This is a genomic window from Halomonas sp. SL1 (genome assembly GCF_003030865.2).
Lineage (GTDB): Bacteria > Pseudomonadota > Gammaproteobacteria > Pseudomonadales > Halomonadaceae > Halomonas > Halomonas halophila.
In genome coordinates this window covers 56,108-112,212 of sequence record NZ_PYUQ02000013.1, presented here as the reverse complement: position 1 = coordinate 112,212, position 56,105 = coordinate 56,108, and the positions used below count along the sequence as shown (strand labels likewise).

Genomic DNA, 56,105 nt, shown 5'->3' with positions numbered 1-56,105 from the left:
GAGGCGGTGCGCCCCTCGGAGTATCTGGATTTCTTCCTGCCGGACATGCCCTATCGCGACCGCCAGCAGCTCAAGCGCGGCCAGATCGCCTGGGAGGCGGGACTCGACCTTCACGGCTACACCCTGGAAGAGGCCCGCGCCGAGCTGGAAACCTTCCTCGCCGATGCCGCCGCCAACCGCGCCCGCTGCGTGCTGGTGGTACATGGCAAGGCCTGGACCGGCCAGGCCGATTACCCGGTGATCAAGAGCCACGTCAACGCCTGGCTGCGCGAATGGCCCAGCGTGCTGGCCTTCTGCTCGGCCACCGAGGCCGACGGCGGCACCGGCGCCGTCTACGTGATGCTGCGTCGTCAGCGCGACGGACGCTGAGGCGCTACGCCTCCTCGCCGGAACCCTCGGCGGAGACCGGCCGCGCTTCCACCACCTCCGGTCCGGACACCCGCCCGAGCCCCTGCTCGCGGCGGTCGAGCGCCTCACGGGCCAGATGCCGCCCAAGCGCGATCAGCGCCTCGGCGCGATGGAATTCGTAGGCGCCGCAGACCGTCTTCGGCACCTCGATCAGCACGTCCGGCGGATAGCCCGCCACCTTGTACTTGGCCAGCGCCGCCTGGGCGATGTCGAAGGAGGCCAGGATCATGTCCAGCCGCCCCCAGGCGCGGCGCCCCGGCTCTGACTCCGCGGCCTCGGCGGGCTCGCCCTCGCTGCCGTTGCCGAACAGCCGCCGGGTGGCCCCGCGCACGCCTTCCATCCAGCCGCCGAAGTCGACCGCGCCCTTGTCCCGCGCCACCTCGCGGGCCTGCTCCTCGGCCGCCTCGTCGGGCGGCAGCAGCGCCTCCAGGGTGACCGGCTGGGAGCTCTGGGCGGTGACGTTGACCGCCATCACCAGGTCGGCGCGGGTGGACACGGTCGGCATGATCGGCAGCGGATTGAGCAGCCCGCCGTCGACCAGCACCTGGTCACCGCGATGGACCGGGGTGATCACCCCGGGCACGGCGATGGAGGCGCGGATCGCCTCGAGCAGCGGGCCGTGCTGGAACCATACCTCGCGCTGACGGATCAGGTCGGTGGCCACCGTGGTCACCGGGATCGACAGGTCCTCCAGGCGGATATCGCCGATCAGCTCGTCGAGCTTGTTCATCACCTTGCTGGCCTTCATGGCCCCCATCGGGCTCCAGGTGACGTCCACCAGCCGCAGCACGTCGAAGTAGTCGAGCCGGCACACCCACTCCTTGTAGCGGTCGAGCTGCCCGGCCGCGTAGACGCCGGCCACCAGCGCGCCCATGGAGCACCCCGACAGCGCCACCACCTCGTAGCCGCGCGCCTCCAGCTCCTCGATCACGCCGATATGGGCATAGCCCCGGGCGCCGCCACTGCCCAGCGTCAGCGAGACGCGCCGCCCCTGTCCGGTCTCCTGCCTCGCCTTCATCGCTCGCCTCCCGTCACGCTTGGCCGGCCACGATCGCCTCGGCCACCGCCGCCACCCGGCCCGGCTCCAGGTGCAGGTGATGCCCGCCCGGCAGCACGCGCCGCTGCAGGTCGACCACCGCGGCGCGGGCCCGCTGCGCCCGTTCCCGCTCGCCGAGGATCCCCGTCTCCCCCTCCACGCAAAGCACCGGGCAGCGGATCGCCGCCAGCATGGCCATGGCCTGCTCGGGCGTGAAACGCACCGGCGACGCCCGCAGCAGGCGCGGGTCGGTGCGCAGGCGCAGATGGCCATCGCCCTCCTCGGCCAGGTTGCGCCTCACCAGCGGGCGGGCGGTCTCGGCGTCGATCGGGGTGACGCCGCCGGCCACCCGGGCCGCCACGGCACTCTCTTCATCAGGATAGCGTGGCGCCCGCGACATCGGCCGCCGATGGGCCCGCAGCCCCTTGCGCAGTTGCCCCGGTGCATCCGAGGCTTCGGTGGTCAGCACCCCAAGCCCGTCAATCAGGCGCAGCGCCGCCACGCGCTCCGGCATGGCGGCGGCCAGCAGGCAGGCCACGCCAGCGCCCATGGAGTGGCCGAGCAGCGTGGTCCGCTCGAGGTTCAGGGCCTCCATGACATCGAGCACATCGTGGCAGTAGTCCCAAAGCGCCACGTCGGCCGCGCCCGGCTGCGGCGACGAATAGCCGTGGCCGGCGAAGTCCAGCGCCACCAGGCGAATGCCCAGGCGCTCGACCAGCAGCGGGCCAAGCCGCGAGAAGCTGGCGGCGTTGTCGAGCCAGCCGTGCAGCGCCAGCCAGGTCGGCGCCGACGCGTCTCCCCAGGCCAGGGCGGCGAGGCGGCCGTCGGCCAGCCGCAGCGCTTCCGGCGCCGTCATGGCGAGGCCTCCAGCATCTCGTCGACCATCGTCGTCAAGGCACGCCGGGTGGCGTCGGGATGCTCCATGGGGAACATGTGGCCACCCGGCACCTCGGCCAGACGCACGCCGCGCCGCTTCAGCCGTCGGCAGCGGTGCGGCGTCAGCAGGTCTGACTCGCCGCCGGCCAGCACGCCCACCGGGACCTGCAGCGTGTCCGGCAGCTCGTCCAGGTGGTCGGGCAGATGGCGGAACACCGCCACCTCGATGTCGGGGTCGAACAGCAGCACCACACGGCCGTCATCCAGGGTGCGGGTACCGCCCTCCACGTAGTCGTCGAGGGCCTGGTCGGTGAAGCGCCGGAACAGCCGACGGCGCCGCAGGTAGTCGCGCATCGCCTGGGGGCTCGACCAGCTGTCGCGTCGGCCGACGGTGCGGCCCGCGGGCGTGAAACGGTCGGTCAGCCCCAGACGCTTGACCGCCTTCATCGCCAGGGCATCGAACCCCAGCATCAGCGGCGGGTCGAGCATCACCACGCAGCGGAAGCGCTCCGGCGCCTGCTCCGCAGCCATGGCCATCAGCACGCCGCCCATGGAATGGCCGACGCCGATCACCGGGGCATCGAATTCGGCCAGGTGCTCGAGCAGTTCGTCGCGCAGGGCCAGCCAGTTGTGGCCAACGGGGAAGTCGGGGTGGTGGCCGAGCCGGTCCAGGGGATGGATGTCGAAGCGCTCGGCCAGCGGCGCCAGCAGGCTGCGGTAGCTCTGGCCCGGGAAGCCGTTGGCATGGGCGAAGACCAGCGGCTGGGGGGCATCGGGGGCGTGTCGGCGCATGGCATCATCCGTGTCGAGGCGCGAGTGGCCATGGCAGGCTAACGAGAATACCATGGGCCGCCAAGTCGTCTTTTGGCCACCCTGCCCAACGGAGCCCCGCGTGAATCCCCACAAGCCGTCCCGCGATACCCGCCTGCGCAACCGCCTGTTCTTCGCCACCGTGATCGCCGCCGTGGTGGTCGGCCTGTGGCTGACCCGCTGACGCGGCACGCCTTCCCCGTCCCACCGAACGCCGCCTCGGGCGCTCCTCAACTCTCGCGATAGCGGGCGTACATCGCCCGGGAACGCTCGAGATGCTGCTGCATCGCCTCGCGCGCCGCCGGGCCGTCCCGGTCGAGGATGGCCTCCAGAATCCGCACGTGCTCCTCGTTCACCCGCTCCAGATAGCGCGCCGTGCCGCGCGGGTCGATATCGCCGCTGAGCAGCTTGGCCCGCGGAATGACACTGTCGCTCAGCGGCTCGTAGAGACGGTCGAAGCAGTCGTTGTGGGTCGCCTTGATGATCGCGTGGTGGAAGGCGAAGTCCTCGCGCCGAGCCTGGGAGTTCGCCGCCTGGGCGGCGATGAACTCGGCGTGACGCGCCTCCAGCCGCCGACGATCCTCCTCGTCGTGCCGCTCGGCAGCCAGCTCGGCGGCCCGCGGCTCCAGGGTCAGCCTCAGCTCCAGCACCTGCAGGATGTCCTCCACGGTCCGCGGGCTGACATGCACCGCCGGACGCGCCTCGGCCGCCTCGTTGCGCAGCACCGTAGTGCCGACCCCACGACGGGTCTCGACCAGCCCCAGCGACTTGAGATGGGTGATCGCCTCCCGAATCACGGTGCGACTGACGCCGAAGGCGTCGCACAGCTCGCTCTCGGTGGGCAGCTTGCTACCCACCGCGACCTCACCGGAGGTGATGCGACGCTCGAGCTGCTCCACGACCGCCTGGGACAGGCTGCCCGTACGTTTGACTCGCTGAACCTCCCACGATCTCGCCATTTCCGAATCCTTTACCGACTGTTTCACCGCATGACCGACATGATACCGACGACAGACACAGGCGCCACCGGCATTCATCATACATCATACCAATAGACCTTCCGCCTCGCCGCCTCAGCCTCGAGCGCCATCCCGCAGCCGGACCAGCTGCTGATGAAGGCCTCGGGGGATCGTCACGCCTTGCTCCCGGCTGCGTCGACGGGCCTCATGACGACGCCGTGACGGAAGCCGAGCGCCCTGCTCCAGCACGCCTGCGAAGAGCGCCTCGGCATGCTGGAGATGACGCGCCGCCTCATCGCCAAGCAGCCTGTGCGGATCGATCACCACGATCAACTCCCCATGCCAGGGCCGTCCGGCCCTCTCCTCGTTGGCCGGCGACGTCTCATGACCCAACAGATCGCCAATCAACGGGCCTGCGAGCAGCTCTATCATGATCGACAACGCCGATCCCTTGTATCCTCCGAACGTCAGCATGGCGCCATTCAGCGCTGCGTCAGGATCGAGGGTGGCGCGCCCTTGCGCATCCAGCGCCCAGCCCTCGGGAATCGTATCGCCGGCCCGACGGTGCAGCTCGATTTCGCCGCGGGCCACCACGCTGGTGGCGAAATCGAAGGTAAAGGGCATCCCATCGGGACGCGGCCATGAAAAAGCGATGGGGTTGGTGCCGAGCAACGGCCTCTGCCCGCCCGCCGGCGCGACGAAGGCATGGCTGGGCGTCATCGCCAGCGCCACCAACCCGGCGTCCGCCAGCGACTCCACCTCGGGCCATAGCGCCGAGAAATGGAAGGCGTTGTTGAGCGCCAGAAGCGCCACGCCGTGCTCGCGGGCCTTGTCGATGAGCGCCGGGCGGGCGCGTTCGAAGGCCAGCAGCGAACAGCCCTGGCCGGCATCGACGCGCACGATGCCGGGCGAGACATCCAGGACGTAGGGCGTCGCATCGGGGCTGACGCCTCCTCGACGCAGCGTCTCGACGCAGTCGATCAGCCGATAGACCCCATGGGAGTGACACTCGTCACGCTGCGCCGCGACGACGCTGCGCGTGATGGCATCGGCATGCGCCTCGTCGAATCCGTGCCGGGTCAACAGCTCCCGACTCAGCGTTTCCAGGGCGCCCAGCGACAGGGTGACGGTCTTGTCCATGACAGCTCCCCCTCTTTGGTTGGTTGACGCCTCATGCGCGGCGCCCGCCCCAGGACAAGTGCCGGCGGTCTGCCGCGTCGATCGGGCGAGGCGCCAGCGAGGCATCGCTCAGTCGTCGGGATGGCCGAGGGTCACGAACTTGCCGCCCTGGTAGACCACCGCCGGGTCGTCGGGCTCGATCTCGCCGGCCTCGGCCTCGACCTCCACGCGCCAGGGTTCGGAGCTGTCGCGGGGCGTCCAGCCGAGGAACGCGGCCTGGCTGTTGTCCCACCAGCGCTCGGCGTTGGCGGAGGCACCATAGACCACCGTGTAGGCCAGCTTCGGGGCGGCGAAGGCGCGCTCGAGCAGGGCGACGAAGTCCTCCACGCTCAGCCAGGTCGCCAGCATTCGGGTGTCCGCCGGCTTGGGAAAGCAGGAGCCGATGCGCACGCTCAGCGTCTCGACGCCGAACTTGTCGTGATAGAGGCTGGCTAGGTCCTCGCCGAAGCACTTGGAGACGCCATACAGGGAGTCGGGACGGTGCGGCACCCGACTGTCGATGCGCGTGGTGCGCGGATAGAAGCCGATCGTATGGTTGGAACTGGCGAACACGATGCGCGGCTTGCCCAGGTCGCGCGCCGCCTCATAGAGGTTGTAGACCCCGATGATGTTCGACTGCAGGACCCCCTCCCAAGGCTTCTCCACCGACACGCCGCCCAGGTGAATCACGCCATCGCAGTCCGCCATCAGCGCCTTGACCGCCTGAGCGTCGGCCAGGTCGCAGGGCACGAGTTCCTCGTGCTCGGCCGCTTCGCCCAGGTCGGCGACGTCCGACAGGCGCACTCGATGAGCCAAGCGCGAGAGATGGGGGCGAATGGCCTTGCCTACGCCGCCGGCGGCGCCGGTGACCAGAATCCGATTCAACATCTGTTACCTCCTTCGCGTTCGAGTCGCTACCGGCCCTCTTGGACACGGAAGCGAATGGAAAAACAGGATCAGCGTCGCTCCGCTGTCAGGCGGAGTCGAAGCCTTGCAGCGCGCCGCGTGCCGGCGGGCAACCCGGTCATGCGCCCTCCTCCACTAGCGCGAACCGCTGCAAGGCATCACGGTCGATGGCGATGCCCAGCCCCGGCCCGTCGGGAATGCGCATGACGCCGTCCCGATGCTCGAGCGGCGCCTCGACCACGGCCTGACGGAAGGGGTTGGTGGTGCGATCGAACTCCATGATCGGCTCGATGGGGCGACGCCGCGGCGGGTTGGGCGGCAGCGCGGCCATGCACTGCAGGCTGGCGGCGATGCAGACCGCCGTGCCCCAGACGTGCGGCACCAGGCGCACGCCGAACATCGCCGCCATGTCGGCCACGCGGCGCATCTCGCTGACGCCACCGACGCCGCAGACGTCGGGCTGGACGATGTCCACCGCCCGGGTCGCCAGCGGCTCGAGCATGGCGTAGCGGCCGTGCCAGTTCTCGCCGCTGGCGACGGGGATCGGCTGGCCCTGGCGCACGGCACGATAGGCCTCAAGCTGCTCGGGCAACACCGGCTCCTCGAACCAGTCGATGCCGAAGCGCTCGGCGCGCTTGCCGACCTCGATCGCCTCCAGCACGTCATAGCCGTGGTTGGCATCGATCATCAGCCGCCGCTCGGGGCCGATGGCCTCGCGCACGGCGGCGATGACGCGCAGGTCCTCCTCGACGTCGAAGCCGATCTTGATCTTGACGCCGTGGAAACCCTCCCGGGCATGGCCGGCCACCTCCTCAGCGACATCCTGCACCCGGTCCACGCCGTCACGGCGGAACGAGCCGGTGGCGTAGGCGCGAATCTCCTCGCGGAAGCGCCCGCCGAGCAGCTCGCTGACCGGCGCACCGTAGCGTTTGCCCTTGATGTCCCACAGCGCGATGTCGATGCCGCTCAGGGCCGTCATGGTCAGGCCGCGCTGCCCCTGGTCGCGCAGACGGTGGTAGAGGTCGAGCCAGAGCTTCTCGGTCTCGAGGGGATCGGCCCCGACCAGGGCGTCGGCATAGAGCCCGACGATGGTGGCGTTGGCCCTGGCCGGTCCCAGGCATTCTCCCCAGCCCACGGTGCCGTCGTCGCAGACGATCTCGACCAGACAGTGCTGGCGCCGCTCGAAGCGCATCGAGGCGCTCTCGAAGGCCTGATCGAGCCGATAATCGAGAACATGCGTCTGCACGCGTTCGATCTTCATCGAGGAATCCTTTCGTGTACGAGAAGCCTTACTGGAAGAAGGACGGCAGCAGCAACGACACCGCCGGCACGTAGGTGACCAGCATGAGCACCGCGAACAGCGCCAGGTAGAAGGGCCAGATGGTGCGGACCGCCTGCTCGATCCGGATCTTGCCGATCACGCTGCCGACGAACAGGCAGGACCCCACCGGCGGAGTGCACAGCCCAAGCCCCAGGTTGATCATCAGAATGATGCCGAACTGAATCGGATCCATGCCGAACTGGGTGGCGACCGGCAGGAAGATCGGCGTACAGATCAGGATCAGCGCCGCCATGTCCATGATCATGCCCAGGCCGAGCAGCAGCAGGTTGAGCATCAGCAGGATCACGTAGGGATTGTCGGAGATCGCCAGCAGCGCGTGGCTCAGCATCTCCGGCACGCTGTACAGCGCCAGCAGGTAGGAAAACGCCGAGGCACAGCCCACCAGAATCATCACCAGCGAGGTCGTGCGCACCGACTGGTAGACAGCCTGCTTGAACGATGCCCAGCGCAGTTCACGATAGACCAGCCCCGTGATCACGATGGCGTAGATGGCCCCGAAGGCGCCGGACTCGGTCACCGTCAGGATGCCGGACAGCACGCCACCGACGATGATCACCGCCGTCAGCAGGCCGGGCAGCGCCGCGGCGAAGCTCACGGCCAGCGCCTGCCAGCCCGGAAAGGCCTCGCCGGCGTAGCCCCGCTTGACGGCCACCACGTAGGCCGCGACGGCCAGGGCCAGGCACATCAGGATGCCGGGGACGATGCCCGCGATGAACAGCTGGGTCACCGAGATGCCGCCACCGGCGGCCACGGCGTAGAGGATCATGTTGTGGCTGGGTGGAATCACCACCCCGGCCACCGAGGAGGTCACGGTGACGTTGACCGCATAGTCGGCATCGTAGCCCTTCTCCTTCATCACCGGCACCAGGATCGAGCCCAAGGCCGAGGTATCGGCGACCGCCGAGCCGGAGATGCCGCCGAACAGCATCGACGACGAGACGTTGACCATGCCGAGCCCGCCACGCATGCGCCCCACCGCCGCCGAGGCCAGCCGTACCAGCCGGTTGGAGATGCCGCCATGAAGCATCAGCTCGCCGGCGAAGATGAAGAAGGGAATCGCCAGCAGCGAGAACACCGAGATGCCGGAGAGAATGCGCTGGAAGCCGACGAACAGAGGGAAGCCTTCATAGAGAAAGGTGACGATCGACGCCAGGCCCACGGCGAAGGCCACCGGCGCGCCGGCGATCAGCCCCAGAAAGAAGACGCCGAAGAGAATCGCGAGTCCCATGGATCACCTCCCGGTAGGCGCGACGAGGCGCTGGACGATGTTGACGGCGGCGAACAGCATCATCAGCCCACCGCTGATGACCAGCGGCAGCGCACGCCAGCTCTCGGAGAGCCCGATCATCGGGATCGGCCGCTGGAGGTTGTCCAGCACCATGATCCCGCCCTGCCAGGCCATGAAGACCCCGAACAGAGCCACGAAGAGATCGGCCACATGGCACATCAGCGCACGAGGCAGGGCCGGCAGCCCGTCGCGAATGAACTCGATGCTGAGGTGGCTCTTGTTGCGCACCCCGGCGGCGGCCCCCAGGCAGGTCACGTAGACCACGATCAGCAGCGACGACTGCTCCACCCAGGTCGGCGTGTCGTTGAGCACGTAGCGGCCGAAGACCAGCCAGCCGAAGGACGCGATCAGAAAGACCAGCAGCACGCCCGACACGACGATGCAGGCGTGGGCGATACCGTCCAGCCCCACATCGATCACCGAACGAGCACCGCCGTCCTCCCCGGCTTCCTGCGTGTGATCAGAGTAAGCGCTCACGTTGTCGGATCCTTTCGGGGAGCCCCGGCCTGACGCCGGGGCCCTCGTGGGAGAGGACAGGATCATTCCTGGGCGGCCTGAACATCCTCGACCAGCGCCTCGAGGTCGGGATGCGAGGCGACGAAGTCGTCGTAGATCGGCTGCATCTCGGCCTGGAACGCCGACTTGTCCGTCACCTCGTTGATCTCCACGCCGTCATCGAGCACCCGCTGGCGGCTGGTCTCGGCCCGCTCTTCCCACAGCCGACGCTGCTCCACGGCCGCGTTCTGCGCCGCTTCACGCACGATGCCCTGATCCTGCTCGGACAGCTCGTCCCAGCTCGACTTCGCCACGCACAGGCATTCCGGCAGGATCAGGTGCTCGGTGAGGGAATAATACTTCGCCACCTCGTAGTGGCCGCTGGACTCGAAGGAGGGGTAGTTGTTCTCGGCGCCGTCGATGACACCGGTCTTGAGCGACTGATAGACCTCGCTGTAGGCCACCGGCGTGGCGTTGCCACCCAGTTCATCGATCATCTGCACGTAGAGGTCATTGTTCATGACTCGGACCTTGAGCCCCTCGACGTCCCCGGGCGTTGTCACCGGATGATCGGTGTTGTAGAGGCTGCGCGCCCCCGAGCCGAACCAGGAGAGAGCCACCAGGTTCTTCTCTTCCAGCGCCTCGGCGAAGCGTTCGCCGATGTCCCCGTCCATCACCCGATACATGTCATCCGGGCTCTGGAAGATGAACGGCAGCGAGAGGATGTTCGTCGCCGGCACGATCGGCCCCATCGGGCCCATGTTGAAGTTGGCGAAATTCAGGGCCCCGTTGCGGGTCTGCTCGATGGCATCGGGCTGAGCGCCCAGTACGCCATTGTGGTACACCTTGGGCTCGATCCTGCCATCGGTGTTCTCCGCCACCTCCTCGGCGAAGCTCTCCAGCGCCATGCTGTTCGGATAGGACGGCGGATGGATGTTCCAACCGCGCCACTGCTCGGCCTGTACCGACATCGAGACGGCCGACGCGATGCCGGCCAGGGCGAACACTTTCAGGGTTCTGCTGGTCTTGATGATCTTGTTGGTCAGCATGGCAAACTCCTCGAGTGCAGGATGAGATAGCGTATTGTGGTTTTTTGTCTTGCCGTCGCCGGACGACATGCAACAGCTTCATCGGCTGTTCTGTTGCTTCCTGACAGATCCCCTCCAGCAAGATGCGCCGTCAGAAACATGCGCCATGCGCCGGTGATCGAACCCAATGCCGAGGGCACTGGGCAGGAAGCCATCTGGCCATTGAGGATTCCACTCAGGGTGTGGCGAAGCGGCCTCTCCCGACGACATTCACCGATGACAACGCCGAGATACCGGCTTGATTCATCAAGTTTAAAGAGGCCCTTTTTATTACGATTCTTCACGAAACCGAGAGGGAAACACTCCAAGTAATACATAATATGAATGACAAGCTAGTCGGGGCGCATATGACTGACAAGCGTTTCCAAGGTCATTTATACCAAAGTGCTAAAAGACAGCTTCGACTCCGAAACGACGCAAAACAGCATCCTTCTCTGACGATTCGAACATGATCCTCAATCGATCAGACACTTGCCGCCCCTTCTTATGTAATACATCATACAAATAAGACACATAAATAACGCCCGCAAAGCTCTGGCCGGCGTATCAAAAGCAAACAGGGAGGAAACAGCAAGATGGGCGACGTTCTACACGGGACACTGGAAGTCAGCCTCCCCGTTTTCGCCATGGTGTTCATCGGCGCACTCCTGAAACGCCTGGGCTGGATCGATCAGGCCTTCGTGAATACCGCCTCGAGCCTGGTGTTCAAGGCCACCATGCCGACGCTATTGTTCCTGAGCATCCTGCGCGCGGAGCCGGGCCGCACGCTCAACCTCGAACTGGTCGGCTTTTACCTGGGCATCTCGACCCTGGCCTTTGGGCTGATATGGCTATGGGCACTCCCCCGCTGCCGGCACGAGGACCGTGGCGTCTTCGTCCAGGGCGCCTTCCGCGGCAACTGCGGCATCGTCGGCCTGGCGCTGGCGGCGAGCATGTACGGCGATCTCGGCCTGTCCCTCGGCGGCCTCATGGCCGGCGCCATCATCGTGCTCAATCTGGTGCTGTCCGCGATCGTGCTGGCGGTCTACAGCCCCACCATCAGCTCGCATCCGCTCGCCATTCTCAAGGATGTCGCCACCAACCCCCTCATCCTCGGCATCCTGGCAGCACTCCCCCTCACCTATATGCGTGTGGAACTGCCGGCCTGGCTGATGACCTCGGGCGACTACCTGGCCTCACTGTCGCTGCCGTTGGCGCTGATCTGCATCGGCGGCGGCCTCAGCGTGTCCGCCATCAAGCAGAGCAGCGCACTGTCCCTCGAAGCCAGCCTGTGGAAGGTCCTGCTGATGCCGGCTCTCGGCGTCCTGCTGGCCCTGCCGATGGGCTTTCGTGGCCCCGAACTCGGCATCCTCTTCCTGTTCCTGGGCAGCCCCAGTGCCGCCGTGGCCTACGTCATGGCCCGTGGCGCCGGCGCCAATGCGGAGCTGGCCGCCAGCATCATCGTGGTCAGCACCCTGATCAGCCTCTTCACCATCAGCACGGGCGTCTTCGCGCTAAAGGCTCTCGGGCTCGTCTGACCCTCTGTATCTGGGCCTCATGTCAGTCAGCGGTACGGCACCGGCCTACAAAAAAGGCGGCCCGAGGGCCGCCAAGAAACTACTGCTTGCCAATCAGAGTGATGCGACTCAGGCCTCGCGCTGGCCGTCGACCAGGCGGCTGACGCCGGCCGGGTTGCCGTCCTGGATCGCCTCGGGCAGCAGGCCCTGGGGCAGGTTCTGGTAGCACACCGGGCGCAGGAAGCGATGGATCGCCGCGCTGCCCACCGAGGTGGTGCGGGCGTCGGAGGTGGCCGGGTACGGGCCGCCGTGGACCATGGCGTGGCACACCTCGACGCCGGTGGGCCAGCCGTTGGCCATCACCCGGCCGGCGCGACGCTCGAGGGTCGGCAGCAGCGCGCGGGCCGCGTCCAGGTCGGCGTCGTCCATCTGCAGGGTGGCGGTGAGCTGGCCTTCCAGCGATTCGGCCACGCGCTTGACCTCGTCCAGGTCGGCGCACTCGACCACCAGCGAGGTGGCGCCGAAGACCTCGGCCTGCAGCGCTTCGTCGCTCATGAAGTCCTCGGCGGAGGCCACGAACAGCCCGGTCTGGCAGGCGTTGGGGCCCTCGCCGGCGTTGCCGCGGGCGATCTCGCGGGCCTTGCTGCTGGCGACCAGGCCGTCGACGCCCTGCACGTAGGCGTCATGGATGCCCGGGGTCAGCATGGTCTGGGCCGCGGAGCCCTTCACCGCCTCGGCGGCGGACGCCACGAAGGCATCCAGCGCCTCGCCCTTGACGGCGATCACCAGGCCGGGATTGGTGCAGAACTGGCCGGCGCCCATGTTCAGCGAGCCGACGAAGGCCTCGCCCAGCGCCTGGCCACGCGCCTGGAGCGCTTCCGGCAGCAGGAACACCGGGTTGATGGAGCTCATCTCGGCGTAGACCGGGATCGGCTCGGGGCGCTCCTGGGCGGCCTGCATCAGCGCGGTGCCGCCGCCGCGGGAGCCGGTGAAGCCCACGGCCTTGATGCGCGCGTCGCGCACCAGTGCCTGGCCGACCTCGCGGCCGGAGCCGTAGAGCAGCGAGAACACGCCCTCGGGCAGCTCGCATTTGGCCACGGCGCGCTGCACGGCGCGGCCGACCAGCTCGGAGGTGCCGGGGTGGGCGGAGTGGGCCTTGACCACCACCGGGCAGCCGGCGGCCAGCGCCGAGGCGGTGTCGCCGCCGGCCACGGAGAACGCCAGCGGGAAGTTGGAGGCGCCGAACACGGCCACCGGACCCAGGGCGATGTGGCGCTGGCGCAGGTCGACGCGGGGCATCGGCTGACGCTCCGGCAGCGCCGGATCGAGGCGCACGTCGAGCCACTCGCCGGCGCGCACGACCTTGGCGAACAGGCGCAGCTGGCCGCAGGTGCGGCCGCGCTCGCCTTCCAGGCGGGCCCGCGGCAGGCCGGACTCGGCCATGGCGCGAGTGATCAGCTCATCGCCGATGGCCTCGATCTCGTCGGCCACGGTCTCGAGGAACGCGGCGCGGGCCTCGAGGCCGGTCTCGCGGTAGGCATCGAAGGCGGCCCAGGCCAGCTCGCAGGCGCGCTCGACCTCGGCCTGGCCACCCCCGGGATAGACCGGGGACAGGGTCTCGCCGGTGGCGGGATCGACGGCCTGGATCGCCTTGCCGTCGCTGAGCACGGCCTGCTGGCCGATCAGTTGCTTGCCTTCCAGGGTCATGCGGCTTCTCCTGTCGTAGGGCGCCGGATCGGCGCCGTTCGGGTCAGACGGGGCGACATCCGTCGCCACGCCGTCTAGCAGTATAAAACGTTAGCATGCTAAATCGACATGCCATACCATCGAGCCGCTTGCCGCCGGCTCTCGTCGACGCTCGCGCCTCAGCGCACCAGGGCCGGACGCTTGGGATCGAATTCCCAGCCCTTGATCAGGTACTGCATCGCCATGGCGTCGTTGCGCTGGGTGACGTCGAGGCGCTTGTACTTCTCGTGGGCTTCCATGAGCTTGTCGTCGTCCAGCTCGATGCCGAGGCCCGGTGCCTTCGGCACGCTCAGCTTGCCGTCGCGGATCTGGAGCGGATCCTTGGTGATACGCTGGCCGTCCTGCCAGATCCAGTGGGTGTCGATGGCGGTGATCTCGCCCGGGCAGGCAGCGGCCACGTGGGTCATCATCGCCAGGGAGATGTCGAAGTGGTTGTTGCTGTGCGAGCCCCAGGTCATGCCCCACTCGTTGCACAGCTCACCCACGGCCACGGCGCCCTGCATGGTCCAGAAGTGGCAGTCGGCCAGCGGGATGTCGACCGAGTTGAGCTGCACGGCCAGCTGCAGCTGCTTGTAGTCGGTGGCGATCATGTTGGTGGCGGTGGGCAGCCCGGTGCGCTTCTTGAACTCCGCCATGGTCTCGCGGCCGGAGAAGCCGCCTTCCTGGCCGCAGGGATCCTCGGCGTAGCTGAGCAGGTGCTTGATCGGCTCCAGCACGCGCACCGCCTCGTCCAGCTTCCAGGCCCCGTTGGGGTCCAGGGTCAGGCGCGCCTCGGGGAAGGCCTCGTGCAGCGCACGGATGCAGTCGGCTTCTTCCTCGCCGCGCAGCACGCCGCCCTTGAGCTTGAAGTCCCTGAAGCCGTAGCGGTCGTAGGCGGCCTTGGCCAGGTTGGCGATGGCATCCGGCGTCATGGCCTCGCGATAGCGGACCTCGTCCCAGGCATCGACCGGGTCGGTCACGCGCGGGTACGGCAGGTCGGTCTTGTCCGGGTCGCCGAGCAGGAACAGGTAGCCCAGGGCCTCGACCTCGTCGCGCTGGCGACCGTACTGGCCCAGCAGGTCGGCGACCGGCATGCCCAGCGCCTGGCCGAAGAGATCGAACAGCGCCGACTCGATGGCGGTGATGACGTGTACGGCCACGCGCAGGTCGAAGGTCTGGCGACCGCGCTCCTCGGGGCCGCCTTGAGCCAGCAGGTCACGGCAGCGGCTGAGCACCTGCTTGACCTCGTTGACGCGCGCGCCTTCGACCAGGCCGCGGCACTTGTCCAGGCCCTTCTGGATGCCCTCGCTGGTGGGAATCTCGCCCACGCCGCGGTTGCCGGACTCGTCCTCCAGCACCAGCACGCAGCGGATGAACCAGGGCGCATGGCCGCCGCTCAGGTTGAGCAGGAAACCGTCTTCGCCGGCGACCGGCACGATGTTCATCTTGGTGATCTTGGGAAACATGGCATTGCCTCTTCTTGTAACGGTCGAAATAACCATCAGACGGTCAGGTCACCGGCGCGGGATTGAACAGCACCAGGTCGTTGTAAAGGCCCAGCCGGTCGGCGGCGACCCGGCGGCGGCCGCTGGCCACGTCGAGGATCAGGTGGAACAGCTCCCAGCCCATCTCCTCGATGGTGGCGTCGCCGGTGGCGATGCGCCCGGCGTCGAGATCGATCAGGTCGTGCCAGCGCTGTCCCAGGGTGGAATTGCTGGCGACCTTGATGACGGGCGTCATCGGCAGGTTGTAGGGCGTGCCGCGGCCGGTGGTGAAGACCTGCAGGTTCATGCCCGCGGCGGCCTGCAGGGTGCCGCAGATGAAGTCGCTGGCCGGGGTCGCGGCGAAGGTCAGGCCGCGCCTGCGCACCCGTTCGCCAGGACCGATGACGTCGACGATCGACGAGTCGCCGGACTTGATCACCGACCCCAGGGCCTTCTCGACGATGTTGGAGAGCCCGCCCTTCTTGTTGCCCGGCGAGGTGTTGGCACTGCGATCCGCCTGGCCCTGGGACAGGTAGTCGTCGTACCAGGCCATCTGGTCGATCAGCGCCTGACCGACCTCGGGATCCACGGCCCTCGGCGTGAGCAGATGGATGGCGTCGCGGACCTCAGTGACCTCGGAGAACATCACGCTGCCCCCGGCGCGCACGATCAGGTCGGTGGCGAAGCCCACTGCGGGGTTGGCGGTCAGCCCGGAGAAGGCATCGCTGCCGCCGCACTGCATGCCGACCACCAGCTCGGAGGCCGGGCAGGTCTCGCGGCGGCGACGATCGAGGCGCTCGAGATGACGTTCGGCCATCGCCATGATGCCCTCGATCATCTCGCCGAAACCCTCGAAGGACTCGTCCTGCAGGCTGAGGACGTTGGCCTCCGGGTCGGCCGCCGCGGTGTTCTCATAGAGCTTTACCGGGCGATCATCGACCAGGGTCGAGGGCTGCAGCTTCTCGCAGCCGAGCCCGATGACCATCACCTCGTTGCCGAAGTTCGGGTTCCGGGCCAGGTTCTTGAGGGTGCGGATCGGCACCACCGCGGCCGGCGCGTTGATCGCCACGCCGCAGCCGTAGCTGTGGTTGAGCCCCACCACGTCGTCGACGTTGGGGAAGCGCGGCAGCAGCTCGCGCTTGATGCGCTGGACCACGTGATCGACGGTGCCGGCCACGCACTGCACGCTGGTGGTGATGCCGAGCACGTTCTTGGTGCCGACGCTGCCGTCGGCATTGCGGAAGCCCTCGAAGGTATAGCCCTCGAGCGGCGGCGTCTCGGGCGCAGGGCGCGTCGCGAGCGGCAGGTCTTCCAGGGCCGGCGGCGTGGGCATGTGCAGGTTGGTCTCGTTGACGTGACCGCCCTGGGGAATCCCTACGGCGGCGGTACCGATGACCTCGCCGTAGCGGATCACGGCGTCGCCCTCCGACAGCGCCACCAGCGCGACCTTGTGGCCCTGTGGCACCGGCTGGCAGAGCACGATACCGCCCTCGATGCGATCCCCGTCCGCCAGCCCGCCCTGGCGGACGACGACCGCCACGTTGTCACCGGGATGGACACGAATCACGCGGGGAGCGTTCGTCGATGATGTCATGCGGCCGTCCGACGTCTGCGTGGCACTCATTGGGGGCTCTCCATGCGGCGGTGGGCGCGACTCTTCAGGCTCATGATCACCGAGAAGGCCACGGAGGCGGCGATCAATCCCCACAGCACCACGGCGATCGGGCTCTTGGTGAAGAAGATGCCGTAGCTACCGGCCGATTCCAGGCTCTTAACGAAGTAGATCTCCGCCTGGCCACCGAGGATGAAGCCGATGATCAGCGGGGCGACCTCGAGGCCGACCTTCTGGATCAGGTAGCCCAGCACGCCGAAGATCAGCAGGGTCCAGACGTCGAACATGATGCCGTAGTTGATCGCATAGGCACCGACCACGCACATCATCACGATGATCGGGTAGAGGATGTACTTGGGCACCAGCACCACCTTGGCGATGTGCTTGATGGCATAGAACATCAGGAAGAACATCACGATGTTGGCGAACACCAGGGCGGTCATCATCACGTACCAGGTGTCGGCGTTCTCCGGGATGAACAGCGGCCCGACCTGGATGCCCTGGAGCGTGAAGGCGCCGATCAACACCGCCGTGGTGGAATCTCCCGGAATGCCCAGCGACAGCAGGGGGATCAGCGCACCGCCGGTCAGGGCGTTGTTGGCCGACTCGGAAGCGATCAGCCCCTGGGGAGCGCCCTTGCCCATCTCGTCGGAGTCGCGCGAGAGGTTCTTCTCCTGGGTGTAGGCCAGCACCGAGGCGGCGCTGCCGCCGACGCCCGGCAGCATGCCGACGAAGGTCCCGATGAAGGAGGAACGCACCAGGTTGGTCAGCCGGCCCCTGAAGATGCCGAAGGAGAAACCGCCGCCCTTGCCGAACTTGACGTGCTTGCCGCCCAGGCCGCCCTTGATGCCCTCCTCCGCCTCGAGAAGGATGGTGGCGATGCCGAAGATGCCGATCAGCACCGGCAGCAGGGAGAAGCCCTCGAAGAGGTAGGGCTCGAGGAAGTCGAACATCAGACGGGTATGGCCGTTGCCGCCGTCGGAAATGCTGTAGGTACCGATCAGGCTCAGCCAGATGCCCAGCACGCCGCTGAAGATGCCCACCAGCATGTTGCGCGACATGGAGGCGATGACGGTCAGCGCCAGCAGGATGATCAGGAACTTCTCGACGTAGGAGAACTTGATCGAGAACTCGGCCAGCAGCGGCGCGAACAGGAACAGCACGGCGGCGCTGATGAGTCCGCCGACCAGCGAGGCCACCACGCAGACCCGCAGGGCGCGTTCGCCCTCACCCTTCTGGGCCATGGGGAAGCCGTCGAAGGTGGTGGTGATGGACGACGGCGTGCCGGGAATGTTGAGCAGCACGGCCGGCACCATGCCGCCGGAGATGCCGCCCACATAGAGGCCCAGCAGCAGCGCCAGGCCGTGGTTGAGCCCGAGCGCGTAGGTAAGCGGCAGACACACCGCCACGGCCATGGTCGCGGTCATCCCGGGGATGGCACCGAAGACGATGCCGACCAGGGCCCCCAGGGCCGCCAGCAGGAAGAAGGTGATATCGAGTAGCGACAGGATATCGAGCATGGGAAGGACTCCGCTACGGCAGGGTGATCTGGAACAGCTTGGCGAGGATGAACCACGCCAGCGTCGGTGCCACGAGCGCGTTGATGCCGGCCGTGAGGACCTTGCGCCGGGTCCTGGTGTGCATGTACATCAGCGACATCAGGAAGAGAAAAGGCATCGACACGAACAAAAAGCCGTAGCCCGTATAGGGGAAGACGTTGCCGACCACCGCCATCAGATAGAAATAGGCGGAGATCAGCGCCAGGGTGCCGAAGAAGCGGAACTTGTCCATGGACTCGCCGAGGATCGGCAGCGTCCTGTCACCTCGCCTGACGGCGGCGAGGAAAGGCACGACGTTGAGCACCAGGACCAGGGCGAAGAGGATGCCCATCACCCAGTGAATGATATGGGGGAAGAACAGATGGGAGGTCTCGAAGTCGATCGAGACACTCAGCAGGGATGACAGTCCTGATTCCATGGCGGCTCCGGTGAAGGCTCTCGTCAGGCGGCCTTTCGATCGTTATGGGAATGAAGCAGCAGCCGCGAGCGCCGGCGGGCTTCCCCGCCGGCGACCCTGCCTTACTGGATGTTGGTGATGATGTCCTCGTAGACGGACATCTTGGTCTCCAGATACTGGGCGGCTTCGTCGGACGGCTTGAAGTTGGGAATGAAGAAGGAGTTCTTCTGGGTCTCCTGGATCTCACCTTCGGCATAGATCTCGGCGAGCGCCTGGTCGATCTGGTCGACGATGGCCTGATCCATGTCCTTGTTGTAAAGGAAGAAGAATTCCTTATCGAAGGTGAAGTTGTTGCCGTTGCCCATCGGCACGGACACATTGGGCTCGACGTACTGCAGCAGCTGCTCGCGAGTGGTCTGGCCGAGACCGTCTTCCGGCGCCTGTTCGATGGTGCCCTGACGCGCGGTCAGCCACAGGAAGCGCATGGCCTTCTGGTCGTCTTCCGGCAGGCGCGTGTACTGCTCGTTGGCCTGCACGGTGCCATTGATCATGTCGGCCTGGTCATCGAAGAGCTGCTGGTTCTTGTCGGCCTGAGAGCCGGTGTTGACGGCCACCAGGTTGTCTTCCATGCCCGGATGCTCGATGGCGATGGCATTCTTCAGGGCGCTGAAGCCGATTTCCGAGACGCCGCCGGGCTGGATGGCGACACGCACTTCCTCACCGTTACCGACCGCCGCGATCACGTCGTCCAGGGTCTCGTAGGGCGAGTCCTTGGGCACCAGGTAGGCATTGCCCGGGTTGATGGCGACGGTCGGCCCGATGGTGTACTTCTCGAAGATGTCGTCGTACCCCTGAACGCCGTACAGGTTTCCGAGGTAGGACTGATCGTGGAAGATCATCAGGGTGTTGCCGCGCGCATCGCGATCCAGAAAGCGGAAAGCCGAGCTCGCACCGACGGCATCCACCTTCATGTTGATGTCGAGGTGCTCGGCCAGGGCATCGGCGACGATGCTGGAGTTCTGGTAAGTATCACCGCCCGTGGAGGTCGAGCCGATCACCACGCGCACATTGCCGCGCAGCGGACCGTCGGCGGCCATGGCGGCGGCACTGCCGAACGCCATGCCGGCCATCAGGACGGAGGTTCCGAGTGTCTTGCAGATGCTGGGCATGCTCATGTTTCACCTCTTCGCTGTCATTGTTGAGAGTGGGTGAAGTTCGGGCTCTTGCTCTTAGTAGCCCTTGGCGGTCTCGACCAGCGTAGCCAGTCGTTCCCGTTCCTCGGCATTCGGCATCTCGAGCGGCGCGCGAACGCTGCCGGCGGGACGCCCAATGATCTCGGCACCGGCCTTGATCAGGCTGACCGCATAGCCGGACTTCTGGTCGCGCAGATCGACGAAAGGCAGGAAGAAGTCGCGGGAAATGCGCCGCACGGTGTCGCTGTCGCCGGCCCGCAGCGCCTTGTAGAAGGTCACCGCCATGTCGGGCACGAAGTTGAACACCGCGCTGGAGTAAGTGTTCACGCCCACGGCCAGGTAGGCCTCGGCCATGATCTCGGCGGTGGGCACGCCACCCACGTAGGCCAGCCGGTCGCCCACGGTGCGGATGATCCGGTTGAGGGCCTGCATGTCGCCCTTGCCATCCTTCAAGCCGATCAGGTTGGGGCAGGCATCGGCCAGGCGCTTCACCGCGTCCGGCTTCATGATGCCGTTGGCACGGTTGTAGTAGATGACGCTGATGGAGGTCGAGTCACAGATCTGGCGCGCGTACTCCACCAGACCGTCCTGGGGGCACTCGGTCAGGTACGGCGGCATCAGCAGGATGCCGTCGGCGCCCTCTTCCTCGGCGATCTTCGCGAAGGCGCTGCCGGTGGCCACGCTCAGACCGGCGCTGGCGATGACCGGGAGCTTGCCGTCGACGACCTTCACCGCCAGACGCACGATCTCGCGGAACTCGTCCTGGGACAGGTTGAAGAACTCCCCGGTGCCGCCGGCGACGAACACCGCCGAGATCTCGTGGCTGATGAACCACTCCAGACGCTGCCGATAGCTCTCGGCATCGAAACGCCCTTCGGCGTCGAAATCGGTGATCGGGAAGGACAGCAGTCCATCGCTGATCGCTTGTTTGACATCTTCGCGGGTAAAGGTCACCAGATCGTCCTCTTGTCAGCCTCGGGATAACACGAGGAGGCGGGTTCCTCATGTCATACATCATACAAAGTGAGAAATTAGTCACCCTGCGCCGGCCTGGCAATAAGCCCAAAGTCGTGTATAGACTAAAGTCGCATCACCTGCAGCATCGCACCAGCGCCCCTCGAGCCGCCTGATGCCGACCCTCACGCCGGGAAAGGCTCCCCTAAGAAAAACGGGCAGACCGAAGATCGGTCTGCCCGGCAGTAGAAAAAACAGCGCCACGCATCGTCTTGCTCAAACGGCGGTGATCGCTCCCTCGCCGGCCAGCACCCGCTTGACGTTGTCCACCGCCAGATCGCACATGGCATTACGCGTCTGGAAGGTCGAGGAACCGATGTGAGGCAGGCACACGGCATTGTCGAGCGTCATCAGGGGCGACGCCGTGGACAGCGGCTCCCGCTCGTACACGTCCAGTCCCGCACAGTGGAGGGTACCGTCCTGCAGGCAGGCGACGAGCTCATCCTCGCGCACCACCTTGCCGCGGGAGATGTTGACGAAGACGGCATGCGGCCGGGTCAGCGCGAAGTGCTCGCGTCCGATCAGCCCTTCGGTCTCTGCCGACAGGGGGACGGTCACGCAGATGAAGTCGGACTCGCGGAACAGGGTCTCGAGATCGACACGACGGGCCTCGAGCGCGTCTTCCACCTCCGGCTTGGCCGAGCGGTTGGTATAGTTCACCGACATGCCGAAGCCGTCGTGGCCGCGCCGTGCCACCGCCTGCCCGATGCGTCCCAGGCCCACGATGCCCAGGGTCTTGCCGTGGACGTCGACGCCGAAGTCCTCGCGCGAGAGCGAGGCCGTCCATTCATGACCGCGAACCTTGCGCAGCATCTCGCCGGCGCGACGCGCCGCCATCATCAGCAGCAGGAAACCGGTATCGGCCGTGGATTCGGTCAGCACGTCCGGCGTGTTGGTCAGCACGATGCCACGCTCGCGCATGGCCTCGATCGGGTAGCTGTCGACACCGACCGAAACGCTGGCCACCACCCTGAGGCGGGGCGCCTTGTCCAGCAGTGCCTCGGTGAACGCCACGTTCGACCCCAGATAGGCATCGGCCTGGGCCATGGCCTCCTCGAAGGCGGCGCGGTCCTGATCGTCGACCAGCCTCGTGAAATGCGTCAGATTGAACGCGTCGGAGAGGGCCTCGACGAGCGCCGGATACAGCTCGTGCACGACCACCAGGTTTTGCGTTTTCATCACTGCGGGCTCCACCACATTGTCGATCGACGGAACGCTTGGCGCATCCGGGCACCTCATCCAGGCACGGCCAGGAAGGCCGCCGGGGTGGCAGGCTGACGGTCGCCGATGCCTCCTTGCGTCCGGCTCATGGCGACACGAGGCACAGGGCTCATGTCATACATCACACAAAATAGAAAACTATCGAGCCTCCTAATGGTAGGGCAAGTCAGTCGGCATGAGTCGAGACTAAAGTGCAAGCGCCCTGCCGGCGCCGTTTCGGGCAATGAGACTTGAACGTGCGTCATGAGACATGCATTCAATAGCGGGAAATTATTAGCCAACACATCGATTTGGCGACACCATATACGACTTTAGTTTAACAACCGCCGCCACCCCCGGACGCCTCATGCCCCTGATCGATATCTTCCTCTCGACGCTGAACATCACCCTGCCAGTCTTCGCCATGGTCTTCATCGGCATCGGGCTGAAGCGTCTTCGCTGGATCGATCAGGCCTTCGTCGACACGGCATCGAAGCTGGTCTTTCGGGGCACCCTGCCGACCCTGCTGTTTTTCGGCCTGGCCGGGACCGATCTGGAGGCGACGCTCGACCCCTGGATGCTGGCGTTCTTCACCCTGGCCACCCTGCTGAGCTTCGCCGCGGCCTGGGGCTGGGCCCTGCTGCGGGTGCGGCGCCCGCTGCGCGGAGTCTATGTTCAGGGCGCGTTCCGCGGCAACTGCGGCATCGTGGGGCTGGCCCTGGCCGCCGGCATGTACGGCGATGCCGGCATCTCGCTGGCGGGGCTGCTGCTCGGCGTGGTGATTCTCAGCTACAACGTGCTCTCGGTCATCGTGCTGGCCACCTACCAGCCCCGCGAAACGGGAGGACGAGGCGTCGACTGGGCCCATATCGTGCGCCACATCGTGACCAACCCGCTGATCCTGGCCGTGCTTGCCGCCACGCCCTTCGCCATCTTCGAGGTGCCGCTGCCCGACTGGCTGACCACCACCGGCGACTACTTCGCCTCGTTGACCCTGCCCCTGGCCCTCATCTGCATCGGCGCCACCCTCTCCACCCGCGCCCTCAGGAAGGGCTATCGCACCACCGTCAGCGCCAGCCTGGCCAAGATGGTGGCCGTGCCCGCCGTGGCGACGCTGCTGGCGGTGGCGGCGGGCTTCACCGGGCCGGCACTGGGCGTGATGTTCCTGTTCTTCGCCAGTCCCACGGCGGCGGCGGCCTTCGTGATGGCCAAGGCCATGGGCAACGACGAGACCCTGACCGCCAACATCATCGCCATGACCACGCTGATGGCCAGCGTGACCGTGACCCTAGGCGTCTTCGTGCTGAGGCTGGCCGGACTGATCTAGCCGAGGCGGCCGCCCGAGACGACGACGGCGCCCCTGGGGCGCCGTCGTGATGCTGGCATGGCAGGCATCGCGGATCAGCGATAGCCGCCGGCCACGGTGCCTTCGACCACCGCGAACTGCTCGATGCCGCCGCCCTCGGCGGTGGCCTCCGCCGGCAGCGGATTGGCGTGGGCGCGCTTGAAGTCGTCGCTGCCGACCCAGGCACGGAAGGCCTCCTGGCTTTCCCACTCGGTCTCCACCACGTAGGGGGCCTGGTTGCCCTGAGGGCGCAGCACGCGCATGGCGACGAATCCCGGCTGCTTGTCGATCTCCCCGGCGCGGGCCCGGAAGCGCGCCTCGAACGCGTCCTCGAAGCCCGGATTCACATGGATGCGGTTGTTGACGATATAGCTCATGGTTTCAGCCCTTCCTTCACTCAAGCGATGTCGGCGGGTGACGTGAAACGGGCCAGTCGCGCGCAGCCGGCGGCCCGCACCTCGGCGTCGAGCTCTGCGACGGCGGCGGTGGGAAAGCCGAGACCGCGATCGCCGCGCCCCTCGACCAGCAGCCCCGTGAGCGCGCCGACCAGCGGCATATGGCTGACCAGCAGCAGCGGGCGGTCGTCGTCCTGCTCGAGCAGCCAGTCGACCACGGCCTGGGGCGGATCGTCCGGGGTGATGCAGGGCAGCGTCTCCGCCGGCACGCCGAGAGCCTCGCCCACGCGCTCCGCGGTCTGCTGGGCGCGGCGATAGGGGCTCGCCACCAGCCGCAGGCGCGCGAGGTCGAGATCCGTTCGCCCCGCCAACCAGGCGCCCATGCCCGCGGCCTCTTCCTGGCCGCGGACGGTCAGCTCGCGGGCCGCATCGGGGCTGCCCGGCCCCGCTTCGCCATGGCGCATGATCAACAACGGTTCAGCCATGCGGGCCTCCGGTGTCGCGATGGTCCTGCTGGACGTTCTCGCGCGAGAGCACGAACTCCACGTCGCTGCTCTGTTCGCCACGCATCAGCAGACGCGCCATCTCACGCGCGGGCACGCCCTCGAACAGCACCTGATAGAGCCCCTCGGCGATCGGCATGTAGACGCCCTCCTCGCGGGACTTGTCGCGCACCAGGCGCACGGTATTGACGCCTTCGGCGACCTGGCCCAGTGCCTCGACGGCCTCGTCGAGGGTGCGCCCCTCGCCCAGCGCGAAGCCGACCCGGTAGTTGCGCGAACGGCTCGACGAGCAGGTGACGATCAGGTCTCCGACCCCGGCCAGGCCGAGGAAGGTCATGGGATTGGCGCCCTGGGACACGGCGAAGCGGCTCATCTCGGCCAGCGCCCGGGTCATCAGCATGCTGCGGGTGTTCTCGCCCATGCCCAGCGCCGCGGCCATTCCGGCGGCGATGGCATAGACGTTCTTGAGCGCCCCGCCCAGCTCGACGCCGTAGCGGTCGTTGCTGGCATAGACGCGGAAATAGTCACAGCCCAGCGCCGTCTGCACCCGGGTGCGGGTCAGCGGGTCGTCGCTGGCAATCACCGTGGCGGTGAGCTGGCGCTCGGCGACCTCGGTGGCCAGGTTGGGGCCGGAGAGCACGCCGATGTGCGCGAAGCCGGTCTCCTCCTCGAGCAGCTGGCTCATCAGCTTGAAGCCGTCTTCCTGGATGCCCTTGGTGGTGCTGACCAGTATCTGGGACGGCGTCAGCCAGGGCAGCGCCTGACGCACCACCTGACGGAAGGCCTGGGACGGAATCGCCACCAGCACCAGGCCGGCGCCGGGCAGCACGTCCTCGAAGGCGCTCGAGGCCTTCACGGCGGGATTGATGGCATAGTCGGGCAGGTAGCGGCCGTTGCGATGCTCGCGGTTGATCTGCTCGACCAGCGCGGGGTCGCGCAGCCACTGGCGCACCTCGAAGCCGTTGTCGGCGGCGATGCTGGCGAGCGCGGTGCCGAAGCTGCCGCCCCCGAGCACCGCCACCCGCTGACTGCGATCATCGCTGCTGCGATCAGGATTGCTGCGATCGTCGGACATGGTCGCCCCGGGAGTGGAAATGGTCCGGCGATTGTAACGAAAAACGCCCCCAGTGGGGGCGTCCTGACGGCTGGTGTCGGGCCGCCGGAGCGGCCCGCAGGGCGGATCAATCGATCAGCGGCACCAGGGTGTCGATGCTCGAACGGGCATCGCCGTAGAGCATCCGGGTGTTCTCCTTGAAGAACAGCGGGTTCTCGATGCCGGAGTAGCCGGTGCCCTGGCCACGCTTGCAGACGAACACGTTCTTGGCTTCCCAGACCTTCAGCACCGGCATGCCGGCGATCGGGCTGTTGGGGTCTTCCTGGGCGGCCGGATTGACGATGTCGTTGGAGCCGATGACGATCACCACGTCGGTGCTGGCAAAATCGTCGTTGATCTCGTCCATCTCGAGCACGATGTCGTAGGGCACCTTGGCCTCGGCCAGCAGCACGTTCATGTGCCCCGGCAGGCGGCCGGCGACCGGGTGGATGCCGAAACGCACTTCCTTGCCGGCACTGCGCAGCTTGCGGGTCAGCTCGCTGACCGCGTTCTGCGCCTGGGCCACCGCCATGCCGTAGCCCGGCACGATGACCACGCTGTCGGCATCGTTCAACGCGCTGGCCACACCGGCGGTGTCGATCGCGACCTGCTCGCCCTCGATCTCCGCCGCCGGCCCCTGGCTGCCGCCGAAGCCGCCCAGGATCACGTTGACGAAGTTGCGATTCATCGCCTTGCACATGATGTAGGAGAGGATCGCACCGGAGGAGCCCACCAGGGCACCGGTGACGATCAGCAGGTCATTGGACAGCGTGAAGCCGATGGCCGCCGCGGCCCAGCCGGAGTAGCTGTTCAGCATCGACACCACCACCGGCATGTCGGCGCCGCCGATGCCCATGATCAGATGCCAGCCGATGAAGAACGCCAGCAGGGCCAGCAGCAGCAGGGTCCAGACGCCCGCCCCGTTGAGGTAGAGCACCGCCAGCCCCACGGAGGCGGCCGCGGCGGCGGCGTTCAGCAGGTGGCCGCCGGGCAGCTGCTTCGGCTTGCCGTCGACCTTGCCGGCCAGCTTGCCGAAGGCGATCACCGAGCCGGTGAAGGTCACCGCGCCGATGAACACGCCGAGCACCACCTCGATCTGCAGGAAGGTGAGCTCCGCCGGGGTCTTCTTCGCCACCAGGGCGGCGAAGGCCGAGAAGCCCTCGGTGCCTTCCCCGGCCAGCTGGCTGGCCAGTACGCGGCGGCGCTCCAGGTCGGCGTTGAGGCCGACGAACACCGCGGCCAGGCCGACGAAGCTGTGCAGGGCCGCCACCAGCTGCGGCATCTCGGTCATCTCGACCTTCTTCGCCAGGTAGGCACCGATGACGGCGCCGATGGCCATCATCGGCAGCATCCACCAGTAGCCGCCGATGCCCGGCCCGAGGCCGGTGAAGAAGACGGCCACGCCCATACCGATGATGCCGTACCAGACGGCGCGCTTGGCCTTCTCCTGGTTGCTCAAGCCCCCCAGCGAGAGGATGAACAGTACGCTTGCCGCGATCGAGGCGGCGGATACGAATCCTTGACTCAACATCTCTTGATCTCCGGCCTCAGGACTTCTGGAACATGGCGAGCATCCGGCGCGTGACCTGGAAGCCCCCCACGATGTTGATGGTGGCGATCAGCACCGAGATGCCGGCGAGCAGGCTCACCAGGGCACTGCCGGAGCCGATCTGCAGCACCGCGCCGAGCACGATGATGCCGGAGATGGCGTTGGTCACGGCCATCAGCGGGGTGTGCAGCGAGTGGCTGACGCCCCAGATCACCTGGAAGCCCACGAAGCAGGCCAGGGCGAAGACAATGAAGTGCGACATGAACGACGCCGGGGCCACCTGGCCGAGCAGCAGCATCAGCGCGCCGCCCACGCCCAGCAGCGTCGCCTGACGCTTGGTCTGGGAGACGAAGGCGGCGTGTTCGGCGGCCTTCTTCTCCTCCGGCGTCGGCTCGGGCTCCTTCGGCTTCGGCTTGGCCGCGGCGATCGCCTGCACCTTGGGCGGCGGCGGCGGGAAGGTGATGTCGCCCTCGAAGGCCACCGTGGACCCACGGATGACGTCGTCATCCATGTCATGGTGGATGACGCCATCCTTCTCCGGCGTCAGGTCGGTCAGCATGTGGCGGATGTTGGTGGCGTAGAGCAGCGAGGCCTGGGTCGCCATGCGCGACGGGAAGTCGGTGTACCCGACCACGATCACGCCGTTGTCGGTGACGATGCGCTCGTCGGGCACGGTCAGGTCGCAGTTGCCGCCCTTCTCGGCGGCCAGGTCGACGATCACCGAGCCCGGCTTCATGGCCTTGACCATGTCCTCGAGCCAAAGCTTGGGCGCCGGGCGGCCGGGGATCAGCGCGGTGGTGATGACGATGTCGACGTCCGGGGCCTGCTCGCGGAACAGCGCCAGCTGCTTCTCGCGGAACTCGGGGCTGGAGGGCGCCGCATAGCCGCCGCTGCCCGAGCCGTCCTGGCTGTCCTCGAAGTCGAGGAACAGGAACTCGGCACCCATGGACTCGATCTGCTCGGCCACCTCGGGGCGCACGTCGAAGGCGCGCACCACGGCGCCCAGGCTGGTCGCGGTACCGATGGCGGCGAGGCCCGCGACGCCGGCGCCGACGATCAGCACCTTGGCCGGCGGCACCTTGCCCGCGGCGGTCACCTGACCGGTGAAGAAGCGCCCGAACTGGTTGCCCGCCTCGATCACCGCGCGATAGCCGGCGATGTTGGCCGTGGAGGACAGGGCGTCCATCTTCTGAGCCCGCGAGATGCGCGGCACCATGTCCATGGCGATGACGTTGGCGCCGGTGTCGCGGCAGCGCTCGAGCAGCGGCTCGTTCTGGGCGGGCCAGAAGAACGAGATCAGGGTCTTGCCCTTGCCCAGGTAGCCGACCTCATCCTCGACGGGCTCGCGGACCTTGACCACCACCTCGGCGGCGTTCCACAGCGCCTCGGCCCCGTCGACGACGGTGACGCCGACCGAACGGTAGGCGTCGTCATCGAAACCGGCGGCCGCACCGGCGCCGGCTTCGATCAGGCATTCGTGTCCCAGCTTCTGGATCTGTTGCGCGCTTTCCGGGGTCAGCGCAACACGCGCCTCCCCGGAGGCATGCTCCTTGGGTGCACCAATCTTCACGTTGGATCTCCCGTTTTGGCGTTATTGAAACTTTCGAAACACCGCAGTCTTGCCTAGGCATGCGGGAATCTCAACCCGCATGACGGCCATGACAGCGTCGCTGTCGGAAACGATATGTCCTTGAAAATCCGTCGATCCAATTGACGTGGACGTCAAGGTCAAGCGACGAGGCGCGAGGCCACGGCGCCTGTCATCGAGCGCTCCGGTCATGTCCGTGGTGGACGGCATCGGGGAAGACTGGAAGGAAAAAAGAGAGGAAAAGGAAAAAAAGCACGAAACGAAACGCGCCGATCACCTTGCGGAGATCGGCGCGTCCGGCATGCCGCCCTTCAGGGCGACGACAATGGCACCGTGATCAGGCGCCGAGCAGCGCGTTCAGGCGCTTGACGTAGGCCGCCGGGTCGTCGAGATGGCCGCCCTCGGCGATGATCGCCTGGTCGAGCAGGATCCGCGACAGATCGGCGAAGCCATCCCCCTCGGCGCTCTCGAGGCGCGCCACCAGGGCGTGCTCGGGGTTGAGCTCGAGGATCGGCTTGACCTCCGGCAGCGGCTGGCCGGCGGCTTCCATGATGCGGCGCATCTGGTAGCCCATCTCGTGCTCCGGCAGCACCACGCAGGCCGGAGAATCGGTCAGGCGATGGGTCACCTTGACCTCCTGGACCTCATCACCGAGCGCTTCCTTGACGCGCTTGACCAGCTCTTCCTTGGCCTTGGCGGTCTCTTCCTGGGCCTTCTTCTCGTCCTCGTCCTCGACCTCGCCGAGGTCCAGGTCGCCCTTGGCCACGTCGACGAACGGCTTGCCCTCGAACTCGGTGAGGTGGCTCATCAGCCACTCATCGATGCGGTCGTGGAGCAGCAGGACCTCGATGCCCTTCTTGCGGAAGATCTCCAGGTGCGGGCTGTTCTTGGTCGCGTTGAAGCCGTCGGCGACGATGTAGTAGATCTTCTCCTGACCTTCCTTCATGCGCCCGATGTAGTCGGCCAGCGACTGGTCCTGGGTGGCGCTGTCGGTGTGGGTGCTGGAGAAGCGCAGCAGGCCGGCGATCTTCTCGCGGTTGGCGTGATCCTCCGCCGGGCCTTCCTTGAGCACGCTGCCGAAGGTGTTCCAGAAGGTCTGGTAGGCCTCGGGGTCCTTGGCCAGCTTCTTGAGCATGTCGAGGGAACGCTTGGTCAGCGCGCTCTTGATCTTCTCGACCTGCGGGTCCTGCTGCAGCAGCTCGCGGGACACGTTCAACGACAGGTCGCGGGTGTCCAGCACGCCCTTGATGAAGCGCAGGTAGAGCGGCAGGAACTGCTCGGCGTCGTCCATGATGAAGACGCGCTGAACGTAGAGCTTCACGCCGCGGGCGCCGTCACGCTCGTAGAGATCGAACGGGGCGCGGCCCGGCACGTAGAGCAGGCTGGTGTACTCGAGCTTGCCCTCGACCTTGTTGTGGCTCCAGGTCAACGGATCGCTGAAGTCGTGGGCCACGTGCTTGTAGAAGGCCTTGTACTCGTCGTCGGTAAGTTCGCTCTTGGGGCGCACCCACAGCGCGGTGGCCTCGTTCACGGTCTCCCAGCTGACGGTCTCGCTGCCCTCGATCTCGTTGCCGTCCTCGTCGCGGGCGGTCTCGGTCTTGGGCATGCGCACCGGCACTTCGATGTGGTCGGAGTACTTGCGCACCAGGTTCTGCAAGCGGAAGTCGTCGGCGAACTCGCCGGCGTCTTCCTTGAGGTGCAGCACGATCTCGGTGCCATGGGCCTGGCGCTCGATGTCGGCGACGCTGAACTCACCCTCGCCGCGGGAGTGCCACTCGACGCCCTCGCCCTGGTCGGTGCCCGCCTTGCGGGTACGCACGGTGACCTTGTCGGCGACGATGAAGCCGGAATAGAAGCCGACGCCGAACTGGCCGATCAGGCGGGCGTCCTTCTGCTGCTCGCCGGAGAGCTGCTTGAGGAACTCGGCGGTGCCGCTGCGGGCGATGGTGCCGAGGTTCTCGATCACTTCGTCACGATTCATGCCGATGCCGTTGTCGCGCACGGTCACGGTGCCGGCCTCGGCGTCATGCTCGATCTCGATGCGCAGCTCGCTGTCGCCCTCGTAGAGAGCGTCGTTGTCCAGCGCGGCGTAGCGCAGCTTGTCGCAGGCGTCGGCGGCGTTGGAGATCAGCTCGCGCAGGAAGATTTCCCTGTTGGAATACAGGGAGTGAATCATCAGGTGCAGCAGTTGCTTGACCTCGGTCTGGAAGCCGAGGGTCTCTTCACGAGTAGCAGTGGTCATCTCTTGCGGACCCTTTGTCGACGGTTCGGCGGTGGCGAGGCCACCCGTTGCTTGGATACCGTCGATATGGGGACCGGCGAAGGTTTTTCAACCGTCGTTCTCGCGCCAGGCGCGATAGCCCTCCAGTGCACGGTCGACCCGGGTCAGCAGCCAGCCGACGATCATCGCATCATCGACCAGCCCCACCACCAGCAGCACGTCCGGAATCAGGTCCAGCGGCGAGATCAGATAGACCAGGGCGACCAGCATCCACAGCAGCGCCGACCAGGGCACCGGTCGATAGCGTCCGCGCACCACGTCGGCCAGCATCGGCGGGAACCAGCGCAGGGCGCGGCGCATGCGCAGGAAGACGCCGGCGCGGCGCTTGATGCGCGTGAGCGGCGGGGAACCATCGGGGCGGGCCATGAGCGCTCTCCTTGCCGAGTGTCGGATTCACCGCTACAGAATGAGGAGAGTGTCGGCGGAATGCCAGCCGTCGGCCCCGAGCGACACTACTCAAGCGCCGCGCCATGGGCGACCATGGGAGCCCGCTCCACGCACCCTCGAGAGGCGACACGATGCCCAACACCCCGTTCCGCATCCCCTGGAAGCCCCTGCTGACCGCCGCCCTGCTGTGCCTGCCGGCCACCGGCCAGGCCCAGCCCGGCGACGGCGCCATGCGCGATGCCCTCCAGGCCGCGCGGGCCAAGGACTGGTCCGCCATCGACCGGGCCGCCATCGCCGATCACGCGCTGGCCGGCTACGTCGACTATCACCGCCTCAAGGCGCGGCTGCCCGGCACCTCGCCGAACGAGGTCAACGCCTTCATCGACGCCAACGCCGATTCCCCGCTGGCCAGCTGGATGCGCGGTCAGGCCATTTCGGCCTACGGCGAGGCCGGCCGCTACCGGGACCTGCTGGCGGTGGCCGATGGCGAGCCCCGCGGCACCGCGCGCCAGTGCCACTACTATGCCGCCTTGCTCGGCAGCGATCCGGCCACCGCCGCCGAGGGCGGCCGCGAGCTGTGGCGGGCCGGCCACTCGCAGCCGGATGCCTGCGACCCGCTGTTCAACACCCTGCGCGCCCGCGGCGAGATCGGCCCGGAGCAGGTCTGGGAGCGTCTCACCCTGGCCTGGCAGGCCGGCGAGACCGGCATGGTCGGCTACCTCGGCCGCCAGCTCGGCGACGACTGGGCCGGCGCCCGGGCCGCCCTGGAACGCCTCGACGACGATCTATCGGCGATCACCCGGGTGCCGAGCTGCATCGGACCGGACTGTCGCGGTAGCGGGGCGCTGTTCGCCGCGGCCATGCACGACTACACCCGCGCCGACACCCAGGCGGCGCTGGCGGCCTGGCGCCGGCTGTCGCCACAGCTGGCCATCGACGAGGCCCATCGTCACGAGATCGAGCATGATCTGGCCTTCTATTCGCTGGTGCGCGACGTCTCGCCCAACCGCGACTGGGTCGACGGCGTGCTGCCGCGCCTCGACGACACCGACCTCACCGTGCTGCGCATCCGCGTCGCCCTGGCCGACCGCGACTGGGCCGACGTGCTGGCCTGGGCCGATCGTCTGCCCGCCGAAGAGGCCAGCGATGCCCGCTGGCAGTACTGGCAGGCCCGCGCCCTGGAACAGCTCGGCGACGACGCCGGCGCGAATGCGGCCTACGCCCGTGCCGCCGAGCAGCGCAGCTTCTACGGCTTCGCCGCCGCCGATCATCTCGGCCAGCCCTACGCCCTGAACCGGGCCGACACCTCGGTCGACGAGGCCCGCCGCCGGGACATCGCCGCCATGCCGGCGGTCCAGCGCACCGAGGCGCTGCTGCGCATCGGCGAGCCGGGCCTGGCCAGCAGCGAGTGGTATGCCGCCGCGGCCCGTGTCTCCTCCGACCGGGCCATGGCGATGGCCGACTACGCGGCGCGCCGCGACTGGCCCGCCCGGCTGGTCCAGACCACCATCGCCGCCCGGCTGTGGGACGCCCTGGAATGGCGCTTCCCCGAGGCCTATCGCGATGACTTCCTGCACTGGGGCCGGCGCCACGACGTCGACCCCTATCTGCTGATGGGCATCGCCCGGCGCGAGAGCGCCTACAATCCGGAGGCCCTGTCGCCGGTCGGCGCCCGCGGCCTGATGCAGCTGATGCCGGGCACCGCCAGCCAGGTCAGCCGCCAGCTCGGCATGGCAGATCCGGGCCGCTATGGCGTCCTCGAGCCCTCGGTCAACATCCGCCTCGGCAGCGCCTACATCGGCGAGATGATGGACCGCTATCGCGGCAACCGTCTGGCCGCCACCGCCGCCTACAACGCCGGCCCCGGCCGCGTCGACCGCTGGCTGCGCGACGCCCCGCAGCAGTTCGACCTGTTCGTCGAGTCGATCCCCTTCCGCGAGACGCGCCGCTACGTGCAGGCGGTGATGGCCTACCGGGTGATCTTCGAGAGCCTGGCCAATGGCGGCGACACTCGCGGCGTGGCGATGCTGACGCCGGCGGAGCGCCAGGGCGACTACGACCGCTCGCTGCTGGCACGCCGCTGCCCTTCGTGCCCTGCCCCAGCCGTAGAGTAGAAAAGAAGAAGGCCCGCCGAATGGCGGGCCTTATCGATTCAGGGCCGGATACCGGACCGGCGAATCAGCGCCTCGCGCTAGGCCGGGCCAAGGTCAGCGCTATGTCGGCGCCCGGGTCAGCGCTATGTTGGCGCCCGGGTCAGCGCCAGCTTGGCACCGAAGGCCACCAGCACGCCGCCGGTGAGACCGTTGAGCCAGCGCGCGAGCACGGGGCTCGCCAGCCAGCGGCCGGCACGGCCGACCAGCAGCACCACGGCGATCTGCCAGACGTTGGCGATCAAGAAGTGCACGCCGGCCAGCCACAGCGACTTGGCCAGGGCCGGATCGCCCGGGGCGATGAACTGCGGCAGGAAGGCCATGTAGAAGACCACCGTCTTGGGATTGAGCACGTTGGACAGCAGCCCCTCGCGCAGCGGCCGCCAGGCCGGCACCCGCTGGCGCTCGCCGTCCACCGCCCCCACCGGCAGCCCCTGGCCGCGGCGCGCCTCACGGAGGCTGGCGATCCCCAGCCAGATCAGATAGGCGGCGCCGGCCAGCTTGAGCGCGGAGAAGGCCCAGGCCGACTGCAGCAGGATCAGCGAGATGCCCAGCGCCGAGACGGTGGCATGCACGAACAGCCCGGCGCAGATCGCCAGGCTGGTCAGCACGCCGTCACGCACGCCGCCGCGGGCGGTGTTGCGGATCACCAGCAGGGTGTCCACGCCGGGGGTGATGCTGAGCAGGGTGATGGCCACCAGGAAGGGCCAGAACTGGGCGTCGAACCACATCAGGCCGCCCTCACCCGCCGAACACGCCGCGCTTGGCGTGGCGCATGGATATCTGGTCGTTGAGCGTCCAGAAATCGTAGAGCACGCCCAGGCCGAACAGCCCCAGGGTGCACAGGTAGATCACTCCGGTGACCCACTTGCCCAGATAGAAGCGGTGCACGCCGAAGGCGCCGAGGAAGGTCAGCAGCAGCCAGGCCAGGGTGTAGTTGGTGGGACCGGCCTGAAAGCGCAGGTCGGCCTGCCGGTCCATGGCCGGGATCAGGAACAGGTCGATCAGCCAGCCGATGCCGAGCAGGCCAAGGGTGAAGAACCAGATCGTGCCGGTGACCGGCTTGCCGTAATAGAAGCGGTGTGCGCCGAGGAAGCCGAAGAGCCACAGCAGATAGCCGATGGCCTTGCTGTGGGTATCCTGAGAGGCGATGCGAGTGTGTTCCATGGAAAAGTCTCGTCGATGCCCTGGAGGTCGCTGGACGCCCGGGGGCTGAGTGGCTACATTGACCTAGCGGGCGGAGGCACCAGTTTCACTGCGGCACGTTGTTGACGCAACCCTGGCGCTGATGCACTATCCGCTGCGTAGGTTAGCAAGTAGAAAGTCGTCAGTTGTACTTCGATTCCTTCGATGCACCCGGTGCGCACTTCTTCTTTGTCTGCCCACGCAAGACGGGCTCGTGCCGTGTGAAACGGCCAATACGACCCAGCATCAATATTTAGTTTGTTAAGGAAATCGACAATGGCAACTGGCACTGTCAAGTGGTTCAACGACACCAAGGGCTACGGCTTCATCTCTCCGGAAGACGGCGGTGATGACCTGTTCGTCCACTTCTCCGAAATTCAGGCTGAAGGCTTCAAGTCCCTGCAGGACGGCCAGAAGGTCTCCTTCGAAGTGACTCAGGGCAAGAAAGGCCTCCAGGCCTCCAACGTTCGCGTCGCCGAGTAAACTCGACCGACAGGACGATCGACCGCCGGCCATGCCGGCGGTTCGAGTAGAAAAAGGCCCGCCGTCCGGCGGGCCTTTTTCGTGGGCGCTCGAGTCTCAGGGCGAGGCCGAATCGCCACCGCTCGCCTCGTCATCGAGCGAGTCGCCACTATCCGGCGGGGTCTCCGTGGCCTCGCGAATCTCGCTCGGCACGCCCTGCTCGGCCTGCTCGAACTGTTCGTCGATCTTGCGGCGAGCCTCCTCGAAGCGGCGCTCGGTCTCTTCGAGGATCGCCTCGACCTCGGGATCGGAGGTCGGCGCAATGCCGTCCGTCGCCATGGGCTCGGGGTCGAGGGCATCGTCCAGCTGACTCGCGTCCGCGGCGTCCATTTCCGGCAGCGACGCCTCGTCGGGCGTCTGCCGCGAGACTTCCTCGTACTGGCTGTCGATATTCTGCTTGGCTTCCTCGAAGCGACGCTCGGTGTCCTTCAGGATCTGCTCGACCTCGGCCTCGGTTTCCTGCTCGGAAGGCGGCGCCATCTCGCCCGAGGGCACGGCGTCGGCGGTCTCGGGCACGCTGGCCGGCGCGGCTTCCTCGGCCTCGCCCTCGACGGACGCTTCGGCGTCGGACGCCGCGTCGGCGCCATCGTCCCGGTCCGGCGCCGCCGTGACAGCATCCTCGGAGGCACTCCCCTCCTCGACGGCAGGCGCAGTGTTCGTGGCATCGCCGGCGGGCGCGGTCTCGTCGCTCGGTTCGCCCTCGTCGTTGCCGCAGCCTGCCAGGGCGATCGCGACCGCCAGAACGAGCGGTTTCCAGGGGGTCATGGCCTTCCTTCTCTTCGATGGGTGTCGAACGTCATTGCACCAAAGGGCGACGGGCACCGCAAGACAGGCCTCAGCGCGCGAACAGCTGCCCGGCGATGTCGCGGAAGGCCTTGAATTCGATGGCGTTGCCGCTGGGATCGCGGAAGAACATGGTGGCCTGCTCGCCCGGCTCACCGGCGAAGCGCACATAGGGCTCGATCTCGAAGCGGATGCCGGCATCGGTCAGCCGGTCGACCAGCGCCTCCCAGTCGGCCATTTCCAGCACCACGCCGAAGTGCGGCACCGGCACGCCGTGCCCGTCGACCGGGTTGCGATGGGTTTCCCGGGGCGACTCGCCGAGGGCGGGGTCGAGATGGCAGACGAACTGGTGACCGTAGAGATCGAAGTCGATCCAGGTATCGCTGCTGCGCCCTTCGGGGCAGCCCAGAAGCTCGCCGTAGAAGCGCCGCGCCTCGGACAGGTCGCGGACCGGCACGGCGAGATGGAACGGGGTCAACATGTGCACGTCTCCTTGAGCCAGGATGGCCTCATGATGCCGCGCCCGAGGCCGGCTGGCCAGTCGCTTACTTCGACAGCAGCGGGCAGTCGTCCGGCAGCGCCAGCGACAGCGCGTGCGGCTCGACCTCGACCCGGAAGGCCCGGCGGTGGCAGGGTTCGCCGTCCAGGGTCAGCGGCAGGTCGGTCTCCGCCTCGATGCTGAGCCAGGTGGTACGGAAGGTCTCGACGAAGGTGCCCTCCCCGGGGCGACGCTGAAGCTCGCGACGCATCCGCACCATGTCGCCAAGCGAGGCGAAGTCGCGCAGGATCAGCACGTCGAGCTGACCGTCATCGATGCGGGCCGCCGGCGTCAGGTGCTGACCGCCACCGGAGCGGGTGCCGTTGCCGAGCGCCAGCACGAACAGCGACGCCTCGCGCTCGCCCTCCGCCCAGCGCAGCTGGACCGGATAGGGACGATACTGCCAGGCCTTCAGTGCTCCGATCAGGGAATAGGCCCCGCCGCCGAGCAGTCGCTTGAGGCTCTTGGGCGTCGAGGAGGTGATCTCGGCGCCGAAGCCGCCGGTGGCCATGTTGAGGAAATAACGGCCGTCGAGCGCCGGCACGTCGACCGGCCGCAACGGCAACGACAGCGCCGCCTTCAGCGCGGCCAAGGGGTCCTGGGCAAGCCCCAGGGCACCGGCCAGGTCATTGGCGCTGCCCAGCGGCAGCAGGCCGAGCCCCGGGCGGTCCTCTGCCGGCAGACGCATCAGGCCGTTGACCGCTTCGTTGATCGTGCCGTCGCCACCGCCGACGATCACCCGCCGAAGGCCGTCACGCCCGGCCTGCTCCGCCATGCGCGCGGCGTCCCCGGCCTCCCAGGTGACCCGCACCGCGAGCTCGGCGCCGGCCTCGCGGCAGGCGCTCACCGCCTGGCGCACCGCCGGCAGTTGCGCCGACTTGCCGTTGAGGATCAGCATTGCCATGGTCTCGCGTTCCTTGTCCTTGATCGTCGTCATGGCCGCTTCACGGCCGGCCGGCATGCTCAATGGATGAATCCCATTCACTCTATGACTTCCTTACACTGTCTGTCTTCTCGCATCGTTTATCGACCACCGCGACATAGGGAGTTGTCATGATCGCACCCGCCTTCCTCCTGGCGGCCTTCCTTGGCGGCCTCGCCGCCATGTGCCTGCGCCTTCCGCCCCTGGTAGGCTTCCTGGCCGGCGGCTTCGTGCTCAACGCCCTGGGCTTCACCTCCACCCCGCTGCTCGAGGTGGTGGCCGATGTCGGGGTCACGCTGCTGCTGTTCAGCATCGGCCTGAAGCTCGACATCCGCACCCTGCTGCGCCGCGACGTCTGGGGTGGCGCCACCCTGCACATGCTGCTCTCCAGCCTGGCGCTGGTGGCGCTGCTCGGGCTGTTGAAATGGCTGAGCCTGCCGCTGCTGGCCGAGGCCGGCTGGTCGACCCTGGCCCTGCTGGGCTTCGCGCTGTCGTTCTCCAGCACGGTGTTCGTGGTCAAGGTGCTGGAGAAGCGCAGCGAGAGTCAGACCGCCTACGGCCGCCTGGCCATCGGCGTGCTGATCATGCAGGACATCTTCGCCGTGGTCTTCCTCACCGCCTCCACCGGCGCCCTGCCGAGCCCCTGGGCGCTGGGCCTGCTGCTGCTGATTCCCCTGGCCCCGGCGCTGCGCGCCCTGCTGGACCGCCTGGGCCACGGCGAGATGCAGATGCTGTTCGGCATGCTGCTGGCGCTGGTGATGGGCTATGCGCTGTTCTCGTCGGTGGGGCTCAAGGGCGACCTGGGCGCGCTGGTCATCGGCCTGCTGCTGGCGCCTCACCCGGCCGCACAGGCCCTGGCACGCTCGATGTTCAGCCTCAAGGAGCTGCTGCTGGTGGGCTTCTTCCTGAGCCTGGGCCTGACCGCCATGCCCAGCTGGGAGCTGCTCGGCACCGCACTGCTGCTGGTGCTGGCCCTGCCGCTCAAGGGCCTGCTCTACCAGCTGGTGTTCATGCGTTTCCGCATGCGCCACCGCACCTCGGTGCTGTCCGCCCTGAGCCTGACCAACTATTCGGAGTTCGGCCTGATCGTCGGGGCGCTCGCCACTGCCGAGGGCTGGCTGCCGGAACGCTTCCTGGTGGTGCTGTCGCTGGCGGTGGCGCTGAGCTTCGCCGCCTCGGCGGTGGTCAACGGCTTCGGCGAGCGTTTCTATCGCTGGCTGGAGCCGCGCCTGCCCGAGATCGACGAACGGGACCTCACCCCCAGCGACCGCCCCATCGAGGTCGGCGACGCCGAAGCCGTGGTGCTGGGCATGGGCCGCATCGGCAAGGGCGTCTACCGTCGCCTGCAGAAGGAGTACGGCCTGCAGGTGCTGGGCATCGACAGCAACCCCAAGAGCATCGAGCGGCTCACCGCCATGGGCTTCAACGCCCTGGAGGGCGACGCCGTGGACTCGGAGTTCTGGGACAAGCTGCTGATGTCCTCCGAGGTGCGCCTGGTGGTGCTGGCCATGCCCCACCATGCCGGTAATCTGGCCGCCCTGAAACAACTGCGCTCGCGCCACTTCCCCGGGCGCATCGCCGCGGTGGTGGAATATCCCGAGGAGATCGAGCCGATCCGCGAGCTCGGCGCCAGCGCGGTCTTCCACGTCTACGACGAGGCCGGCCGCGCGCTGGCCGACAGCGCCGCCGAGGAGGCCGGACTCAGCTCGCGCACCAGTCAGCTGGGCTGACGGCCACCACGCCCGCCCCGGCGGGCGTGGTACCCTATGGCGCCGTCCCCGACGCCCTTCGTCTCGAGATCTCCCGCGCATGAACGATTTCTTTACCGCGATCGGCCAGTTCATCGGCCACGTCATCCGCTTCATCGTCGATGCGCTCGGCGCCGGCCTGAACGGCCTGGACGACGCCGCCAGCAGCCTGATCGGCGGCATCGCCGGAGGCCTCGGCATTCCCGCCAACCTGCTCAGCCTGCTGGTGCTGGCGCTCGGCCTGTGGCTGCTGTGGAAGGCCTTCTCGGCCCTGCGCCGGCGAGCCGTGGTCGCCACCCTGATCTGGGTGCTGCTGGGCGTCAGCGTACTGAGCTGGCTAATCAACTGATCACTCCGAAGCATTCGCCCCGCGCACAAAAAGACGCCGCCCTTCCGGGCGGCGTCTTGTCGTTCTCGCGAGCGAATGTCGGGATTACGCGAGGGCTTTCTCGATCACCTCATACACGTTCGGCGAGAGTTTTTCTTCGCGGATGCGCTCGAGCTCACCCTTCATGAGTTCCTGGCGAGTCTCGTCGAAGCGGCGCCAGCGGGTCAGCGGGGTCACCAGCCGCGAGGCGATCTCGGGGTTCAGGCGGTTGAGCTCGATGACCACGTCGGCCAGCAGCCGGTAGCCCTCGCCGTCGAGGCGGTGGAAGTTGACCCGGTTCTGGGCGAAGGCGCCGATCAGCGCGCGGACCTTGTTGGGGTTGGTCAGCGAGAAGGCCGGGTGGTCCATCAGGAACTTGACCCGCTCCAGGGCATCGGACTGCGGGCGGGACACCTGGACGCTGAACCACTGGTCCATGACCAGCGGGTCGTGGGCCCACTTCTCGCCGAAGGTGCGCAGCGCCGGGTCGGCCAGCTCGTCGCGACTGGAATGCACCAGCAGCGTCAGGGCGGCGCGCACGTCGGTCATGTTGTGGTCGGCCTCGAACTGGCGGCGGGCCAGCTCGATGCCCTCCTCGTCCTCGATGCTGACCAGGTACGACAGTGCCACGTTCTTGAGGCTGCGCGCGGCGATCTGCTCGGGCTCCGGTGCATAGGGGGCGTCGCCGACGTTCTCCTGATAGACGCGCAGGAAGTCGGCGCGCAGGGCCATCGCCAGCGACTGCTTCACGAACTGGCGGGCGGCGTGGATGGCGTCCACGTCGACCAGCGGCTGCTGCTCGGCGATATAGGCCTCGGAGGGCAGCGTGAGCATCTCGGCCAGCACCGCCTTGTCGTCGGTCTCGCGCTTGAGCAGCTCACGGAAGGCCTCCACCACCCGCGGGTCCATGACCTTCTCGACGCCGTTGCGATGCGCGGCGATCAGGTCGTCCAGCGCCAGCAGCGCCAGGCGCTGGCCGGCGTCCCAGCGATTGAAGCCGTCGCTGTCATGGGTCTGCAGGAAGGCCAGGTCCTCGCGCGAGTAAGGGAAATTGAGCTTGACCGGCGCCGAGAAGCCGCGCGCCAGCGACGGCACCGGGGCCTCCTCCACGTCGGTGAAGACGAACTCCTGCTCCTCCTCGCGCAGGTGGATCACCCCGTCGGTGCCGAGCGACTCGCCGTCCAGGGTCAGGCGCAGGTCGCGGCCGCTCTTGGTGCCGACCAGGCCCAGGCGGATCGGGATATGCTGCGGCGCCTTGTCGGGCTGCCCCGGCGTGGCCGGGGTACGCTGGCGCAGCAGCAGCCGGTAGGCGCCGTTGGCATAGTCGTATTCGCCGTGGGCGTCGATCTCCGGGGTGCCGGCCTGGGAGTACCAGCGCATGAACTGGTCGAGGTCCTGACCGGACGCCTCGGCCATGCAGGCCACGAAGTCCTCGATGGTCACCGCCTGCCCGTCGAAGCGCGAGAAGTACAGGTCGCTGCCGCGACGAAAGGCCTCCCAGCCCACCAGGTTGCGCAACATGCGCACGATCTCGGCGCCCTTCTCGTAGATGGTCAGGGTGTAGAAGTTGCCGATCTCGATGTAGTGGTCCGGCCGCACGGGATGAGCGGTGGGGCCGGCATCCTCGGCGAACTGAGCGGTGCGGAAGAAGGACACGTCCTCGATGCGTTTCACCGGCGCGGAGTTGGTGTCGGCACTGAAGGTCTGGTCGCGGAAGACGGTGAAGCCCTCCTTCAGCGACAGCTGGAACCAGTCGCGGCAGGTGACGCGGTTGCCGGACCAGTTATGGAAGTACTCGTGGGCGACGATACCCTCGACGCGCTGGAAGGCGGCATCGGTAGCGGTGTGCGGATGGGTCAGCACCGCCGCCGAGTTGAAGATGTTGAGCCCCTTGTTCTCCATGGCGCCCATGTTGAAGTCGTTGACCGCCACGATCATGAACAGGTCGAGGTCGTACTCGCGACCATAGGTCTCCTCGTCCCAGCGCATGGCGCGCTTGAGCGAGGCCATGGCGTGATCGGTCTTGCCGAGGTTCTCCTCTTCGACCCAGATCTGCAGCGTCACCTCGCGGCCGCTCATGGTGGTGAAGCGATCCTCGACCTTCTCGAGGTCGCCCGCCACCAGCGCGAACAGGTAGCAGGGCTTGGGATGCGGATCTTCCCAGGTCACGAAGTGGCGGCCGTTCGGCAGCTCGCCACGCTCCACCGGGTTGCCGTTGGAGAGCAGCACCGGCTCACGGTCGAGGCGGCCGATCACGGTGGTGGAGAAGGTCGCCATGACGTCGGGGCGATCCGGGTAGAAGGTGATCCGCCGGAAGCCCTCGGCCTCGCACTGGGTGCAGAACATGCCGCCGGACTGGTAGAGGCCCTCCAGGGCGGTATTGGCCTCGGGGGCGATCTCGACTTCGGTGTCCAGCAGGAAACGCTCCGGCGCCCGCTCGATGCGCAGGCCCTGCTCGGTCAGCGCATACTCGTCGTCGCCCAGCGGCTGGCCGTCGATGGCGATGGCCTTCAGCGCCAGCTGCTCGCCGTCGAGCTCCAGCGGCTCGCCGGCCTCACGCTCCGGGTGGCGCTCCACGTGCAGGCGCGCCTTCACCCGGGTGGCCGAGGGATCGAGGTCGAAGGTCAGCTCGGTGTGGGTGACGCGGTAGGCGGGGGGACGATAATCGCTGAGATGGATCGGCTGAGGTTCGGACATCGAGGATGGCTCCTGTGAAGGTTGCCGGCCATTGTACGGCCCTCTCTGCCTCGACCTCAAAGTGCCGTCGTCAACTCCGCTACGGGGTACGGCGATACCGCCCGAGGGACGCTCAGGAGTCGACGACCGGCTCCGGGCGGGTCAGGATCCAGCCGGCGAGCCCGGCCAGACCGAGGATCAGCACCAGCTTCAGCCACAGCGCGCCGATCACCAGGGCCAGTACCACCATCGAGAACAGCAGCATGCCTCCGGCCAGCCACTTGGCATGGCGGGGGATCGCCCGCTCGGATTCCCAGGCCACGATGGTGGGGCCGAAGCGCGGGTGCGCACGGATCCAGCCGGCGAAGCGCGGCGAGCCCCGGGAGGCTGCCCACACCGCCACCAGCATGAAGCAGGTGGTGGGCATCAGCGGCAGGAAGGCGCCGATCACGCCCAGGGCGAAGCTGGTCCCGGCGAGAATCAGGTAGAAGATGCGGCGCGCTTGGGACATCGAGCGCTCACTCCTTTGGCGACAGGCACGTCTCTATTGAAGCCCAAGCCACCCCCCGCTGCCAATCGCCATCGCCAATGAGGATGACGGCCCGGGGCTATGGCCGCGTGTCGATGACGGGCTCAGTCGCGGAAGTTGTCGAACTGCAGCGCCAGGTCGGGACCGTCCTCGCCCTTCAGCAGGGCCATGACCTGCTGCAGGTCGTCGCGCTTCTTGCCGGTGACGCGCACCTTCTCGCCCTGAATCTGGGCCTGGACCTTGAGCTTGGTGTCCTTGATGCGCTTGACGATGTCCTTGGCTTCCTTCTGCTCCAGGCCCTGCTTGAGGCGCACCGCCTGGCGGGCGCGAACGCCGGAGAGTTCGGGGTCATCGATCTCCAGGCAGCGCGGATCGATGCCACGGCCGATCAGCTTGTTGCGCAGCATGTCGAGCATCTGGCGCAGCTGGAAATCGACCTCGGCCTCGAGGGTGACGGTCTCGCCCTCGAGCGCGAAGGAGGCCGTCACGCCCTTGAAGCCGAAGCGGCTCTGCAGCTCGCGGTTGGCCTGGTCGACGGCGTTGCTCGCCTCGTGCTTGTCGAACTCGGAGACGATATCGAAGGAGGGCATGGCGGATTCCCGATGATGAACGATGGCGCCATTCTAAGCGCGACGGGCCACGGCGCCTAGTCGGCCACACCTAGCCGGCTGCACCTAGCCGGCCTGGGCCTCGGGGCCGGCGAACAGGGCCTTGCTCATCCGCCAGGCCGCGCAGCCGTCCTCGTAATAGTCGGCCATCCAGTCGCTCGGTACGAAGCCCGAGCCCCGATAGAGCGTCAGCGCCGCCTGATTGTCGACGCGCACCTCGAGCACCAGCCAGTCGCAGCCCTGCTCCCAGGCCATGCCCTCGAGCCGCTCGAGCATGCGGCGCCCCAGGCCGCCGCCGCGGGCCTGGGGATGCACGCAGAACGAATAGAGCCGGGTCTGCTCGCTGCCCAGGCGAAACAGCAGGGTGCCGTAGCCGAGCAGCGCGCCGTCCTCGTCCACGGCCAAAAGCGTCAGGGCATGGGCCCGGTTGAGCAGGTGCCAGAGCTGACGACGCGTGAAGCGGTCGCCGCTGAAGGCCAGTTGCTCGAGGGCGTAGAGCGCGTCGAGATCGCGAGCGGTCGCGGTACGCAGGATCGCAGACATGACAGGGCTTCCAGGGTCACTCCCTGCGGATTCTGACGTCGTCGGATGACGCTGTCTTTGGCGACAGCGATGAAATCTTTTCAGTCTGCGACCGCACCATGCCGCACTCGACTCATCCCTCTGTGGCCGGCGGCTGACGCCGCTCGCCGCCTGGGGTAGGCTGCCTGCCCGACCCACGACACGAACAGGAGCCGAGATGAGCGAACGTGACGAGCGCCACCGCAAGGCCATGCAGACCCTCAAGTCCCGCGTCGACGAGAAGGTCGCCGCCGCCGACGAACGCCGCGGCCAGCTGCTGGTGTTCACCGGCAACGGCAAGGGCAAGACCACCGCCGCCTGGGGCACCGTCACTCGCGCGCTGGGCTACGGCTATCGCGTCGGCGTGGTGCAGTTCATCAAGGGCCAGTGGGAATGCGGCGAACGCAACCGGCTCGAGGACGATCACCACCTCGAGGTGGCGATCATGGCCACCGGGTTCACCTGGGAGACCCAGAACCGCGAGAGCGATACCCAGGCCTGCCGCGAGGTATGGGCCGAGGCGGCGCGAATGCTCGCCGATCCCGAGGTCTACCTGGTGGTGCTCGACGAGATCACCTACATGCTCAAGTTCGGCTACCTGGACATCGCCACGGTCAGGCAGGCACTGGAGAACCGTCCCGTCGAGCAGACGGTGATCGTCACCGGGCGCAACGCCCACCGCGAGCTTCAGGCCATGGCCGACACCATCACCGAGATGACGGAGGTGCGCCACGCCTTCAATGCGGGCCTGGAGGCACGACGCGGCATCGATTACTGACCGCACCGGACGCCGTGCCGGCGTCGATCGACGCGTGTGCACTGGCCAGGGCCTGTCTCAGCTCCAGATCGTGCCCACCGGCGTCTCGAGACTGTAGTGGTGGGCGATCTGCGCCTGCAGCAGCTCCGCGGTGGCCAGCGCATCCGTCAGCGCATGGTGGCCCTGGTAGGGTGGCAACCCGTAGCGAGCGCGGCTGTCGAACAGACGGATGGAGGCCGGCGGCCGCCCGATCCAGCGCTTGAAGCGTGCCACCAGCGACTGGCGGTGGATGCGCGCCTCGAGCGACATGGTGTCGATCATCGGGTAGACCACGCCCTCCCCCAGCCGCGCCTTGACGGCCACGTCAAGGAAGGGGCGCTCGATGTGCCGGTAGTGCACCACCGCCAGCCGACCGGCCAGGGCATCGAGCAGGTCCTCCAGGATGTCGCCCAGCTCCGGGGCGTTGGCGATGTCGGCATGGGTGATGTGGTGAAAGGTCACCGACTCGGCGTTCAGCGTACGCCGCGGGCGCACGATCCAGTAACGACGCTCGGTGACGGCGATACGCCCCAGGGTGAAAGGCACCAGGCCGATGCTGACGATGGAGTTGCGCCGGGCATCGAGCCCGGTGGTCTCCATATCCAGCGCCACCAGCGGGGCTTCGCCGATCGGCGTCTCCGGCGCCGGGGCCCCGGCGGTGAAGAAGCGCGACAGTCGCGGGTCCTGGGCGGCCGCGGCGCGATGCGCCAGGTAGCTCGTCCAGTCGGGTATCTGGGTCCTGCGTCGCATCAGCATCCGGGCACCTCGCTCATTTGGCCCGCGAGGGCATCGGGTAGCGGAACTTGAGGAACTTCTGGGCGTGGCTCAACGCCTGGAAGGCATCCTTGAGGTGATGACGCTCGCTGCTCGAGACGTTCTCCGGCTCGATGTTGTTGTCCGGCGTCTGGTCGTGCTGGATATCGATCACCTGGTGGCGGATTCGCGACATCGACAGAAACTCCAGGGCGTAGCGCAGGCGATCGCTGACCCCCGGGGCCAGCAGCTGGGTGCGATCGATGTCGTCGAGCCGGTCGAAGCTGTTCTGGGCGCTGGAGCCGCAGGCCAGGGCATGCACCCGGATCAGGTCGACCATCGGCGCGGTGCCGCGGCGCTTCAGGTTGATCGAGTTGTTGTGCTTGCCGTCCTTCTCCATCACGAAGGTGCGGAAGAAACCCAGCGGCGGGGTGCGGTTCAGGGCGTTGCGGGCCATCGCCGCCAGGAAGCGCGGATGCCGCGCGGCCTGGTAGGCCACCAGGTCCTGGAGCTGCTCCACCAGCACGTTCTCCCCGTAGACGGCGTCGAGATCGAAGAAGATCGAGCTATGCAGCAGCCGCTCGGGATTGGGCTGCTCGATCCACTCGGTGAAGTAGCGCTTCCACACCGACAGGGGCTGCCGCCAGCTCGGGTTGGTGGCCATGATGTCGCCCTTGCAGTAGGGGTAGCCGCAGGCATCCAGGCCATCGCTGACGAACTGCGCCAGCTCGAGGAAGTAGGCGTCGTGCTGCTCGGGATCGAAATCGTCGGACAGCACCAGGGCATTGTCCTGGTCGGTGGCGATCGACTGCTCGTTGCGCGCCATGGAGCCCATCGCCATGAAGCAGTAGGGCACCGGCGGCGGCCCCAGGCGCTCCTCGCCCAGCTCCAGCAGGCGGCGGGTGAAGCTGCGCCCGATGGTCGACAGGGCGCTGCCCACCATGCGCGAGTCGGCGCCCTCCTCGACCATGCGCACGAAGGCCGCACTGACGTCCGGCGCCAGCCGTGCCAGGCCCTCGGCGTTGGGCTGGTGGAAGATGTTGCTGACCAGGTACAGGCTGCTCTGGGTCTCGTAGCGGATGATGTCCGAGAGGTGCACGATGCCCACCGGGCGGCGGCGATACATCACCGGCAGGTGGTGAATGTTGTAGCGCAGCATGACCAGCATCGCCTCCTGTACCGACTCGTCGGACTGCACGGCGATGACGTTGCCGGCCACCACCTCGCCGACCGGCGTCTCCGGCGACAGGCCTTCCGCCACCACCCGGGTGCGGAAGTCGCTGTCGGTGAGGATGCCGCGCAGCTGCCAGGCGCGCTCCTCGCTGTCGCGGAAGGTGTAGCGCGGATTGTCCTCTTCGCCGGGGTCGTCGAGCACCAGCACCGCCGAGGCCTGGAAGTCGGTGATCTGACGGGCGGCCTCCTGGACGGTGGTCGAGGCCTCGACCATCAGCGGGTAGCGCGTGACCAGCTTGCGCACCCGGGTGATCATCATGTCGTTGTTCTTCTTCTGCTCCTCGACCACGCTCTCGAGCCGCGGGCGCTGCAGCTCGACGAAGTCGGCGAAGTCGTCGTCAGCCTGACAGAGATGCTGGAAGACCGTCTCGGGAATGAAGTAGATCAGCGAGTCTTCCATGGCCCGCACGGGATAGCGGACCCGGTTGTTCCGCAGCAGGCTGAACTGGCCGAAGATCTCGCCCTCGCCCCGGCGGTTGTAGAGCTCCCCGCCGCGACGATAGACCTCCACCGCGCCGCTGCGGATGTAGCACAGCTCGTGGAGTTCCTGGTCGAGCGTCAGGATATCGGTGTCGGCCTTGAAGTAGGCCACCTGGACGTTGCTCGCCACCTCGTCGAGCAGTTCGTCGGACAGCGTCTCGAAGGGCGGAAAACGCCCGAGATGCTGGCGAATTTCCAGCAGTTCCACATCCATGGCCCAGTGCCTACCCGGTCGTTGAGGATAGGCCAAGTCTGAAAGGCGCCGAGGACGGTGTAAAGAGCTTGTATCACGGGGGCCGGAACGCGGAAAGGCCGCCCCGAGGGGCGGCCTTTCATCGCACAGGGATCTCGCGGGATGACGGGATCAGGAAGCGGACTCACCGCTGCCCTGGGCCATGCCCTGGACGCGCTGCATCAGCTCGGGATCCTGCTGGATCGCCTGGCCGATGGCGTTGAAGGTCTCCACTTCGAGGCCGCTGTTCTGGACCGCCTCGACCATCTGGTCGTTGGCTTCCTGACGGACCTGCTGCTGGGCCTCTTCACCCTCGGCGTTCTGCAGCTGCTGGGTGTAATCCTGAGAGATCACCGCGATTTCCTCGGAGGCATCGGCGAACTTCTGCAGCTGGGCGTCGGAGAAGTTCTGGGTCGCGGCCTGCGCCTCGGCCGGGGCCTGGCCCTGGCTGGCGGTGGCATCGGCACTGTCCTGTGCATACGCCATGGAGCTCATCATACCGGCACTGAGCAGGGCGGCGGAAAACAGGGCGGTGATACGTTGCATAGATACCTCCGAAAACATTGTCTTGCATGCGTGGGGTGCCCTCCTGTGACGAGCCACGTCGACAAGGGTTCACCACCATCGTGTAACAGTTTGAAAAGACGACGCTCCCGGTCGGGAGCGTCGTCGGTGGTGGCACGCGTCGTCGCCTAGCCGTAGGCGAGATTCGGCAGCCAGGTGACCAGCGCCGGGAACAGGATCACCAGGATCAGCCCCAGGGCCTGGATGCCCAGGAACGGGAAGGACGAACGGAAGATCTGCCCCATGGTGATGTGCGGCGGGCACACCCCCTTGATGTAGAACAGTGCGTAGCCGAACGGCGGACTGAGGAAGGACATCTGCATGTTCACCAGGTAGATGACCCCGAACCACAGCGACACGTCGGCGGGCGACACGCCGGGCAGCCCGAATACCCCGTCGAAGCTCATCGACTGGATCAGCGGCACGAAGATCGGCACCGCCAGCAGCAGGATGCCCACCCAGTCGAGGAACATGCCCAGCGCCACCAGCAGCACCATCATCAGCGCCAGCACCGCGTAGGGGCCGAGCCCCGCGCCGGAGATCAGCTCCTGCACGAAGGTCTGGCCGCCCTGGAGGATGTAGAAGCCGACGAAGATGCTGGCGCCGAAGATGATCCACATCACCATCGCCGAGGCGACCAGGGTGGTCATGCAGGCGGCGTGCAGGTTGGGCCAGGTCAGGCGCTTGTGCAGCGCCGCCACGACCAGGGCGCCGAAGGTCCCGATACCGGCCGCCTCCACCGGCGTGGCGATGCCGGTGAAGATGATGCCCAGCACCAGCACCACCAGCACGATGGGGGCCAGCATGTTGCGCAGCAGGCGCAGCTTCTCCTTCATGTCGACCCGGTCCTCCACCGGCATCGGCGGCGCCATCTTGATGTTCAGGGTGCCGCGCATCCAGCAGTAGAAGCCGTACATGAAGGCCAGCAGCAGGCCGGGAATCAGCGAACCGAGGTAGAGTTCACCCACCGACTGCTGGGCGATGACGCCGTAGATGATCGCCAGGATCGACGGCGGAATCAGGATGCCCAGGGTGCCGCCGGCCATGATCGAACCGATGGCGATCTCCGGGTCGTAGTGACGCTTGAGCATCGCCGGCAGGGCGATCAGGCCCATGGTCACCACCGCGGCGCCGATCACGCCGACCATGGCGGCGAGCAGCGTGGAAGCGATGACGGTGGCGATGGCCAGGCCCGCCTTCAGGCCGCCCATCCACTTGTAGACGACGTCGAACAGCTCCTCGATGATCCCCGCCTTCTCCAGCACCGAGGCCATGAAGATGAACAGCGGAATGGCCGACAGCTGGTAGTTGGTCATCATCGGGAAGATGCGCGACGGCATCAGGTTGAGCATGTGCTGATCGCCCACCAGGTAGAGGAAGGCCACCCCCAGGCCGCCGGTGACGAAGGCCAGCGGCAGGCCCGCCACCAGCACCACCATCAGGGTGCCGAACATCACCAGGGTCAGACCGCCGATGCCCAGGCCGCTGAGGCTGTTCTCGAGGCTGCCGGCCAGGCTCTGGTAGTCGGTGGTGGCGATGTTGACCATCTCGAACAGCACCCACGCCCCGAGGACGATGCCCAGCGCGATCAGCAGGGTCGAGAAGGTATGGCTGCCGCCATGCGCCCGTCGATGGTGGCGGAAGGCCTGGACGTCACGGATCAGCTGGGCGATGCCCTGGAGCAGCAGCAGCAGCGCCCCGAAGAACAACATGAACTTCACCGGGTAGAACTGGATCGCCCACTCGGTGAAGGACGTCTCGTTGGCATAGCTGGCGCCGAAGAAGAAGCGATCACTCACCGACTGGGAGAAGAACTTCCAGCCGGTCACCAGCAGCGCGATGGTGAAGATGAAGAAGGACACCGAGGTCAGCAGGTCCAGCGCCGCCTTGTTCACCGGCCGGGCACGCTGGTAGAGGATATCGACGCGCACGTGCCCGCCCTCGCGCAGGGCGAAGGCCCCGGCGATCAGGTACTGCATGCCGAACATCAGGGTCATCGACTCGTGGGCCCAGTTGGTCGGCGAATTGAAGGCATAGCGCATCAGCACTTCGTAGGCGAACACGAAGGGGGCGATCAGCGCCCAGTAGGCCACGTAGCGGCCGAAGAAACCGGAGATGCGGTCGACCAGGGCGGTGAAGAGGTTGCCCGGGGGATGGTAGCGCGCCACCGGCGCCTCGCCGGGGACCTCGCCGGTGTCGCCGCCGCTGATGGTGCCGCCGCGCCGGAAGCTGCGGTCGACGAGCCACATCACCAGCAGCGGCAGGAAGAACAGTGCCGACCAGTAGAGCCAGTGCGGCAGAACGAAATTGATCTCGAGATTCATGAAAACTCCTCCGCGATACCATCACTTCCCGGCGATGGCGACGGATCATCTAGCCGACGGGATGCAGGGTTGAGGGCATGGCGCCCATGCAAACCGGGGCTGCGGCGCTCGGCCCACAGCCCCCGGATGAAGCAAGCAGAGGGATCAGACGTTGAGTTCGAAGTCCTTGATGTCGTCCTCGGTGATCAGCGCCACCGCCGGATCCATCATGGTCCTCAGGTGGGCCCGGAACATGCGCGCGGCGTCAGGGTCCTTGTTGGCCCACTTGAACCACAGCGGGATGGCGACCTCGCGGAAGCGGACGGCGTCCTCCTCGGAGAGGTGGATGATCTCGACGCCCTTCTCGCGGTACTTGGGCCAGGCCTCGGCGTTGGCCTTCTGGATCGCCGCGTAGTGCTCGCGGGAATAGCCCGCCACCAGGTCGTGCATCAGGTCCTGCACCTGGGGCGACATGCGTTCAAAGACACGGCGATTGACCGAGATGTCCATCAGGTCGACCGCCTGGTGCAGGCAGGGCGTGGAGGGCGGGCCCATGATGATGTAGTCGGCCACCTGCCAGAAACCGAGCTCGTAGTTGACCGCCGCCCCGGTGAAGTCGGCGGCATCGATGGTGCCTTTCTCCAGCGCCGGATAGACCTCGGAACCGGGCAGCAGCGTGGTACGTGCGCCCATCTCGGCGAAGGTCTCGGCGACGATGCCGCCGGGCATGCGGATCTTGACCCCGTCGAAGTCGTCGAAGCTTCTCAGCGGCACCTTGGAGTGGATCAGGTTGAGGTCGTGGTGAACGTAGCCCAGCAGCTCCTGGCCCTGCTTGCGATAGAGTTCCTTGGCGATGCCGAAGCCGCCGTAGGCGCCGAACATCATGTCCCACTGGTGGGGCAGCGACAGCCCCATGGGGAAGGCAGTGAGGAAGACGCCGGCCGGCATCTTGCCGGGCCAGTAGACGGTGAACCAGTTCTGACCGTCGAGCACGCCGTTGCGCACCGCATCGGCGACCTCGAAGGCCCCGGCCACGGCACCGGCGGGGAAAGGCTCGATGCTGACCTCGCCACTGGTGGCCTCGACCACACCGTTGGCCCAGGCCTCGAAGGTGCGGTAGCCCACGGTCCCCGGCTGCCAGGAGGACTGCATGCGGATGCGAATGCCCTGCTGAGCCTGGACATTGCCGATCCAGGGGGCCGCCACGGCCGCGGCGGAGCCGATCGCGGCGGCCTTCAGGAAGTTACGACGATTGCCGGCACCGCTGCCCGATGTCGCGACGCTAGCGGACGAAGTGCGCTTGGGCTGCTGGTCGTCTTGCATGGCGAAGACTCCTCGTTGGTGTTGCGTCCGTCTCGCACGGCGCGAGAACGGAGGGCTTGTTGTTGTTTCTTCTGGCTTCACCCCATGCCGCCGGCGCCCGAGGGACGCCGACGGCATGGGCAACACGATCCATGTCTCTGGAAATACCTTCCGCATCAAAACGTAGTGTCCCCGGAGACCCCGGCCAACAGCGACTTTCAACGTACATCGCTCAACGATACGCACCGATAACGAAGTAACATGCTGTTATATATAAAAATTCAGACTCTGGGGCGGCGCAGGCGAAAAAACGTCCCTACGACTATTGAACGAGTGATGGGAGGCCACGAGGGGAGAGAGGACGGGGGAAGTCGGAACGATAAAGACGACGGCCATCGCCGGGGAGGCGATGGCCGTGCAAGGCCGCTCGGGCGGCCTCAAGCGCGAACCGGAAGGCTAGCGCGAGAACACCACCGTGCGGCGGCCGTGCGGGAACACCCGACGCGCCACGTGGGCATCGACGGCGCGGGCGACAGGCATCAGGAGCACTCGATCTGGCGCCCCCGCCCTTGGCTTTCCTAGCGCGAGAACACCACCGTGCGGCGGCCGTGCAGGAACACCCGACGTGCCACGTGGGCATCGACGGCGCGCGCCAGGGTCATGCACTCGATGTCACGGCCCTTGGCCACCAGATCCTCGGGATCGTCGGCGTGGCCAACCGGCTCCACGCCCTGAGTGATGATCGGCCCCTCGTCCAGATCGTCGTTGATGTAGTGCGCGGTGGCACCGACCAGCTTGACGCCCTTCTCGAAGGCCTGGTGATAGGGCTTGGCACCCTTGAAGCCCGGCAGCAGCGAGTGATGGATGTTGATCGCGCGGCCGGAGAGCTTCTCGCACATGTCGCTGGAGAGCACCTGCATGTAGCGGGCCAGGATCACCAGCTCGGCGCCGGTCTCCTCGACCACCTCCCACACCCGGGCCTCCTGCTCGGCCTTGGTCTCGGCGGTGATCGGGAAGTGGTAGTACGGCAGCCCGTGCCAGTCGGCCAGCGGCTGGAGATCCGGGTGGTTGGAGACCACCGCGCGAATCTCGATCGGCAGCTGGCCGGTACGATAGCGATACAGCAGGTCGTTCAGGCAGTGATCCGCCTTGGAGACCATGATCACCACCGGCATCCGCGCATCCGGGGCGGTCAGCTCGAAGGCCATCTCGAACTCGGCGGCCCGGGCGGCGAAGGCGGCCTGGAAGGCCTCGGCATCGAAGTCGGGCTCCAGCGGGCGGAACTCGGTGCGGATGAAGAAGCGCTCGCCGTGATGGTCGTCGAAGGACTGCTGCTCGGTGATGTAGCAGCGGCTCTCCTTCAGGAAGCGGGTCACCACGTCGACGGTGCCCAGGCGGCTGGGGCACTGGGCGGTGAGAATCCAGGTATCGGCGCTACGGCTCATGGAAGGTCTCCTGACGTAAGCAGGCCGGGGCGAGCCCCGGCCTGATCTGGTACCACGGCTGAATGACGGTCGCGCTCAGCGCTCGACGCCGATAGCGTACTCGTCACCGGCATCCAGCAGCCAGCGATAGGTATAGTCGGCGAAGCTGCGGCGCACCACCAGCTCCCAGCGCTCCTCGCTCGGACGGCGAAGGACCACGGTGGTCTTGGCGAAGATGGTGGTCACGCCCTTGCCGACCGGGAAGTGGCTCGGATGGACGTCGTAGACCACCGACTTCTTCAGCACCTCTCGGGCGGCCTCACCCTCGAGCTCGACCAGGGTCTGGCCGCCGCTGACGTTGCTGATCGCGAAGTGGGCGTCGCCCAGCGCCGCACGCAGGCGGTTTTCCAGCTCGAACTCCTCGCCGCCGGGCACGATGACCAGCCACTCGTCCGGGGAGATCCACTGGATCGAACGCTTGCCCTCGTCGTCATGGACCAGGCCCTGGGGCTCGCCAGGCAGGGAGACGCCGAGCACCCCACGCACCGCGCCGTCGAGCACCACGGCGCCGCCGCGCAGCACCAGGTGCCCCAGGAAGGGCTTCTCGCGCAGCACCACCTGGCTCTTGGCGGTGGGGGCCGGAGCCCCCGAACGACGATAGCTGTAGGCGAGCGGCGATTCGACCGGGATCTTGGCCTCGGTATTGGTATCGAAGGTGGCAACGTTAGACATTCTGACGCTCTCCCTTGGGATCGAGGAAGATGGGGCTGACGATCTCGGCCTCATGGACCTGGCCGTCGGCCATGGGCAGATAGACGGTCTCGCCCATCTTCTTGTGACCGCCCTTGACCACGCCCAGGGCGAAGCCTGATTCCAGGGTCGGGCTGTAGTAGCTGGAGGTCACGTGACCTTCCATCGGCATCGGGATCGAATGGTTCGGGTCGAGCACGATCTGCGCGCCCTCCTCCAGCACCACCTTCGGATCCTTCGGCTTGAGGCCGACCATCTGCTTGCGGTTCTCGCGCGAGGTGTCCGGACGCGTCAGGGCACGCTTGCCGATCCAGGAGAACGGCTTGTCGTAGCCGATCGCCCAGTGCATGCCGAGGTCTTCCGGGGTCACCGAGCCGTCGGTGTCCTGACCGGCGATGATGAAGCCCTTCTCGGCGCGCAACACGTGCATGGTCTCGGTGCCGTACGGCGTCAGGCCGTACTTGTCGCCATGGGCGAACAGCGTCTCCCAGACGTGCAGGGCGTAGTTGGCCTGGACGTTGATCTCGTAGGCCAGTTCACCGGTGAAGGAGATACGGAAGATGCGCGCCGGCACGCCCGCGACCTTGCCTTCCTTCCAGTCCATGAACTTGAAGCTGTCCTTGTCGAGATCGACCTCGGTGGTGACCTCTTCCATCAGCTTCCGCGCTTCCGGACCGGTGATGGTCATGGTCGCCCAGTGATCGGTCACGGAGTTGAAGTAGACGTCCAGTTCCGGCCACTCGGTCTGGTGCCAGACTTCCAGCCACTCGAGCACGGTGGCGGCGCCGCCGGTGCTGGTGGTCATCAGGAAGTGGTTGTCGCCGAGGCAGCTGGTGGTGCCGTCGTCGAACACCATGCCGTCGTCCTTGCACATCAGGCCGTAGCGGACGCGGCCGGGGGCCAGCTTGGCCCACTTGTTGGTGTAGACGCGACCCAGGAACTCGCGCGCGTCCGGGCCCTGGATGTCGATCTTGCCCAGGGTGGAGGCATCGAGGATGCCGACCTTCTCGCGCACCGCCCGGCACTCGCGAACCACCGCCTCGTGCATGGTCTCGGTCTTGCCGTTGACCTTGCGCGGGAAGTACCAGGGACGCATCCACTGGCCGACTTCCTCGAACGCGGCGCCCTGCTCCACGTGCCACTGGTGCATGGCGGTGTAGCGCTCGGGATCGAACAGCTCGCCGCAGTGACGGCCGACGATGCTGCCGAAGGTCACCGGGGTGTAGTTGGGACGGAACACCGTGGTGCCCACCTCGGGGATCGAGCGACCCAGGACGCGGGCGGCGATGGCCATGCCGTTGATGTTGCCGAGCTTACCCTGGTCGGTGCCGAAGCCCATGGCGGTGTAGCGCTTGACGTGCTCGATGGACTCGAAGCCCTCGCGGGTGGCCACTTCGATGCCGGCCGCGGTGACGTCGTTCTGCAGGTCGACGAACTGCTTCGGCGCGCGCAGGGTCGCCTTCTCGTGGGGCACCTGGTAGAGCGCCACGGCGGCGCCGTCACGGCGCTCGGCGACCTGGGGCAGGCTCACGGAGGCGGCCTCGAAGCCGGACTCGGTGGCCGCTTCCAGCCCGGCCTCGACGCCTTCGGCCAGCACCGCGCCGGTGGCATAGACGCCACGCGCGCCACCGGCGGCGGCGACGCCCTTCACGGTGTTCGGGACGAAACCGAGCAGCTCATCGTTCCAGGTCGGACGGCTGCCGGTGTGGGACGCCAGGTGGATGACCGGGCTGTAGCCGCCGGAGCTGGCGATGGTGTCGCAGCTCAGAGTCTCGGAGCCACCGACCACGCGGAAGCCCTGGAGGTCGACCTTGGCGATGCGGGCGGCGCTGACGCGGGAGTCGCCCTTGGCCTCGACGACCGCGGAGCCGGCGATGATGCGGATGCCCTTGGCGCGGGCCTGCTCGACCAGCTCGCCGTCCGGGTTGGCCCGGGCGTCGGCGATGGCGACCACGTCACGGCCGGCCTCGGCCCAGTCCAGCGCCGCGCGGTAGCCGTGATCGTTGCTGGTGGAAAGCACCAGCTTGCTGCCCGGCACCACGCCGTAGCGGCGGATGTAGGTGGAGACGGCGCCGGCCAGCATGTTGCCCGGCACGTCGTTGTTGCCGTAGACCAGCGGGCGCTCGTGGGCGCCGGTGGCCAGCACGACGCGGCCGGCACGCACGCGGTGCAGCCGCGAACGGGCCTGACGACGACCGTCCTTGAGCGGCGCGGTATCGGCCAGGTGCTCGGTACGGCGCTCGTGCAGGGTCACGAAGTTGTGATCGTGATAGCCGTTGGCGGTGGTGCGCGACAGCAGGGTCACGTTGTCCATGCCGGACAGCGCCTCGACGGTCTCGGCAACCCACTGATCGGCCGGCTTGTCGTCGAGCAGCTCGCGGGAGTCGAGCAGCGAGCCGCCCATCTCTTCCTGCTCGTCGGCGACGATCACCCGTGCGCCGCTCCTGGCGGCGGCCAGCGCCGCGGCCAGGCCGGCCGGGCCGGCGCCCACG

Annotated in this window: 51 protein-coding genes (2 of these 51 running past the window's edge); 9 read left to right on the top strand and 42 right to left on the bottom strand. The window is 67.1% G+C overall.

Translation table 11 applies throughout. The features are described from left to right. Positions 1-369: the 3' portion of a Smr/MutS family protein gene (locus C9J49_RS08395; RefSeq protein WP_107181578.1), read on the top strand. Its footprint begins 207 nt before the window's first position; only the last 369 of its 576 coding nucleotides appear in the window; its start codon lies beyond the left edge, outside the window; it ends in the stop codon at positions 367-369. 4 nt (positions 370-373) lie between these two features. Here the strand turns inward: C9J49_RS08395 and C9J49_RS08390 are convergent, their stop codons facing one another. The 10 genes from C9J49_RS08390 to C9J49_RS08345 all read right to left on the bottom strand — a co-directional run bounded on the left by C9J49_RS08390 (position 374) and on the right by C9J49_RS08345 (position 10,327). Continuing rightward, on the bottom strand, positions 374-1,426 hold the full coding sequence (locus C9J49_RS08390; protein WP_046078950.1) for a patatin-like phospholipase family protein: 1,053 nt from the start codon (positions 1,424-1,426) through the stop codon (positions 374-376). Between the two features lie 13 nt (positions 1,427-1,439). Next, entirely contained in the window at positions 1,440-2,300 is an 861-nt protein-coding gene (locus C9J49_RS08385) for an alpha/beta fold hydrolase (RefSeq protein WP_107181577.1), read from the bottom strand. Next, positions 2,297-3,112, bottom strand: coding sequence for an alpha/beta fold hydrolase (locus C9J49_RS08380; protein ID WP_107181576.1), 816 nt, complete (start codon positions 3,110-3,112; stop codon positions 2,297-2,299). Before C9J49_RS08380 ends, C9J49_RS08385 begins: the two co-directional genes overlap by 4 nt. 248 nt (positions 3,113-3,360) lie before the next feature. After that, on the bottom strand, positions 3,361-4,089 hold the full coding sequence (locus C9J49_RS08375; protein ID WP_046078947.1) for a FadR/GntR family transcriptional regulator: 729 nt from the start codon (positions 4,087-4,089) through the stop codon (positions 3,361-3,363). A 114-nt stretch (positions 4,090-4,203) separates the two neighbouring features. Then, positions 4,204-5,229, bottom strand: coding sequence for an Ldh family oxidoreductase (locus C9J49_RS08370; protein WP_107181575.1), 1,026 nt, complete (start codon positions 5,227-5,229; stop codon positions 4,204-4,206). Between the two features lie 108 nt (positions 5,230-5,337). Beyond that, entirely contained in the window at positions 5,338-6,135 is a 798-nt protein-coding gene (locus tag C9J49_RS08365; protein WP_107181574.1) for an NAD(P)-dependent oxidoreductase, read from the bottom strand. A gap of 136 nt (positions 6,136-6,271) precedes the next feature. Continuing rightward, positions 6,272-7,414, bottom strand: a complete 1,143-nt coding sequence (locus C9J49_RS08360) for a mandelate racemase/muconate lactonizing enzyme family protein (RefSeq protein ID WP_107181573.1) — start codon at positions 7,412-7,414, stop codon at positions 6,272-6,274. 28 nt (positions 7,415-7,442) lie between these two features. Further along, positions 7,443-8,723, bottom strand: coding sequence for a TRAP transporter large permease (locus C9J49_RS08355; RefSeq protein WP_107181572.1), 1,281 nt, complete (start codon positions 8,721-8,723; stop codon positions 7,443-7,445). 3 nt (positions 8,724-8,726) lie between these two features. Continuing rightward, positions 8,727-9,260 (bottom strand): TRAP transporter small permease, encoded by a 534-nt coding sequence (locus C9J49_RS08350; protein ID WP_046078942.1) that lies wholly within the window; start codon positions 9,258-9,260, stop codon positions 8,727-8,729. Positions 9,261-9,322: 62 nt separating this feature from the next. Then, entirely contained in the window at positions 9,323-10,327 is a 1,005-nt protein-coding gene (locus tag C9J49_RS08345) for a TRAP transporter substrate-binding protein (RefSeq protein WP_107181571.1), read from the bottom strand. A 614-nt stretch (positions 10,328-10,941) separates the two neighbouring features. Here C9J49_RS08345 and C9J49_RS08340 point away from each other — a divergent pair. Continuing rightward, positions 10,942-11,883, top strand: coding sequence for an AEC family transporter (locus C9J49_RS08340; protein ID WP_106489191.1), 942 nt, complete (start codon positions 10,942-10,944; stop codon positions 11,881-11,883). A 108-nt stretch (positions 11,884-11,991) separates the two neighbouring features. On the opposite strand, the gene C9J49_RS08335 is transcribed toward C9J49_RS08340, so the two are convergent. From C9J49_RS08335 to C9J49_RS08300, 8 genes are all read right to left on the bottom strand, one after another. Then, entirely contained in the window at positions 11,992-13,569 is a 1,578-nt protein-coding gene (locus tag C9J49_RS08335) for an aldehyde dehydrogenase (NADP(+)) (RefSeq protein ID WP_107181570.1), read from the bottom strand. Positions 13,570-13,727: 158 nt separating this feature from the next. Beyond that, positions 13,728-15,053: an enolase C-terminal domain-like protein gene (locus C9J49_RS08330; protein WP_046078938.1), complete on the bottom strand. Its 1,326-nt coding sequence runs from the start codon at positions 15,051-15,053 to the stop codon at positions 13,728-13,730. 43 nt (positions 15,054-15,096) lie between these two features. Then, entirely contained in the window at positions 15,097-16,665 is a 1,569-nt protein-coding gene (garD, locus tag C9J49_RS08325) for a galactarate dehydratase (protein WP_046080340.1), read from the bottom strand. A 26-nt stretch (positions 16,666-16,691) separates the two neighbouring features. Next, the gene (locus C9J49_RS08320; RefSeq protein ID WP_046078937.1) at positions 16,692-18,203 is read right to left on the bottom strand and encodes a tripartite tricarboxylate transporter permease; all 1,512 of its coding nucleotides are present in this window, start codon (positions 18,201-18,203) and stop codon (positions 16,692-16,694) included. 13 nt (positions 18,204-18,216) lie between these two features. Next, a complete protein-coding gene (locus C9J49_RS08315; RefSeq protein WP_035593085.1) occupies positions 18,217-18,660 on the bottom strand; it encodes a tripartite tricarboxylate transporter TctB family protein in 444 nt (147 codons plus the stop codon). A 101-nt stretch (positions 18,661-18,761) separates the two neighbouring features. Further along, the gene (locus C9J49_RS08310) at positions 18,762-19,814 is read right to left on the bottom strand and encodes an ABC transporter substrate-binding protein (RefSeq protein WP_046078936.1); all 1,053 of its coding nucleotides are present in this window, start codon (positions 19,812-19,814) and stop codon (positions 18,762-18,764) included. A gap of 54 nt (positions 19,815-19,868) precedes the next feature. Beyond that, entirely contained in the window at positions 19,869-20,786 is a 918-nt protein-coding gene (gene kdgD, locus C9J49_RS08305; protein WP_035593089.1) for a 5-dehydro-4-deoxyglucarate dehydratase, read from the bottom strand. A gap of 276 nt (positions 20,787-21,062) precedes the next feature. After that, positions 21,063-22,025 (bottom strand): D-glycerate dehydrogenase, encoded by a 963-nt coding sequence (locus C9J49_RS08300; protein ID WP_046078932.1) that lies wholly within the window; start codon positions 22,023-22,025, stop codon positions 21,063-21,065. Between the two features lie 388 nt (positions 22,026-22,413). Here C9J49_RS08300 and C9J49_RS08295 point away from each other — a divergent pair, with 388 nt between their 5' ends. Continuing rightward, positions 22,414-23,373 (top strand): AEC family transporter, encoded by a 960-nt coding sequence (locus C9J49_RS08295; RefSeq protein WP_046078931.1) that lies wholly within the window; start codon positions 22,414-22,416, stop codon positions 23,371-23,373. A gap of 74 nt (positions 23,374-23,447) precedes the next feature. Here C9J49_RS08295 and C9J49_RS08290 read toward each other — a convergent pair whose 3' ends face one another. The 5 genes from C9J49_RS08290 to C9J49_RS08270 form a co-directional block, all read right to left on the bottom strand. After that, entirely contained in the window at positions 23,448-23,768 is a 321-nt protein-coding gene (locus C9J49_RS08290; protein ID WP_046078930.1) for an antibiotic biosynthesis monooxygenase, read from the bottom strand. A gap of 20 nt (positions 23,769-23,788) precedes the next feature. Beyond that, the gene (gene sixA, locus C9J49_RS08285) at positions 23,789-24,271 is read right to left on the bottom strand and encodes a phosphohistidine phosphatase SixA (RefSeq protein WP_046078929.1); all 483 of its coding nucleotides are present in this window, start codon (positions 24,269-24,271) and stop codon (positions 23,789-23,791) included. Beyond that, positions 24,264-25,364, bottom strand: a complete 1,101-nt coding sequence (locus C9J49_RS08280; protein ID WP_046078928.1) for an NAD(P)H-dependent glycerol-3-phosphate dehydrogenase — start codon at positions 25,362-25,364, stop codon at positions 24,264-24,266. Before C9J49_RS08280 ends, sixA begins: the two co-directional genes overlap by 8 nt. Positions 25,365-25,470: 106 nt before the next feature. Next, entirely contained in the window at positions 25,471-26,913 is a 1,443-nt protein-coding gene (locus C9J49_RS08275) for an NAD(P)(+) transhydrogenase (Re/Si-specific) subunit beta (RefSeq protein ID WP_046078927.1), read from the bottom strand. A gap of 16 nt (positions 26,914-26,929) precedes the next feature. Then, positions 26,930-28,501 carry a Re/Si-specific NAD(P)(+) transhydrogenase subunit alpha gene (locus C9J49_RS08270; protein ID WP_046078926.1) on the bottom strand — a complete coding sequence of 524 codons (1,572 nt, stop codon included), beginning with the start codon at positions 28,499-28,501 and terminating at the stop codon, positions 26,930-26,932. A gap of 208 nt (positions 28,502-28,709) precedes the next feature. On the opposite strand from C9J49_RS08270, the gene C9J49_RS17155 reads away from it, so the two are divergent. Further along, complete coding sequence (locus tag C9J49_RS17155) at positions 28,710-28,856, top strand: hypothetical protein (RefSeq protein ID WP_161796804.1); 147 nt, start codon at positions 28,710-28,712, stop codon at positions 28,854-28,856. On the opposite strand, the gene htpG is transcribed toward C9J49_RS17155, so the two are convergent. Then, the gene (gene htpG, locus C9J49_RS08265; RefSeq protein ID WP_107181569.1) at positions 28,857-30,761 is read right to left on the bottom strand and encodes a molecular chaperone HtpG; all 1,905 of its coding nucleotides are present in this window, start codon (positions 30,759-30,761) and stop codon (positions 28,857-28,859) included. It lies immediately after the preceding gene. An 87-nt stretch (positions 30,762-30,848) separates the two neighbouring features. Next, positions 30,849-31,166: a YkvA family protein gene (locus C9J49_RS08260; protein ID WP_046078924.1), complete on the bottom strand. Its 318-nt coding sequence runs from the start codon at positions 31,164-31,166 to the stop codon at positions 30,849-30,851. A 152-nt stretch (positions 31,167-31,318) separates the two neighbouring features. On the opposite strand from C9J49_RS08260, the gene C9J49_RS08255 reads away from it, so the two are divergent. Continuing rightward, positions 31,319-33,301 carry a transglycosylase SLT domain-containing protein gene (locus C9J49_RS08255; RefSeq protein WP_107181568.1) on the top strand — a complete coding sequence of 661 codons (1,983 nt, stop codon included), beginning with the start codon at positions 31,319-31,321 and terminating at the stop codon, positions 33,299-33,301. A gap of 122 nt (positions 33,302-33,423) precedes the next feature. Here C9J49_RS08255 and C9J49_RS08250 read toward each other — a convergent pair whose 3' ends face one another. Both C9J49_RS08250 and C9J49_RS08245 read right to left on the bottom strand, forming a co-directional pair. Then, positions 33,424-34,068 (bottom strand): LysE family translocator, encoded by a 645-nt coding sequence (locus C9J49_RS08250; RefSeq protein WP_107181567.1) that lies wholly within the window; start codon positions 34,066-34,068, stop codon positions 33,424-33,426. 10 nt (positions 34,069-34,078) lie between these two features. After that, a complete protein-coding gene (locus tag C9J49_RS08245; protein ID WP_035593112.1) occupies positions 34,079-34,504 on the bottom strand; it encodes a TM2 domain-containing protein in 426 nt (141 codons plus the stop codon). A gap of 294 nt (positions 34,505-34,798) precedes the next feature. On the opposite strand from C9J49_RS08245, the gene C9J49_RS08240 reads away from it, so the two are divergent. Continuing rightward, on the top strand, positions 34,799-35,005 hold the full coding sequence (locus C9J49_RS08240) for a cold-shock protein (protein WP_016853765.1): 207 nt from the start codon (positions 34,799-34,801) through the stop codon (positions 35,003-35,005). A gap of 96 nt (positions 35,006-35,101) precedes the next feature. Here C9J49_RS08240 and C9J49_RS08235 read toward each other — a convergent pair whose 3' ends face one another. From C9J49_RS08235 to yegS, 3 genes are all read right to left on the bottom strand, one after another. Then, positions 35,102-35,809, bottom strand: coding sequence for a hypothetical protein (locus tag C9J49_RS08235; RefSeq protein ID WP_107181566.1), 708 nt, complete (start codon positions 35,807-35,809; stop codon positions 35,102-35,104). A 70-nt stretch (positions 35,810-35,879) separates the two neighbouring features. After that, entirely contained in the window at positions 35,880-36,308 is a 429-nt protein-coding gene (locus tag C9J49_RS08230) for a VOC family protein (RefSeq protein WP_202020700.1), read from the bottom strand. A gap of 64 nt (positions 36,309-36,372) precedes the next feature. Further along, positions 36,373-37,302 (bottom strand): lipid kinase YegS, encoded by a 930-nt coding sequence (gene yegS, locus C9J49_RS08225; RefSeq protein ID WP_246124660.1) that lies wholly within the window; start codon positions 37,300-37,302, stop codon positions 36,373-36,375. A 116-nt stretch (positions 37,303-37,418) separates the two neighbouring features. Between yegS and C9J49_RS08220 the strand changes: the two genes are divergently transcribed. Both C9J49_RS08220 and C9J49_RS08215 read left to right on the top strand, forming a co-directional pair. Beyond that, positions 37,419-39,017 (top strand): cation:proton antiporter family protein, encoded by a 1,599-nt coding sequence (locus tag C9J49_RS08220; protein ID WP_173835015.1) that lies wholly within the window; start codon positions 37,419-37,421, stop codon positions 39,015-39,017. A gap of 79 nt (positions 39,018-39,096) precedes the next feature. Beyond that, on the top strand, positions 39,097-39,384 hold the full coding sequence (locus C9J49_RS08215; RefSeq protein ID WP_046078168.1) for a hypothetical protein: 288 nt from the start codon (positions 39,097-39,099) through the stop codon (positions 39,382-39,384). 84 nt (positions 39,385-39,468) lie between these two features. Here C9J49_RS08215 and pepN read toward each other — a convergent pair whose 3' ends face one another. The 4 genes from pepN to C9J49_RS08195 form a co-directional block, all read right to left on the bottom strand. After that, a complete protein-coding gene (gene pepN, locus C9J49_RS08210; protein ID WP_107181564.1) occupies positions 39,469-42,099 on the bottom strand; it encodes an aminopeptidase N in 2,631 nt (876 codons plus the stop codon). 112 nt (positions 42,100-42,211) lie between these two features. Then, the gene (locus C9J49_RS08205; protein WP_035593123.1) at positions 42,212-42,589 is read right to left on the bottom strand and encodes a YbaN family protein; all 378 of its coding nucleotides are present in this window, start codon (positions 42,587-42,589) and stop codon (positions 42,212-42,214) included. 122 nt (positions 42,590-42,711) lie between these two features. Continuing rightward, entirely contained in the window at positions 42,712-43,197 is a 486-nt protein-coding gene (locus C9J49_RS08200) for a YajQ family cyclic di-GMP-binding protein (protein ID WP_107181563.1), read from the bottom strand. A gap of 84 nt (positions 43,198-43,281) precedes the next feature. Then, positions 43,282-43,758, bottom strand: coding sequence for a GNAT family N-acetyltransferase (locus tag C9J49_RS08195; RefSeq protein ID WP_046078170.1), 477 nt, complete (start codon positions 43,756-43,758; stop codon positions 43,282-43,284). Between the two features lie 196 nt (positions 43,759-43,954). Here C9J49_RS08195 and cobO point away from each other — a divergent pair, with 196 nt between their 5' ends. After that, entirely contained in the window at positions 43,955-44,554 is a 600-nt protein-coding gene (gene cobO / locus C9J49_RS08190; RefSeq protein WP_107181562.1) for a cob(I)yrinic acid a,c-diamide adenosyltransferase, read from the top strand. 57 nt (positions 44,555-44,611) lie between these two features. On the opposite strand, the gene C9J49_RS08185 is transcribed toward cobO, so the two are convergent. The 8 genes from C9J49_RS08185 to C9J49_RS08150 form a co-directional block, all read right to left on the bottom strand. After that, positions 44,612-45,328, bottom strand: a complete 717-nt coding sequence (locus tag C9J49_RS08185) for a 3'-5' exonuclease (protein ID WP_107181561.1) — start codon at positions 45,326-45,328, stop codon at positions 44,612-44,614. 13 nt (positions 45,329-45,341) lie between these two features. Then, positions 45,342-47,252, bottom strand: a complete 1,911-nt coding sequence (locus C9J49_RS08180) for a DUF294 nucleotidyltransferase-like domain-containing protein (protein WP_046078173.1) — start codon at positions 47,250-47,252, stop codon at positions 45,342-45,344. 150 nt (positions 47,253-47,402) lie between these two features. After that, the gene (locus C9J49_RS08175; protein WP_046078174.1) at positions 47,403-47,816 is read right to left on the bottom strand and encodes a DUF4168 domain-containing protein; all 414 of its coding nucleotides are present in this window, start codon (positions 47,814-47,816) and stop codon (positions 47,403-47,405) included. A 146-nt stretch (positions 47,817-47,962) separates the two neighbouring features. After that, positions 47,963-50,158: a TRAP transporter large permease subunit gene (locus C9J49_RS08170; protein WP_052719282.1), complete on the bottom strand. Its 2,196-nt coding sequence runs from the start codon at positions 50,156-50,158 to the stop codon at positions 47,963-47,965. Positions 50,159-50,302: 144 nt separating this feature from the next. Continuing rightward, entirely contained in the window at positions 50,303-51,460 is a 1,158-nt protein-coding gene (gene dctP / locus C9J49_RS08165) for a TRAP transporter substrate-binding protein DctP (protein WP_082090817.1), read from the bottom strand. Between the two features lie 557 nt (positions 51,461-52,017). Then, positions 52,018-52,884: a formyltetrahydrofolate deformylase gene (gene purU / locus C9J49_RS08160; RefSeq protein ID WP_046078175.1), complete on the bottom strand. Its 867-nt coding sequence runs from the start codon at positions 52,882-52,884 to the stop codon at positions 52,018-52,020. Positions 52,885-52,959: 75 nt separating this feature from the next. Next, positions 52,960-53,595 (bottom strand): sarcosine oxidase subunit gamma, encoded by a 636-nt coding sequence (locus C9J49_RS08155; RefSeq protein WP_107181560.1) that lies wholly within the window; start codon positions 53,593-53,595, stop codon positions 52,960-52,962. Then, a protein-coding gene (locus tag C9J49_RS08150; protein WP_107181559.1) for a sarcosine oxidase subunit alpha family protein crosses the window boundary here: on the bottom strand, positions 53,588-56,105 show its 3' portion. 524 nt of this gene lie beyond the right edge of the window; only the last 2,518 of its 3,042 coding nucleotides appear in the window; its start codon lies off the right edge, out of view — the gene reads right to left on this strand; it ends in the stop codon at positions 53,588-53,590. Before C9J49_RS08150 ends, C9J49_RS08155 begins: the two co-directional genes overlap by 8 nt.

Excerpts from the sequence above, each read along its gene's own strand:
- C9J49_RS08380 (WP_107181576.1), bottom strand. The coding sequence starts at position 3,112 with ATGCGCCGACACGCCCCCGATGCCCCCCAGCCGCTGGTCTTCGCCCAT.
- C9J49_RS08240 (WP_016853765.1), top strand. The coding sequence starts at position 34,799 with ATGGCAACTGGCACTGTCAAGTGGTTCAACGACACCAAGGGCTACGGC.
- cobO (WP_107181562.1), top strand. The coding sequence starts at position 43,955 with ATGAGCGAACGTGACGAGCGCCACCGCAAGGCCATGCAGACCCTCAAG.
- sixA (WP_046078929.1), bottom strand. The coding sequence starts at position 24,271 with ATGGCTGAACCGTTGTTGATCATGCGCCATGGCGAAGCGGGGCCGGGC.
- C9J49_RS08185 (WP_107181561.1), bottom strand. The coding sequence starts at position 45,328 with ATGCTGATGCGACGCAGGACCCAGATACCCGACTGGACGAGCTACCTG.
- C9J49_RS08200 (WP_107181563.1), bottom strand. The coding sequence starts at position 43,197 with ATGCCCTCCTTCGATATCGTCTCCGAGTTCGACAAGCACGAGGCGAGC.
- htpG (WP_107181569.1), bottom strand. The coding sequence starts at position 30,761 with ATGACCACTGCTACTCGTGAAGAGACCCTCGGCTTCCAGACCGAGGTC.
- C9J49_RS08355 (WP_107181572.1), bottom strand. The coding sequence starts at position 8,723 with ATGGGACTCGCGATTCTCTTCGGCGTCTTCTTTCTGGGGCTGATCGCC.
- garD (WP_046080340.1), bottom strand. The coding sequence starts at position 16,665 with ATGACATCATCGACGAACGCTCCCCGCGTGATTCGTGTCCATCCCGGT.
- C9J49_RS08315 (WP_035593085.1), bottom strand. The coding sequence starts at position 18,660 with ATGGAATCAGGACTGTCATCCCTGCTGAGTGTCTCGATCGACTTCGAG.
- C9J49_RS08205 (WP_035593123.1), bottom strand. The coding sequence starts at position 42,589 with ATGTCCCAAGCGCGCCGCATCTTCTACCTGATTCTCGCCGGGACCAGC.
- C9J49_RS08280 (WP_046078928.1), bottom strand. The coding sequence starts at position 25,364 with ATGTCCGACGATCGCAGCAATCCTGATCGCAGCAGCGATGATCGCAGT.
- C9J49_RS08320 (WP_046078937.1), bottom strand. The coding sequence starts at position 18,203 with ATGCTCGATATCCTGTCGCTACTCGATATCACCTTCTTCCTGCTGGCG.
- C9J49_RS08260 (WP_046078924.1), bottom strand. The coding sequence starts at position 31,166 with ATGGCCCGCCCCGATGGTTCCCCGCCGCTCACGCGCATCAAGCGCCGC.
- C9J49_RS08295 (WP_046078931.1), top strand. The coding sequence starts at position 22,414 with ATGCCCCTGATCGATATCTTCCTCTCGACGCTGAACATCACCCTGCCA.
- C9J49_RS08340 (WP_106489191.1), top strand. The coding sequence starts at position 10,942 with ATGGGCGACGTTCTACACGGGACACTGGAAGTCAGCCTCCCCGTTTTC.
- C9J49_RS08170 (WP_052719282.1), bottom strand. The coding sequence starts at position 50,158 with ATGAATCTCGAGATCAATTTCGTTCTGCCGCACTGGCTCTACTGGTCG.
- C9J49_RS08250 (WP_107181567.1), bottom strand. The coding sequence starts at position 34,068 with ATGTGGTTCGACGCCCAGTTCTGGCCCTTCCTGGTGGCCATCACCCTG.
- C9J49_RS08360 (WP_107181573.1), bottom strand. The coding sequence starts at position 7,414 with ATGAAGATCGAACGCGTGCAGACGCATGTTCTCGATTATCGGCTCGAT.
- C9J49_RS08255 (WP_107181568.1), top strand. The coding sequence starts at position 31,319 with ATGCCCAACACCCCGTTCCGCATCCCCTGGAAGCCCCTGCTGACCGCC.
- C9J49_RS08230 (WP_202020700.1), bottom strand. The coding sequence starts at position 36,308 with ATGTTGACCCCGTTCCATCTCGCCGTGCCGGTCCGCGACCTGTCCGAG.
- C9J49_RS08335 (WP_107181570.1), bottom strand. The coding sequence starts at position 13,569 with ATGACCCTGGAAGGCAAGCAACTGATCGGCCAGCAGGCCGTGCTCAGC.
- C9J49_RS08385 (WP_107181577.1), bottom strand. The coding sequence starts at position 2,300 with ATGACGGCGCCGGAAGCGCTGCGGCTGGCCGACGGCCGCCTCGCCGCC.
- C9J49_RS08330 (WP_046078938.1), bottom strand. The coding sequence starts at position 15,053 with ATGTTTCCCAAGATCACCAAGATGAACATCGTGCCGGTCGCCGGCGAA.
- C9J49_RS08290 (WP_046078930.1), bottom strand. The coding sequence starts at position 23,768 with ATGAGCTATATCGTCAACAACCGCATCCATGTGAATCCGGGCTTCGAG.
- C9J49_RS08365 (WP_107181574.1), bottom strand. The coding sequence starts at position 6,135 with ATGTTGAATCGGATTCTGGTCACCGGCGCCGCCGGCGGCGTAGGCAAG.
- C9J49_RS08155 (WP_107181560.1), bottom strand. The coding sequence starts at position 53,595 with ATGTCTAACGTTGCCACCTTCGATACCAATACCGAGGCCAAGATCCCG.
- C9J49_RS17155 (WP_161796804.1), top strand. The coding sequence starts at position 28,710 with ATGTCCGTGGTGGACGGCATCGGGGAAGACTGGAAGGAAAAAAGAGAG.
- C9J49_RS08345 (WP_107181571.1), bottom strand. The coding sequence starts at position 10,327 with ATGCTGACCAACAAGATCATCAAGACCAGCAGAACCCTGAAAGTGTTC.
- C9J49_RS08375 (WP_046078947.1), bottom strand. The coding sequence starts at position 4,089 with ATGGCGAGATCGTGGGAGGTTCAGCGAGTCAAACGTACGGGCAGCCTG.
- C9J49_RS08300 (WP_046078932.1), bottom strand. The coding sequence starts at position 22,025 with ATGAAAACGCAAAACCTGGTGGTCGTGCACGAGCTGTATCCGGCGCTC.
- C9J49_RS08195 (WP_046078170.1), bottom strand. The coding sequence starts at position 43,758 with ATGTCTGCGATCCTGCGTACCGCGACCGCTCGCGATCTCGACGCGCTC.
- C9J49_RS08220 (WP_173835015.1), top strand. The coding sequence starts at position 37,419 with ATGATCGCACCCGCCTTCCTCCTGGCGGCCTTCCTTGGCGGCCTCGCC.
- C9J49_RS08215 (WP_046078168.1), top strand. The coding sequence starts at position 39,097 with ATGAACGATTTCTTTACCGCGATCGGCCAGTTCATCGGCCACGTCATC.
- C9J49_RS08390 (WP_046078950.1), bottom strand. The coding sequence starts at position 1,426 with ATGAAGGCGAGGCAGGAGACCGGACAGGGGCGGCGCGTCTCGCTGACG.
- pepN (WP_107181564.1), bottom strand. The coding sequence starts at position 42,099 with ATGTCCGAACCTCAGCCGATCCATCTCAGCGATTATCGTCCCCCCGCC.
- C9J49_RS08370 (WP_107181575.1), bottom strand. The coding sequence starts at position 5,229 with ATGGACAAGACCGTCACCCTGTCGCTGGGCGCCCTGGAAACGCTGAGT.
- purU (WP_046078175.1), bottom strand. The coding sequence starts at position 52,884 with ATGAGCCGTAGCGCCGATACCTGGATTCTCACCGCCCAGTGCCCCAGC.
- C9J49_RS08275 (WP_046078927.1), bottom strand. The coding sequence starts at position 26,913 with ATGTTGAGTCAAGGATTCGTATCCGCCGCCTCGATCGCGGCAAGCGTA.
- C9J49_RS08175 (WP_046078174.1), bottom strand. The coding sequence starts at position 47,816 with ATGCAACGTATCACCGCCCTGTTTTCCGCCGCCCTGCTCAGTGCCGGT.
- dctP (WP_082090817.1), bottom strand. The coding sequence starts at position 51,460 with ATGCAAGACGACCAGCAGCCCAAGCGCACTTCGTCCGCTAGCGTCGCG.
- C9J49_RS08235 (WP_107181566.1), bottom strand. The coding sequence starts at position 35,809 with ATGACCCCCTGGAAACCGCTCGTTCTGGCGGTCGCGATCGCCCTGGCA.
- C9J49_RS08180 (WP_046078173.1), bottom strand. The coding sequence starts at position 47,252 with ATGGATGTGGAACTGCTGGAAATTCGCCAGCATCTCGGGCGTTTTCCG.
- C9J49_RS08310 (WP_046078936.1), bottom strand. The coding sequence starts at position 19,814 with ATGAGCATGCCCAGCATCTGCAAGACACTCGGAACCTCCGTCCTGATG.
- C9J49_RS08245 (WP_035593112.1), bottom strand. The coding sequence starts at position 34,504 with ATGGAACACACTCGCATCGCCTCTCAGGATACCCACAGCAAGGCCATC.
- yegS (WP_246124660.1), bottom strand. The coding sequence starts at position 37,302 with ATGACGACGATCAAGGACAAGGAACGCGAGACCATGGCAATGCTGATC.